Origin of the sequence: Microbacterium resistens (genome assembly GCF_021172025.1) — a bacterium.
Classification (GTDB): Bacteria; Actinomycetota; Actinomycetes; order Actinomycetales; family Microbacteriaceae; genus Microbacterium; species Microbacterium resistens.
The window spans coordinates 626009-680628 of sequence record NZ_CP082781.1; the positions used below are offsets into that span (position 1 = coordinate 626009).

Genomic DNA, 54620 nt, shown 5'->3' on the forward strand with positions numbered 1-54620 from the left:
GCGGATCCTGGTGTTGGACGAGCCGGTGTCGGCCCTGGACCCGACGGTGCGCGAGAGGGTGCTCGAGCTGCTGCGCCGGCTGCAGCGGGAACGGGCGCTGACCATGGTCTTCGTGTCCCACGACCTCGACGTCGTCGCGGCCGTCGCCGACGACGTCGCGGTCATGCAGCGCGGACGCATCGTGGAGCAGGGCACGGTGGCACAGGTTTTCGCGGCGCCGCAGCACCCGTTCACCCGCGAGCTGCTCGCCGCGTCGTCCGCGCACGGGGTGCGGAAGGACCTCAGTCCGTGACGAGGATGCCGGCGCCCGCCGCGAGCACCGGAGCCAGCTGCTGCACCTGGAACGCCGTAAAGGTGATGCCGCGGAGGCTGTTCGTGTCGGTGTAGGCGAGCGCGTCGAGGCCACGCAGATCCGCGTCGGAGGCGCGGAGGCCGCGCGTGTCCACCTCGTCGCTGCGGCATCCCTCGAAGCGCACGCGCGCGAGCTCGGCCTGGGGCACGTCGAGCGTGCGGATCGACGTGTCGACGACGAGCACGTCGTGCGCCGTCGCCCCGCCGAGCGTGAGGTAGTCGATGCGCAGGTCGCGCAGCTCGAGCTCGGAGACGTGCGCCCCGCTGAGGTCGAGCGTCCCGATCCGGCCCCGGGTGAGGCGGAGCCGCCGAACCGTGGCGTTGCGGAGCCCGAGCGACGCGATCCGGGCGTCCGAGACGTCGACGTCGAGGAGGGTCGCGCCCGTCAGGTCCACGGCGTTGGCGTCGGCCGAGAGCACGCACTGCTCGAGCGTCGCATGGGCGAGGTCGACCTCCCCGCGCAGATCGAGCCGGGCGGCGACCAGGTCGGCACGCCGAGCGGGGGCGGCCGGCGCGAGCGCGGAGGGCAGATCCGGCGGCGAGACACGGGGAGCGACGGGGGAGGCGGGGGTGCGGGCCATGGGGTGAGCGTAGGCGGGGCGACCGACACCGGCTCCGCGCCGCTCGTACTGCGGGTACACTGGGCGCAAAGCTGTGATCCGGCCATCACCGGGGAGCTCCCGGAAGAACGCCTCGAGAAGCTCGCGATCGAGGTCAGTAGAACCGGGCGGGGCAGGCCCGTCATCGCCGCAGTGAGAGTGGGTCCCGGCGCATCGTTCGCCGGGATCACGCGGGGTGGTACCGCGGCTCCACGGATCGGGTGTCCCGGAGTCGTCCTCGCAAGCAGCCACCGCCACGACACTGCGAGAGACGATGACCTACCCCCGCACCTCGGCCGCGTCCGGGACCGAGACCCCCGCCGGATCCGCTTTCGGTCCGGCCGCCGTCACTCCGAGCCCGCGCTTCCCGGAGATCGAGCGCGACGTGCTCGCGTTCTGGAAGTCCGACGACACCTTCCGTGCGTCGATCTCGCAGCGGGAGGGCGCCGAGGAGTGGGTGTTCTACGACGGCCCGCCCTTCGCCAACGGCCTGCCGCACTACGGGCACCTGCTCACGGGCTACGCCAAGGACCTCTTCCCCCGGTTCCAGACCATGCTCGGCAAGAAGGTCGACCGCGTCTTCGGCTGGGACACGCACGGCCTGCCCGCCGAGCTCGAGGCGATGAAGCAGCTCGGCATCACCGAGAAGGACGAGATCGAGCAGATGGGCGTCGGCGTCTTCAACGCCAAGGCCCGCGCCTCCGTGCTCACGTACACGCGGGAGTGGCAGGACTACGTCACCCGCCAGGCCCGGTGGGTCGACTTCGAGCGCGGGTACAAGACGCTCGACCTGGGCTACATGGAGAGCGTCCTGTGGGCGTTCAAGACGCTCTACGACAAGGGCCTCGCCTACGAGGGCTACCGCGTGCTGCCGTACTGCTGGCGCGACGAGACGCCGTTGTCCGCGCACGAGCTGCGCATGGACGACGACGTGTACAAGATGCGCCAGGACCCGTCCGTGACGGTGACGTTCCCGCTCACCGGTGCCAAGGCGGAGGCCCTCGGCCTCACCGGCGTGCGCGCGCTCGCCTGGACCACGACGCCCTGGACGCTGCCCACGAACCTGGCGCTCGCCGTGGGGCCTGAGATCGCGTACGTGGTCCTGCCCGCGGGCCCGGACGGCGCCGCCGACACCCACGCCGCCGATGCGCAGGACGCGGCGGCGGAGTCCGCCGCCCACCGCTACCTGCTCGCGCGGGAGCTCCTGGCCGGCTACGCCAAGGACCTCGGATACGCGTCGGCGGAGGACGCGCTCGCGGCCGTCGAGGCCACGCACCTCGGTGCGGAGCTGGCGGACGTCGCCTACGACCGCCTGTTCGACTACTACGCCGACACGGAGACCTGGGGGACGGCGAACGCCTGGCGCATCCTCGTGGACGACTACGTCACCACCGGCGACGGCACCGGCATCGTCCACCAGGCCCCCGCGTACGGCGAGGACGACCAGCGCGTCGCCGAGGCGGCGGGGATCCCGACGATCCTCTCCCTCGACGACGGCGGGCGGTTCCTCCCGCACGTGACCGATGTCGCGGGCGAGCTGTGGATGGACGCCAACACGCCGCTGGTGCGGCTGCTCCGCTCCGCCGGGCGCCTGCTGCGCCTGCAGAGCTACGAGCACTCCTATCCGCACTGCTGGCGCTGCCGGAACCCCCTGATCTACAAGGCGGTGTCGAGCTGGTTCGTCCGGGTCACCGACATCAAGGACCGCCTGCTCGCCAACAACGAGCAGATCACCTGGGTCCCCGAGAACGTCAAGCACGGCCAGTTCGGCAAGTGGCTGGAGGGCGCACGCGACTGGTCGATCAGCCGCAACCGCTACTGGGGCTCGCCCATCCCGATCTGGAAGAGCGACGACCCCGAGTACCCGCGCGTCGACGCCTACGGCTCGCTGGCGGAGCTGGAGCGCGACTTCGGTGCGCTTCCGCGCAACCCCGAGGGCGAGATCGACCTGCACCGCCCGTACATCGACGAGCTCACCCGGCCGAACCCCGACGACCCGACCGGCAAGAGCACGATGCGCCGCATCGAGGACGTCTTCGACGTGTGGTTCGACTCGGGATCCATGCCGTATGCGCAGGTGCACTACCCGTTCGAGAACCAGGAGTGGTTCGACTCGCACGCGCCCGCGGACTTCATCGTGGAGTACATCGGGCAGACCCGCGGGTGGTTCTACGTCATGCACGTGCTGTCGACGGCGCTGTTCGATCGGCCGGCCTTCACCGGCGTGAGCTGCCACGGCATCGTGCTCGGCTCCGACGGCTACAAGATGTCCAAGTCGCTGCGCAACTACCCCGACGTGTCCGAGGTGTTCGACCGCGACGGCTCGGACGCCATGCGGTGGTTCCTCATGTCGAGCTCCGTGCTGCGCGGCGGGAACCTGTCCGTCACCGAGGAGGGCATCCGTGCGGGGGTGCGCGAGTTCCTGCTTCCGCTGTGGAACTCGTGGTACTTCTTCGCCACCTACGCCAACGCCGCTCTTCCGGTCGTCGAGCGAGCGAAGGGAGGCGAGACGCCGCAGGGCTACACCGCGACCTGGCGCACAGACTCCGCGGACGTCCTCGACCGCTACATCCTCGCGCGCACCGGCGACCTCGTGCGGGGCGTGCGCGCCGACCTGGAGGGGCTGGACTCGACCACCGCGGCCGGTCGTCTGCGGGACTTCGCCGAGGTGCTCACGAACTGGTACATCCGCCGCTCGCGCGATCGCTTCTGGCTCGGCGTCACCGACGATCCGTCCAGCCGCGAGGCGTTCGACACCCTGTACACCGTCCTGGAGACGCTCACGCGCGTCGCGGCCCCGCTCGCCCCGCTCGTCACCGAGCGCGTCTGGCAGGGGCTCACCGGCGGTCGCAGCGTCCACCTGACGGACTGGCCGGACGCGGACCTGTTCCCGCGCGCCGACGACGTGCGGGACGCGATGGACGCCGTCCGCGAGCTGTCGAGCGTCGGCAACGCCCTGCGCAAGAAGGAGAAGCTGCGGGTGCGCCTGCCGCTTGCGCGCTTCACCGTGGTCTCGCCGCACGCGGCGGCCCTCGCCCCGTTCGAGGACATCCTCCGTGAAGAGCTCAACGTCAAGTCGGTCGAGCTCGTGGCGCAGACGCCCGCCACCGCGTCGGAGTACGGGATCAGCCACCGGCTGAGCGTCAACGCGCGGGCACTGGGGCCCCGTCTCGGCAAAGAGGTGCAGAAGGTCATCCAGGCCGCGAAGGCCGGGTTCTGGACCGAGGAGGGCGGCGTGGTCACCGCCGACGGGATCGAGCTGCGGGAAGGGGAGTACGAGCTCGCGCTGGAGACCTCGGGCCGTCCCGAGGGCGAGGCGCTCGCCGTGGTGCCCAGCGGGGGATTCGTGCTGCTGGACACCACGACGACCCCCGAGCTGGAGGCGGAAGGGCTCGCCCGGGACGTCATCCGCGCCGTGCAGGACACTCGGAAGAACGCCGGGTTCGACGTGAGCGACCGCATCGCCCTCGTGCTCACGTTCGCGGACCGGCGCGATGCGGACGCCGTGGCCTCCGCGTTCGCTCAGGCGGATGTGGCGGGGGAGACCCTGGCCCTCGCCTCCGCGGTCCGGTTCGGCGCGGAGGCGCTCGTCGAGGACGGAGACGTGTCGGTGCCGGCTGAGCACGAGGCGACGATCCCCGCGGGGACGTACGCCAACGCGGGTGACTTCACCGTCTCGGTGGGCCGGGTCGGACCGGGCCGCGGCCTCGAGACTGATGGGGAGGAGTCGCGGTGACCGACGACAGAGAGCGAGCCGACGCCGTCTACAGCGCGCTGCTCGCGCGCGCGGGCGAGCGGTGGGTGCAGCCGCGCAAGGAACGGACCGCGCGGCTGCTGGAGCTGCTGGACGACCCGCAGAAGACGTACCGCGTGGTCCACGTCACCGGGACGAACGGCAAGACCTCCACGGCACGGATGATCGAGAGCCTCCTGCGCGCCCACGGGCTGCGCACGGGGCTGTTCACCAGTCCCCATCTGGAGCGGTTCACCGAGCGGATCATGATCGACGGTCAGCCGATCGACGACGCCGCCGTGGCGGAGGCATGGGAGGAGATCGACCCGTTCGTCGCGATCGTCGACGCCGAGCTCGAGGCGGCCGGTGACGCGCCGCTGACCTTCTTCGAGCTCCTCACCGCGCTCGCCTTCGTCGCGGCCTCGGACGCCCCCGTGGACGTGCTGGTGCTGGAGGTCGGGATGGGCGGGTCCTGGGACTCCACCAACACCGCGGACGGCGACGTGGCGGTGTTCGCGCCGATCGATCTCGATCATGCGGACCGGCTCGGCGCCACCATCGCGGCGATCGCCGAGGTGAAGGCGGGGATCATCAAGGACGGTGCCTTCGTGGTCTCCGCGCGGCAGACGCCGGAGGCCGAGGAGGTGCTGCGGCGCGTCGCCGCGGAGCACGACGCTCCGATCGCCTTCGAGGGCGAGGGGTTCGCTCTCGTGGAGCAGCGGCTCGCGGTGGGCGGTCAGCAGATCACGGTGCGCGGACTCGCCGGCCAGTACGAGCAGGAGTACCTGCCGCTGTACGGCGCGCACCAGGGGTTCAACGCGGCGCTCGCGATCGCCGCCGTCGAGTCCCTCATCGGAGGCGCGGAGCGCGCGATCACCGGCGGGGTCCTCGCCGAGGGGCTCCAGGGCGCGAGCTCGCCGGGGCGGCTGCAGCTGCTCGGGGTGTCGCCCACGGTTGTCGTGGACGCGGCGCACAACCCGCACGGCGCCCGGGCCCTCGCCCAGGCACTGCGCGAGAGCTTCGACTTCGACGAATGGGGGCTGGTGCTCGGGGTCCTCGCCGACAAGGACGCCGCGGGCATCGTCGAGGTGCTCGCGCCCCTGGCCGCGCAGGTCTTCGCCACGGCTCCCGACTCCGAGCGCGCCACGGATGCGGATGGCATCGCCGACCTCGTCGAGCGCACGGGGACGCGCGTCACGGTGCATCCGTCGCTCGCCGACGCCGCCGACGCCGCCCGTGAATGGGCATCCTCCTCGGATCGGCGCGCGGTGATCATCGCGGGCTCCGTCGTCCTCGCCGGCGAGGCGATCACCCTGTCGGAGGATGAGGACTGGAAGAGCGGGTGGCGCGCATGACGCGGAACGTCCGTTCCCGTGCGCCGCGCGGTCTGGCGCAGAAGCTCGGCGCGATCGTGCTGGGGTTCGAGGCGATCGTCGTGGGGCTGGGCGGCCTGACCGTCTTCGGTCTGCGCGCCCTGCCCCCCGCGATCGAGCCCTGGTGGGCGATCGTCGGCGGCGCCGTGGTCGCGGTCGCGATGATCGTCGCGGCGGGTCTGCTGGGCTCGCGCTCGGGGATCGTGCTGGGATGGATCCTGCAGGTCGTCGTGCTGGCGTCCGCTCTGCTGGTCCCCGCGATGCTCGTCATCGCGGTGATCTTCGGCGGCATGTGGGCCTATGCGATGATCGCGGGTGGGCGCGTGGACCGCGCCGCCCGGGCCGCCGGCGGCCCGACCCCTGACCCCGCGCACCGACCGGGTGCGCAGACAGAGAGTGAGTGACATGCCCACGGAAGAGACCCTCGTCCTCGTCAAGCCGGACGGCGTCGCCCGCGGCCTGACCGGTGCGATCCTGGCGCGCATCGAGGCCAAGGGGTACGCCCTGGTCGACATCCGCCTCGTCGAGCCGGACCGCGAGGTGCTGGAGGCGCACTACGCCGAGCACGCGGGCAAGCCCTTCTACGAGCCGCTGCTCGAGTTCATGATGTCCGGTCCGTCCGTGGCGATCCGACTCGCGGGCAACCGCGTGATCGAGGGCTTCCGCTCGCTCGCCGGCACCACCGACCCGACGACCGCGGCCCCCGGGACCATCCGTGGCGACTTCGGTCGGGACTGGGGCCTGGCGGTGCAGCAGAACCTCGTGCACGGCTCGGACAGCCCCGAGTCGGCGGCCCGCGAGCTCGGCATCTGGTTCGGCTGAGCACTCCGACGACAGGCGAAGACCCCGCCCCTGTTCGCAGGGAGCGGGGTCTTTCCGTCGGAGGCCTCCGTCAGAAGAGCAGGCCGGCCACCTCGCCGAGGAGGTCGAGGCCGCGCAGCTGCGCCAGCAGGATCACGACCGCGTACGCGAGGATCGTGGCCAGCGGGACCCAGGCCATCAGCCGCGCGGCCCGGGCCTTCACCGTCGGCGAGGACGAGAACGTCCCGTTGCGGAACAGATGGAGGACCGTCGCGAAGAAGGTGGGGATCGTCACGGCCCAGGTCAGCATGCACCACGGGCACAGGACGCCGAGGTTCGGCGCGTAGAGGCTCTGCCCGATCAGCCAGCACACGAAGCCGAACGCGAAGGTGACGCCCGCGCCGAAGGCCCCCCAGAACCAGCGGGGGAACCGTGCACCCGCGAGCAGTGCCACGCCGACGACCATCGGCGCCATCCAGCCCGTGAGGCCGATGATCGGGTTCGGGAAGCCGAACACCTCTCCCTGCCACGAGTCCAGGTTCTTCCCGCACTGGATCATCACGCTGATGTTGCAGCCCAGCACGGCGTCGGGGTTCTCCAGCTGGATGATCTTGTCGAGGGTCAACTGGAACGCCGCCCACCATCCCACCACGCTCGCGACGATGAGCCAGATGGCGTATCCGACCGGGCGGGTGCGCTGCGCTGTCATGCCTCGGATTATGCCAGCGCGTCGCTATGACCAGGGTGGGATCGTCCGGGAGAAACCGGGGCGCGGCTCCGTCGGTGCCGCGAAGAACACGCCGAGGTGCGATAATGAGGGGGATGCTCGACCCGGCCGGTGCCGGGGGAGGCATCGCACGCAGACTTCGGAGGCGAACGCCTCCATCGCGATCAGAGCGTCCTCGCCGATCGCAGACCGTTCAGTACGCAGGGCTCGCGAGCGCTGCATGAGATTCCGCGGCGGCAGAGCCGACGCGCAGGGAGTACGCCGGCAATGGGCGAAGTGAATGATGACAACACCCCTACCCTCGACCTGGATGCGCTGCTTCCGCTGACCCCCGAGGGGGCGCAGCGGGACTCCGGCGGCGACGATCCCGCCGTGCCCGGGGCTGAGCCGGCCTCGGAGGCCGGCGAGCAGGAGGCCGGCGAGCAGGAGGCCGGCGAGCAGGAGGCCGGCCAGCAGGAGGCCGGCCAGCAGGAGGAGGACGGCGCCGAGGCCGTGAGAGACGAGCCCCTCGCGGCGGCCGCGGGCACGGACCGGTCCGCGGAGGCGCCGGTGGACGACGCGCCGGCCTCGACGGAGGACGCCGTCGAGACGACGCAGGCGGAGGCGGACACCTCCGTCGAAACCGAGGCGACGCCGGCCGAGGCGGACCCGTCCGCTGAGCCCGAGAGCCAGCCGGCCGAGGCGGACCCGTCCGCTGAGCCCGAGGCGCAGACGGGCGGTGCACTGACGGCCGAGGGCCAGAACGATCCGGCGGAGGCCACGGGCACGCCGCAGGACGCTGCGGGAGAGCAGCAGCCCGAGCCTGAGCCTGAGCCTGAGCCCGAGCGGCCGGTGACGGCCGTGAGCCTCGGTCTCCTTCCCGAGGTGTTCGTCTCCCGCGTGTCCACGCAGCTGCACTTCTACGCGCCCGAGATCGTGCCGCTCCCGGCGCGTCCCGGGCGTGAGCGCGACCGGGACGCCGACGAGGAGCAGGGCGGCGGGTCGTCGTCGCGTCGCGGGCGCCGCCGTCGTGGCGGGGGCTCCGACACCGACGAGCAGGGCGGCGACCAGCCGCGTCAGCGTCAGCGGGTCGTCGAGTACATCACCGAGCCACAGCGGATCAAGGGCTCGACGCGACTGGAGGCCAAGAAGCAGCGCCGCCGCGACGGTCGCGACGCAGGACGTCGTCGGCCGGTCGTCACCGAGGCCGAGTTCCTCGCGCGCCGCGAGGCCGTGGACCGCGAGATGGTGGTCCGTTCGAAGAACGGCCGCACGCAGATCGCCGTGCTCGAGGACAACGTCCTCGTCGAGCACTACGTGGCCCGCAACCAGGACGCGTCGCTCATCGGCAACGTGTACCTCGGTCGCGTCCAGAACGTGCTGCCGAGCATGGAGGCCGCGTTCGTCGACATCGGCCGCGGCCGCAACGCGGTGCTGTACTCCGGCGAGGTGGACTGGGACGGCGTCGAGACGGGCAACCAGCCCCGCCGCATCGAGCTGGCCCTCAAGCCTGGCGACAAGGTGCTCGTCCAGGTCACGAAGGACCCGGTCGGGCACAAGGGCGCGCGGCTGACCAGTCAGATCTCGCTGCCCGGCCGCTACCTCGTCTACGTGCCGAACGGCTCGATGAACGGGATCTCGCGCAAGCTGCCGGACACGGAGCGGGCGCGTCTGAAGCGCATCCTCAAGGAGGTCCTGCCGGAGTCCTCGGGCGTCATCGTGCGCACGGCCGCGGAGGGCGCGACCGAGGACCAGCTCACGCGCGACGTGCAGCGGCTCACCGCCCAGTGGGAGCACATCCGCGGCCAGGTGGAGACGCAGCAGGCCCCCGCGCTGCTGCACGCCGAGCCGGACCTGCTGGTCAAGATCGTGCGTGACGTCTTCAACGAGGACTTCACGAAGATGCTGATTCAGGGCGCCGACGCCGGGCGCACGATCCGTTCCTACCTGGAGAGCGTGGCGCCGGACCTGCTGGAGCGCGTCGAGACCTACGAGGACGAGGTCGACCCGTTCGACGCCTATCGGATCACGGAGCAGATCGAGAAGGCGCTGGACCGCAAGGTGTGGCTGCCGTCGGGCGGCTCGCTGGTGATCGACCGCACCGAGGCCATGACCGTCGTCGACGTCAACACCGGGAAGTTCGTCGGATCCGGCGGAAACCTCGAGGAGACCGTCACCAAGAACAACCTCGAGGCGGCCGAGGAGATCGTGCGACAGCTGCGTCTGCGCGACATCGGCGGCATCATCGTCGTCGACTTCATCGACATGGTGCTGGAGTCCAACCGCGACCTCGTCCTGCGCCGCCTGGTCGAGTGCCTGAGCCGGGATCGCACGAAGCACCAGGTCGCCGAGGTGACCTCGCTGGGCCTCGTCCAGATGACCCGCAAGAAGCTGGGGCTGGGCCTTCTCGAGACCTTCAGCGAGCCGTGCGAGGTGTGCGCCGGGCGCGGGATCATCGTCCACCACGACCCGGTGGTCAAGCACCGCGCGGCGTCGTCCAACGGCTCCGGCCGTCGCCAGCGGGGCGGCTCCGCCTCCGCGGCTCCGGCCGCCGCGCCGTCGCCGCAGGGCGGGACCCACGCGATCCCCGAGGGGGCGAAATCGGCGCTCGCGCAGATCGCCGCCTCGACGCGCGCAGGCGGGGCGGCGCCGGTCGTCGCCGACACGGCCCCGGTCGTGCCCGTCGAGGCGGAGCGCCCGAAGAAGGCGCGCAAGAAGCGCCCCGAGCGCAGCAAGGCGCCGCGCACCGAGACCGAGCAGCTGCTGGACTCCGTGCTCGATGCGCTCCCGGAGCCCAAGGCCCCGGGCCAGGGGCGTGCGCGTCGTCGCGTGACGACGGCGGCGCTGTCCGCCGGCACGGCCGTGGTGCACACCCCGGGCGCACCGACGGGGACGGACGAGGGCTCAGCCCCGTCGGTCCCGGGCGCGGACGCGGAGTCCTGAGGCGATCAGCGCCCGAACGAGCTGCTTGCCCGTGACGTGACGCGCTCCGCCGGCGATGAGCCGGGGGAGCGCGTCCTCCGGGACGTCGTAGTGGTCGAGGTCGAACGCACGCCGGGGCAGGTCGTGCGCCGATGCGAACGCGTGCAGCTCCTCGACGCTCTCGTCGCTCACGAGGTGAGCCCACAGTCGCCCGTGCGCGGGCCAGACCGGATCGTCGATGAGGATCGCCATGCGCCGATCCTAGGCGGATCGCGTGCGGGCGGACCCCGGGCGCGACGGCTCGCGACACGGGGCGCCTGCTTTGCGCGATGCCGCCCGGATCCGGTAAAGTAGCTCCTTGGTGCACCGCGCGTCTGTCCCACTCGGGCGTGCGGAGGTTGCCCATCGCGCCCGCCACTGCGGTCCCTCTGCTCGTGGCGCGAAGCACAGCACAGTCTTCCCGTGAGAGTAACGGAGCCCAGAGCTCCCCAATGAAAAACAGGTGTGAAGTGGTTTACGCAGTAGTGCGCGCCGGTGGTCGGCAGGAGAAGGTCGAGGTCGGCACGATCGTCCAGCTCGACCGCGTCCAGGCAGCCCAGGGCGACAAGATCGAGCTGCCGGCTGTTCTCTTCGTCGACGGCGACACGGTCACCACCGACGCCGACAAGCTCGCGAAGGTCAAGGTCACCGCCGAGGTCGTCAGCCACCTCCGCGGCCCGAAGATCGTCATCCAGAAGTTCAAGAACAAGACCGGCTACAAGAAGCGCCAGGGCCACCGTCAGGAGCTCACGCGCGTCAAGGTCACCGGCATCAAGTAAGCACCAAGAGGAGCTGAGAAATGGCACACAAGAAGGGTGCGAGCTCGACCCGCAACGGTCGTGACTCCAATGCACAGCGACTCGGCGTGAAGCGCTTCGGCGGCCAGGCCGTCAACGCCGGCGAGATCCTCGTCCGTCAGCGCGGCACGCACTTCCACCCCGGCGTGAACGTCGGCCGTGGTGGCGACGACACGCTGTTCGCCCTCGCCGCCGGCGCGGTCGAGTTCGGCACGAAGGGCGGCCGCAAGGTCGTCAACATCGTCGCCGGCGAGTAAGTCGCTCGCAGACAGCGAGAAACCGGACGGGGCGGGCTTCGGCTCGCCCCGTCCGCGTATCCGCCGGTGAGCCGACCGCCGTCCGGCCCGAGAAACGCGCCCGCTGAAGCGGCGCACAGCACGAGGAGAATCCCGCCATGGTCACGTTCGTCGACACCGTCACGCTGCATCTGCGTGCGGGCAAGGGCGGCAACGGCTGCGTCTCCGTGCACCGCGAGAAGTTCAAGCCGCTGGGCGGCCCGGACGGCGGCAACGGCGGGGACGGGGGCGACATCGTGCTCGTGGCCGACCCGCAGACCGGAACCCTGCTCTCCTACCACCACTCGCCCCACCGCTCCTCGGGCAACGGCGGCTTCGGGATGGGCGATCACCGTTCCGGCTACGCCGGCGAGACCCTCGAGCTCCCGGTTCCGGTGGGCACCGTCGTGAAGAGCCCGTCCGGCGAGGTGCTCGTCGACCTGGTCCAGCCGGGGCAGCGATATGTCGTGGCCCGGGGCGGGCAGGGCGGCCTGGGCAACGCCGCGCTCGCGACCCCGAAGCGCAAGGCGCCCGGATTCGCGCTGCTGGGCACCCCCGGGTTCGAGGGGGATGTGGTCCTCGAGCTCAAGACGGTCGCCGACGTGGCGCTGGTCGGGTATCCGTCGGCGGGCAAGTCCAGCCTGATCGCCGCGCTCTCCGCGGCACGGCCGAAGATCGCCGACTACCCGTTCACGACCCTGCACCCGAATCTCGGCGTCGTGCAGGCCGGCGACTCGCGCTACACGATCGCCGACGTGCCCGGGCTGATCGAAGGGGCCAGCGAGGGCCGCGGGCTCGGGCTGGAGTTCCTCCGCCACGTCGAGCGCTGCTCGGCGCTGCTGCACGTCATCGACTGCGCGACGCTGGAGCCGGGACGAGACCCGCTGTCGGACCTCGACGTGATCCTCGCCGAGCTGGCGGCGTACCAGGTCCCCGAAGGCCAGGTGCCGCTGCTGGAGCGTCCGCAGCTCGTCGCTCTGAACAAGATCGACGTCCCCGAGGCGCGTGAGCTCGCCGAGATGGTGCGTCCGGACATCGAGGCCCGCGGATTCCGCGTCTTCGACATCTCCACCGTGTCGCGCGAGGGACTGCGTCCTCTCTCCTTCGCTCTGGGGGAGATCGTGGACCGGCACCGGGCCGAGCAGGCCGTCGAGGTCGTTCCCGAGCGCGTCGTGATCCGTCCGCGCGGGGCGGAGCGGGACTTCGAGATCCGTGTCGAGGGCGGCAGCTACGGCAACGTCTACCGGATCCTGGGGGAGAAGCCTGTGCGCTGGGTCCAGCAGACGGACTTCCAGAACGAGGAGGCCGTCGGCTACCTCGCCGATCGCCTGGAGAAGCTGGGAGTGGAGGACGAGCTGTTCCGACTGGGAGCAACGGCGGGCTCGACCGTCGTCATCGGGCCGGGCGACAGCATCGTCTTCGATTGGGAGCCGTCCATCTCGTCGGCGGCCGAGCTGATCGGCACGCCGCGCGGCCTCGACCCGCGCTTCGATCCCAACACCCGGCGCACCACCAGCCAGCGTCGCGAGCAGTACCACGAGCGGATGGACGCCAAGGCCGCCGCGCGCGCGGAGCTGGAGGCCGAGCGCCGTGCGACCAAGGGGGTCCCGGCGGAGGACGAGGAATGACCGCTCGCTCCCGCGCCGAGCTGGCGACGGCCGAGCGGATCGTCGTGAAGGTCGGCTCCTCCTCGATCAGCGGCGAGTCGGCGTGGCGGATCCCGGTGATCGTCGAAGCCCTGGCGGCGGCCCACGCGCGCGGGACCGAGGTCGTGCTCGTCTCCTCCGGGGCGATCGCGAGCGGCATCCCGCTGCTGCGCCTGGACGCCCGTCCCACGGATCTGGCCACGCAGCAGGCCGCCGCCGCGGTGGGACAGAACGTCCTCGTCTATCGGTACCAGCAGGCGCTCCAGCCGCACGGGATCGTCGCGGGACAGGTGCTGCTGACCACCGGCGACCTGGAGAACCCGACGTCGCGCTCGAACGCGCGACGGGCCATGGAACGGCTCCTCGGGCTGCGCGTGCTGCCGATCGTCAACGAGAACGACACCGTCGCCACCCAGGAGATCCGCTTCGGCGACAATGACCGGCTGGGCGCGCTCGTGGCGCAGCTCGTCGGCGCCGACGCGCTCGTGCTTCTCAGCGACGTCGACTCGCTGTACACCAAGCCGCCGTCGGACCCCTCCGCGGAGCCGATCGCCTTCGTGCCCGCGGGCGCGGACCTGTCGGGGCTGGAGTTCGGCGCCAGCGTGGTCAACGGCGTGGGAACCGGAGGCGCCGCGACCAAGGCATCCGCTGCACGCCTGGCCGCGTCGTCCGGGATCGGCGTGCTCGTCACGAACGCGGACCTCGTGGGGCGGGCCTTGGACGGCGACGAGATCGGCACCTGGTTCGAGCCCGCGGCTCCGGCCTCCCGCTGAGCCGTCTCGCTCGTCTCGGCGGGCGTCACGCGCGGATCCGCATCGTTGCGGGGTCGATACACTGACCGCATGAGCGTGGAAGCCGTGATCGCCCCCGTCCCTGACGACGCCGTCTCGGCGGCCGACGGCCCGCAGGAGCGGATGCGGCGGGCCAAGGACGCCTCGCGCGCGACCGCGCGGCTGACGAGTGACGAGAAGGCACGGCTCCTGCACGCCGTGGCCGATGGGATCGAGGGCGCCTCGGCGCGCATCATCGCCGCCAACGACCGGGATCTGGAGCGCGGCAGGGACGAGGGGCTGAGCGACGCGCTGCGTGATCGCCTGCGCCTCGACGAGACGCGCATCGCCGCCCTGGCGTCGGCCGTGCGGGAGGTGGCGGCGCTGCCGGACCCGATCGGTCAGGTCGTCGGAGGCCACCGGATGCCGAACGGCGTCGCCCTGGAGCAGGTCCGCGTGCCGTTCGGCGTCGTCGGGGTTATCTATGAAGCTCGCCCCAACGTGACCGTCGATATCGCGGCCCTGGCCCTCCGCTCCGGCAACGCCGTGGTGCTGCGCGGAGGCAGTGCGGCGCGGGAGTCGAACACCGCGCTGGTGTCGATCATGCGCGAGGCCGTCTCCCGGAACGGCCTCACGCCCGAGGCGATCCAGACCGTCGACGACTTCGGGCGGGACGGGGCGCGGGCGCTCATGCACGGCCGAGGGCTCATCGACGTGCTCGTCCCGCGGGGGAGCGCGTCGCTGATCGAGACGGTCGTGACGGAGTCGACGGTGCCGGTGATCGAGACGGGGGCGGGCAACGTGCACATCGTCCTCGACGAGACCGCCCCGGAGGACTGGGCACGGGACATCGTGGTCAACGCCAAGGTGCAGCGCCCCAGCGTGTGCAACGCCGTAGAGACGGTGCTGGTCCTGCGGCCGGCCGCGGAACGCCTGGTCCCGCTCGTGACCGGCGCCCTGGCCGAGCACGGAGTGACGGTGCACGGCGACGACGACGTCGTCCGGTTGGGCGCGGACATCGTGCCGGCGACGGAGGAGGACTGGGCCACGGAGTACCTGAGCCTGGACCTGGCGATGCGCGTCGTGGACTCCCTGGACGAGGCGCTCGCCCACATCCGCACCTACAGCACCGGTCACACGGAGTCCATCATCACGACGGACGCCCGAAACGCCGAGCGCTTCCTGGCCGAGGTCGACTCGGCGGTGGTCATGGCCAACGCGTCCACCCGCTTCACGGACGGGGGCGAGTTCGGCTTCGGTGCGGAGGTGGGGATCTCGACCCAGAAACTGCACACCCGCGGCCCGATGGGGCTCTCCGAGCTGACCAGCACGAAGTGGTTGGCGCGTGGAGCCGGTCAGACGCGCGGCTGAGGGCTAGACTGAGGGGCGGAATCCGCCCGGTCACCCCTTGGAGTATCGATGAACCTCGTCGCACAGATCGCGATGGCCACCGCTGAAGCGGAGCACCACGGCAACGTGGCGCTGGACACTGTCATCTTCGGGATCATCGCGGCGGTCACGTTCACCGCGCTGGGTCTGGTCACGCTGTCCTACCGCAACGTCGCCAACCGGCACTCCGCCAAGGCCGAGGCATGGGCCGCGGCGCACGGCAAGGACGGGCACGGAACGGGGCACGGCCACTAGGCCTCGGGGATGACGACGACCTCGCGAGCGCCGCGCATCGGCGTGATGGGCGGGACCTTCGACCCGATCCATCACGGGCACCTGGTCGCAGCCAGCGAGGTCGCGCACTCGTTCGGCCTGGACGAGGTGGTCTTCGTGCCCACCGGTCAGCCCTGGCAGAAGAGCAACGTCACCGCCAGCGAGCACCGGTATCTGATGACGGTCATCGCGACCGCATCGAACCCGAGCTTCACCGTGAGCCGCGTCGACATCGACCGCGAGGGGCCCACGTACACGATCGACACCCTCCGGGACCTGAAACGCGAGCGGCCGGATGCGGAGTTCTTCTTCATCTCGGGTGCAGACGCCGTGGCGCAGATTCTCAGCTGGAGGGACCATGATGAGTTGTGGGATCTGGCCCACTTCGTCGCCGTCTCCCGACCAGGGCACGTCCTGAGCACCGACGGACTTCCCACCGAGGACATCAGTCAGCTCGAGGTCCCCGCCCTGGCCATCTCGTCCACGGACTGCCGGGCGCGGGTGCGCGATGGCGATCCGGTCTGGTATCTCGTTCCCGACGGAGTCGTCCAGTACATCGCGAAGCATCATCTGTATCGGAGCAAGGCATGAGCACATCGGATCAGCGCGGGGGTGCCCCCCTCACCCGCAAGCAGATGCGGGAAGCACGGCTCACCGGCGCGACGACGGTCATCACCCCGGAGGAAGCGGACGCCGCGAAGAACGCACAGGCGGCCACGTCGGCCCCGGCGACGCCGCAGCCGGACGCGACGGACGCCGCCGGCGTCGAAGAGGCCGCTCCCGTCCAGGAGGAGCCGAAGCCGGAGCCCGCGGTGGAGCACGACCAGGCCGAGGGCTCGGGCGCGGCGCCGTTGACGCGGCGTCAGATCCGGGAGCAGGAGCGCGTCCGCACCGCCTCGGTCCCCCTGGTCGAGGAGGAGCCGGCTCCGCCCGCGCCGGAGCAGAAGAGCGACCAGAAGCCCGAGCCGACCGCACCGGAGCCGCACCGCAGCACTCGGGCGGAGGCGCGCGGCGGGGCGGAGAAGGCGCGCGCGACGGACGAGCCGATCGTGTCGGAGGTTCCCCGAGCGACCCCGACGCCGCCTGCCCCGATCGAGAACCCGACTTCCGAGCGTGACTCCGCCCCTGCCGGGTCGAAGGAGTCCGCACCCGCCTCGGATGCGCCGCAGACGGGCGCCGACACCGACGAGGGCCCGCACCGTCCGATCGTCCGACGGGGGTTCGGCGAGGCCGTGCTGTCCACCGACGATGCCGGGTCCGGTCCCCAGCGCTCCTTCGACGAGCTCCTCTCCTCGGACGGCGGCTCCCAGCACTCGGCGCCGAACGCGCTGATCTTCCAGCAGGCGCCCGGCGTCGGCTCCCTCTCCGGTCCCGTCGCGGCGACGGGGGAGATCCTCGTCACGGGCAGCTATGAGCTGCCCGAGGGCCTGGGCTCGCAGGGGCACGCGCGCGGCACCGCCGACGGGAAGGAGGTGGACGCCGTCCTCGTGGACGGGGAGCTGCCGCCCGCGTCGTCGCCGACGCCCATCGCGGCGAGCTCCGCGATCAGCACGATCAAGCCCGCCGGCGAGGTGATCCGCCCGCCGGAGCCGGAGAAGAGCAACAAGCTGATGATCGCGTTGACCATCACCGCGGGCGCTCTCGCCGTGGCGCTCGTGGGAGCGCTCATCGTCGCGATCACCACGGGGGTCTTCTCGTGATGCAGTCGGCGGCGTCCGCGACCGAGATGCTGCAGATCGCCGCCGAGGCCGCGCTCTCCAAGGGCGGGGAGGACCTGCTCGCCCTCAACGTGTCGGAGCCGCTGCCGCTCGTCGACATCTTCCTGCTCGTGACCGGGAACAGCGAGCGCAACGTCGCCGCGATCGCGGACGAGGTCGAGGACCGGCTCATCGAGGCGGGACACAAGCGTGTGCGGCGCGAGGGTCGCGACGAAGCGCGGTGGGTCCTGCTGGACTTCGGTGACCTCATCGTGCACGTGTTCCACGAGCAGGAGCGCACCTACTACGGTCTGGAGCGGCTGTGGAAGGACTGCCCGGTCGTCCCGATCGAAGCCGCCCAGCCCGGCCGGGCCGTCGGGGAGTAGTCGGTCGATCTGACGCGGCGTGCGACGATGGACGTATGCCGTTGACCCTCCTCACCGGTGCCGGTTCCGGCATCGGCGAAGCCCTCACCCGACGACTCCATGAGCGCGGCGACGACCTCGTCCTCCTGGCGCGGGACGCCGGCCGTTCGCGCACCCTGACGGAGCGCTTCCCCGGGGTGCGCACGCTGGTGGCGGACCTGGCGAACCCGGGGCGGATCTCCTGGGCGCTGTCCCAGCAGAGCCTGCCCGAGCGGATCGATGCGCTCGTTCACGTCGCGGGCGTCGTCGATCTCGGGCCCGTGGGGGAGACGCCCGCGTCGTCCTGGGAGCAGCAGCTCGCTGTGAACCTGGTCGGACCGGCCGAGCTGACCCGTCTGCTGCTTCCGCTCATCCGCGTGGCGAAGGGTCAGGTGCTCTTCGTGAACTCGGGCGCGGGCCTGCGCGCACACGCGGGATGGGGTGCGTACGCGGCGTCCAAGCACGGCCTGCGTGCCCTCGCCGATGCGCTCCGCTCGGAAGAGGAGGCGCACGGCGTGCGCGTGACCTCGGTGTATCCCGGTCGGACGGCGACCCCGATGCAGGAACGGGTGCATCAGCAGGAGGGGCAGCCGTACGACCCGACGCGGTTCATCGACCCGGAGTCCGTCGCGACGAGCATCCTCACGGCTCTCGATCTTCCCCGGGACGCACAGCTGACCGACCTGACGATCCGGCCCGGTGCGTAAGAGGCGACACTCCCGGAGGAGCGGAACGGCTTCCGGATTCGCGCGAGGTCCGGCGCGTGTAGTAAGCTCAAGGAGTTGTCGCGGGAGGCCGCGAACAGCATCTGGGCCTGTGGCGCAGCTGGTAGCGCACCTGCATGGCATGCAGGGGGTCAGGGGTTCGAGTCCCCTCAGGTCCACCAAATCAGAACGTTCGAACCTCGCCCTGTGTGACTCAGGGCGAGGTTTTTTCGTGGTGTGGGCTGAGATCGGCTGACGGGATGGTTTGGATGGCCTGGGGTGAGGCAGTCGCCCGCCGGCCCGGGCCGGGCCCCCAACGGTGAGCACGACCGTCTCGCCGACAACTGACGAGAGCCTGATGCTGGTGGCAGAGAGAGCGCTCGCTCGAACACTGCGCCCAGGTCGCCCGCATTGTCGAGCCCCCAGCCATCGACGTCGTCGTCCTCGAATCTCTGGAGCCTCGCCTGAGGAACTGGCCGCGCAGGCACACCAGATGGCGGACGCGATCTGCCCCGCGTATCCAGCTCGGCACAATCCGTTCAACGATGGAATTGTCGCTGTCGGCGTTCCGTCGCACGATCGGGGCGTGGAGAAGAGGCACGGGACACTCAGTCGGCGCGGATTCCTCACCGGCGGTGTGCTCACCGCCGGCATCCTGGTCCTGGGGGGTTGCGAGGCGAGGAAGGCGGACGACGGACCGGGCGCGAACGCCACGCGTTCGGCCACTGCGGCGCTGAGCCGATTGGAGCGGGCGACGGGGCGTCGTATCGGAGTCGCCGCCGGCGCCGGTGGGGCGCCGCGGATCGTCCATCGCGGCGAGGATCTGTTTCCCTTGTGTTCGCTGTTCAAGACTCTCGTGGTGACCGAGCTCCTCAGTGCGCACTCGTACGACGAGACGTTCTGGGCGCAGCAGATCCCCGTCGGCGCCGCGGATCTGGTGGAGAACTCGCCCATCACGCGGGAGCATGTGTCGATGGCGTTGTCGGTGACAGATCTCGCGGACGCGGCGCTTCGGTACAGCGACAACACGGCCGGGAATCTGCTCCTGAGGCTCATCGGGGGGCCTGCGGGTCTGACCACAGCGATGAAGCGCCGCGGGGCCGAGCAGACCCGTCTGGATCGCTGGGAGCCTGAGCTCAACGAGGCGATCCCCGGAGATCATCGCGATTCTTCGACGCCCTTGGATCTGTTCAAGCTCTTCGGCGACGCGCTGGAGGGGCGGAGCCTCAACCAATGGGCGACGGCGCGTCTTCGCGAATGGATGTTGCGGAACACCACGTCGGGCGCGCGCCTCCGACGCGGCGTCCCGTCGTCGGCGGAAGTGGCGGACAAGACCGGTGCGGGAGCGTACGGCGTGGTGAACGACGCGGGGACGGTGTGGGAAGGCGAGGATGTCCTGACTATGGTGATCATGACGCGCTCCGAGGATCCTGAGGCTGCCAACGACGACGGGATCGTCCGGCGAGCCGCAGAGATCGTGTGGCGTGCACGGTCATGACACACCCGGATCGATCGGCTCGCGGCGCGGCGCTCGCCGCCACCGCGGCAGGGCTCGTCCTCGGCGGCCCGTTCGTGTTGCTGATCTACCTGGCCGCGATGGCGTTGGCCGGCTGCGTCATAGGACCGTGCCAGAACCCTCAGTCCGACGTGCTGTTCGCGGGCGTGTGCGCGGGGCTGGCGGTGATCCTGCTGGCCGACACGGTGTTGTGGGGGGTCGCGGGTCATCGCCGGATGACTTGGCCGTGGGTATGTGCCGCCACCGGCCTTCTCCTTGTGCCGTTCGTTCTCCTGGTCATCGGCCGGGGACTCGGCGCGTTCTGATGAGGCGTCCGGCGAAGGCGCGCGTCAGTCGTCGATGCCTTCGGCCCCGCGGATGTCGTGTCCAGCTGTACGAGGCCATGACGAGCGGCGGCTGATCGTTACGCGGTCGACCTGCAGTTCGAAGGCGACGTGAGCCGACGACCTTTGTGGGCGCGGCGGAGACTCTCAAGCTTGGCCACGATCTCCGGGGAGGTTGCGGCTGGCTGTCAGCGTGGTGCGGAGGATCAATCGGCGAGGGCAACCGAGCGGAGCTGGCGGTCGCGATTGCCCCATCTCGACGCACAAGCGCGTGAGATCCCATCTCTGCCGCGACGTGGGCGATGGGTCTGGTCTTGCAGCGATCAACCGCCGGCGGCCGTCGGTCGACAGCGGCGCGTTCGGATGATTCATCCTCAGCCTGCCTTCGGCGTCGTGTCCGTACGCCCTGCCTTACGGTCAGCGGCGTCAGGTCCTGTCCTCGTGACGCTGCGCCGGCTGAGCGCCCAGGTGAGTAGTCCGCAGAGGGCAAAGCTTGCGCCGAGAGTGGCACATCCTGTCCACCCTGAGGCGGAGTAGATCGTGGTGGTGGCGGCCGCGCCGAGGGCGGAGCCGAGCGAGTAGAAGATCATGTAGCCGCCGATGGCGCTGCTGGTGTGTCCCGGGTACGCGGCGGTGAGAAGAGTCTGGTTGCTGACGTGTGCGGCCTGGACCGCCAAGTCCAGGACGACGACACCGACGATCACCAGTAAGAGCGACCACGTCGCCTGCCCGGCTGCGATCCAGGACAGGGCCAACAGAGCGAGCGCAGTGCCGGTCACGGAGTAGGCCCGGCCAGCGTCGGCCCATCGGCCTGCCTGTGCAGCTCCCAGTGCGCCAGCGAGCCCGGCGATTCCGAACAAGCCGATCTGGGCCGTGCTCAGCTGCCACGGTTGGGCAGCCAGTGGTAGCGCGAGTCCGCTCCAAAGCGTGCCGAAGGACGCGAAGAGGAAGAACGCGATCAGACCGCGGGAGATGAACAGCGGCTCGCGGAAGAGATGCCCGAGCGAGGTCAGCACGTCGCCGTAGGTCCGACGACTCGACCGGGGGTCTGCTGGCAACTGCTTCATCACCCCGATCGAGAGGGCAACGAGGAGCAGCATGAGCGTGACGTAGATGCTTCGCCACCCCCACAGGTCAGCGAGAACCCCTGCCAGGACACGCGCCCCGAGCATCCCGATGATGACGCCGGAAGTCACGATTCCGAGCGTGCGACCCCGCTCCGTAGGCGTCGACAGGTCAGCACCAAGTGCGACGGTGGTCTGCACGACGACGGCGAACAGACCCGTCGCGGCGAGACCGACGAGGAGCAGCCACAGACCAGGCGCGACCGCGGCCACCAGCATGCCGACTGCAGCAAGGAGGAGTTGGTCCCCGATGAGCTTGCGCCGGTCCAGCATGTCTCCCAACGGGACCAGGACAGCCAAGCCGACCATGTAGCCGATCTGTCCAGCCGCCACGATCCACCCGAGGTCAGACTCGGGCACTCCTAGTTCTCGCCCAATCTGCGCGAGTGTGGGCTGGGCGACGTAGATCGTCGCGACCGCGACCGAGCAGACCGTCGCGAGCAGCGCCCTTCGACCATGTGTAAGTCCCACACCATCCCCAATCAGTAGCAATTTGCAACTGATCCGAATATGCCAGAATGGTTGCAATCTGCAACTTATTGGGAGGCGTGATGAACTCAGTCGTGCACATTGATGACGTGACCTGGACCGACCCGACGTGCCCCGTCGCGCGGACGCTCGACCTCGTCGGAGACCGGTGGAGCCTGCTGATCATTCGCGACGCGATGGACAACGCGCGGTCGTTCACCGACTTCCAGCAACGCACCGGCGTCGCACGCAACATCCTCACTGACCGGCTTCACCGCCTCGTCGATCATGGCATCCTCAAACGGGAGACAGCCATCTCCGGACGACGCCAGGTTTACGTCCTTACTGACGCAGGCTGTGACCTCTTCACGGTCATCGTGGCCATGCGTCAGTGGGGTGAGCGCCACGCGTTCGCCGATGACGAAGCGCGCTCCGCCCTCGTGGACGAGGGCGGCAACCCGCTCGCCCGCCTGCGCCCGACCGACGCTCACGGTAACCCGGTCGACGTCGATTCGACCGTAGTCATACGAAACAGTTAAGTGGGAGACCCTTGTGGCAACCATGCAGGCTGGATGTCAGCAACCCGCCGTCCCGCAACATCTAGCCTGCGTCAGGTCACGGGGTGCTGTCCAGGACGTGATCGTGGAGGATCCGGGCGGCGCGGCCGATTGCGGCCTCGGCTGCGGGCTGATCGGACGCCGCGACGGCCGACCGCGTGAGCGCACAGACCGCGATCCGGCGCCCGCTCGTGTGTTCGACGACGCCGACCTCGTGGCGGAGGTTGAGGAACGAGCCGGTTCGGGAGAACCATCGCGTGCGGTCCGAGGAGAAGTCGGGCGCGAGGCGGTGTCGGACCATGTTCGCTCCCATGAGGTCCCGCAGCGCGCCGACTCGATCAAACTCACCAGAGTCCCAGATACGAGTGAGGAGATCCGCGAAGGCCCGAGCGGTTCCGGCGTTGGCGGCGTCCGGGTCCAGCTGGGGAATCGGGGAGGGGAGGCCCGTGCTGTCGGCGGCGACGACGAGACGGTGCAGCACGGCGAGGTCTGCGCCCTCCACCCTTTCCGCGATGCTCTGATACAGCGATCTGATCGAGTGGCGCACGCGAATGCCCCTCACGCCCAGCGAAGCCACCCATCGGTCGACCGCGGACGGGGCGACGAGCGCGAACAACGCGTCCGCGGCTGTGTTGTCGCTGACCGCCATAGTGAGGTATGGCAGATCACCGAGCGCGACTGTGGCGGGGTAGCGGAACAGGGACAGCCCCGAGGGGCCGGGCGTGCGGTCCGCGGGGTCGAGGAACAGCGGCTGCGCAGGGTCGAGGTCGCGGTTCTGAAAACGGTCGAGTACCGCTCCGACAAGGGGAAGCTTGACGAGGGACGCGAGAGGGTATGGCGTGTCCTCGTTGATACCGATCTCGTATCCGGTGTCGAGGTCTCTCGCGATGAGAGAACCGCTCAGCCCGCCTTCGGTGAGCACCTGCGTCGCGCGCGTGCGTGCTCTTGTGGTCTCCATTGTCATCCCTGCTCCCGAGGGCCGTCTTCCTGCTCGCCGAAGAGCCTGCGGAGGTCGTCCAGCAGGGTGGCGAGAACTCTCGAGCGCACGTCCTCGTCGCGAGCGTACAGCCTGACGTGTCGTTCGAAGGTGAGGTCAGACAGTGACTGCCAGTCCAATCCCCAACGGGTCGCTTCGGTCCGGCTGCAGCAGACGAACCCGTCGCCGGACAGGCCGACGGACAGCGCGGCGGAGACCGTCGAAGCGGCGTGCACCTGAGACGCCGCGAGCCCTGACTCGGCAGCATGGGCGACGAGAGCCGTGTGCGCGGGCGTACCGATGTCCTCCGGCAGAACCGTGATCCTCTGCCATGATTCGACGGGGTCGCCGCGGTGCGGGCGAAGACGACCCAGCGAGAGGGAGGACTCGGCGTCCGTGTTGGCTGCTGCGAGGCCGAGGCGCGCGCTCCAGTCCGCTTCTTCGGGAGCGCATGACAGTACAGCAGCATCGCCGTTGCGGGTGCGAACGGCATCTCTTCGCCCGCTCGAAGAGGCGATCGTGACGCTGAGGGGGACTCCTCGCGCCCCGGACTTCACGGTGAGCGTTGCGATCTCCAGATCAGGGATGCCGTCTGGCAGGAACAGCCGAGTGGTGTGCGTGCGCGCCGCGTCGACACGCTCCTCGAATGAGTCTGCGGCCGCAAGCAACTCCAGCGCAGCGGCCAGCGCCGTCCTGCCGAAATCGGTGAGGGTCACCACCCTCGTGGTCCGGATGAACAGCCGGCGCCCGAGGTGCTCCTCGAGGCGGGCGATGTGGCGGCTCGCTGTGGACTGCGGCACTCCGTTGATGCTGGCGCCGAGGGAGAAGCTGCCCTCGCGGGCGATGGCGGTGAAGACGCGGAGAGACCCCAGGAGATCCATGACCATAGTGTACAGATCGGATAAATAGCCACTCTGGTGGAATTGTTTGGATCAATTGGGTGAGACAGCATCGCTGCCATGGCTGTCAACAGGAGAACGAGAGGTGCTGTTGTCCGTGCTCTGGCGGGGCTGGTCGGGTTGAGCGTCGTCGCGGGGGTGCTCATCACCGCGACGATGGCACCGACGCTGGTCGTGGTGAGCTCTGCCGCTGCCCAGTCCGCGGACCTGTTCGAACACCTCCCGTCGGAACTGGATGTGGAGCGCCCGATGGAGCCGACGACGATCTATGCGACGTCTCCGGACGGCGCGCCTGTGGTGCTGGCGCGGTTCTTCGATCAGAACAGGATCCCCGTCACGTTGGACCAGATCTCTCCGGTCCTGCGCGACGCCGTGCTGGCGAGCGAGGACAGCGGCTTCTACGAGCATTCGGGCGTCGACCTGGTGGGAACGGCGAAGGCGGTGCTGGAGAACCTTCGGGGGGAGTCCACGCGGGGCGGCTCGACCATCACGCAGCAGTACGTGAAGAACGTGCTGCTGCAGAAATGCGAGCGCGACGTCGGGCTGGCGGATGACGACCGGGATGCGAAGCTGGAGCAGTGCTGGCTCGACGCGGCCGGTGCCGACGGGAGCAAGGGGATCGAGCGGAAGATCCAGGAGATCAAGTACGCGGTGCAGATCGAGAAGACCGCCTCGAAGAACGACATCCTCGCTGGATATCTCAACTTCGTGAACTTCGGGGGGACGACTTACGGCATCGAGGCGGCCGCCCAACGCTACTTCGGTGCGACCGCCGCGACGCTGACGCTGACCCAGGCGGCCACCCTCGCCGGCATGGTGCAGAACCCCAACGCCTATCGCATCGACCTCCCGGAGGGCTCGATCTACAACGAGGAGGCCGGCAGCTGGTCGAACTCGGCAGCGGACGGGTACGCGGCAACCCTCACCAGGCGGAACTACGTGCTGGAACGGATGCTCGACGACGGGCGGATCACGGCCGAGCAGTATGAAGCCGCTCACGCGGAACCCATCGTTCCCGCGATCGTGACGCCGTCGTCCGGCTGCGTCGATGCCGGCGACACCGCGTACTTCTGTCAGTACGTGAAGGCGACGCTCGCCAGCGACCCCGTCTTCGGAGCGACGCAGCAGGAGCGGGACGAGCGGCTGCTGAGGGGAGGCATGGACGTCTACACATCCCTGAGTCTTCCTATCCAGGAGGCCGGGGCGGCGGCCATCGCAGAGGTCGTGCCACCGGCCCTCGACGGGATCTCCGTCGGCGCGGCGGGAGTGACGCTCGAGTCCGGAACGGGGCGCATCCTGGCGATGGTGCAGAACACGTTGTTTTCCGAGGACTCTGGTGCGGACGCTGCAGCGGGCTACTCCTCTCTCGTGTATGCCGCGGACAGCGCGCACGGCGCGTCGCAGGGCTTCCCCGTGGGATCGGCCTACAAGATCTTCACGCTCATCGATTGGCTCGAGAAGGGGCGCTCTCTCAATGAGAGGCTCGATGGGGTGAACCGGCTCTTCGACGGGATCACCTGCGACGGCGCGCACGTTCCGTTCGGGACCGAGCTTGTCGGCAACGCCGGCGGCGTTCGCGGGTACACGGGAACGCCGCTGGAGTTCACCGCAGGGTCGTTGAACAGCGGGTACTTCGCGATGGCAGAGAAACTGGATCTGTGCGATATCAACCGCGTCGCGGAGCGTTTCGGAGTTCGATTGGGAACGGGCGGGTCGGTGACGGAGGAGAACGCACCGTTCGACATCCTGGGATCGAAGAACATCGCACCGCTCGACATGGCGAGCGCGATCGGAGTGATCGGCAATGGGGGAATTCGCTGCACGCCCAGAGCGATCGACACGATCGTGGAGCCGGACGGCTCGGAGCTGACCTTGCCGCCGGCACGGTGCGATCGCGTCGTGTCCGAGGAGGTCGCGGCCACGGCCGCATACGCACTGGAACGGGTGATGACCGACGGCACCGGCACCGCATCGAATCCCGGCGACGGTGTTCCCGTCATCGGGAAGACCGGAAGTCACAACGACGATCAGACGACGATGCTCACGGCCTCGACCAGGACGGCGACCGCCGTGTGGGTCGGGCAGAGCGTCGGGCAGCAGGATCTCGCCGACTTCGGGTGGAATGGGACTGCGCTCCCCGATGCCAGGCATGAGCTGGCGAGGGGGCTTCAAGCCGCCGCCAACGAGATCCATGGGGGAGACGCGTTCCCGGAACCGTCGAGCGCGCTCACGAGAAGGGCGTTGGCCTCCGTGCCCAGCGTCGTCGGGATGACCCTCGATCAGGCGGAATCGACGTTGAGCAGCGCCGGGTTCGACGTCCTGGTGGGGGAAACGGTGCTGAGCGACCTTCCCGGCGGGGTCGTCGTGGAACAGGACCCTGCGCCGATGAAGGTCGAGGTCGGATCAGTCGTTCGGATCCGTGCGAGCACCGGAACGGGCGTCCGCATCCCAGACCTCGCCGGCCAGACGCCCCGCGCGGCGCTGGCCGCGCTTCAAGCGATGGGGATTCGGGGCGCGATCCTCGGAGCCTGCGTGTCGGGTGCAGGGGAGCGCGGCGGGACCGTCACGGCAACGGTGCCTGCGTCGGGGGCGGTGGTGTCGGCGGACTCCACCGTGACGGTCGACTACGAGAAGCCGACCTGCCCCTAGCGGTGCGGAGGGCGGCTTCCCGCCCGGGGACGGAGACGATGCCGAGCCGACAAGGAAGCTGGTCGTCAGGGGGTCTCGGGAAAGAGCGTGGCAGAACCCGGGACAGCGCGAGTCGTTCCGTGACCGATGTCGATGCAACGGCCTTGCGTGCCCCGGTAGCGCGGGAGCCGCGTGACGGCAGCGGCAGGATACGGCGAAACCCCTACCCGAGAGAGCCCGGTCCGAAGCGCCCGGATATGTTGGGCCGTGCGGGGCTGGTGGCGCACTCGTCGGGAGTGCTCGTGAGGGGGATACACGACCAGCCCCGCGCCAGGATGCGTGCCGCATCATGGTCACGGCCGGTTCATGGTCCCCTGCACCGGCCGTGACCGCCTCTCCGTCGGCCCGGCTTGCCCCGCGAAGCGGGACGCTGCCGCGGCGTGGGCGGTGAGTCCTCGGCCGCGGCCTCGGTAGGTTGTCGGGAGACCCCCGACAGAGGAGCCAGATCTCATGACCGCCGCCGTGCAAGGGCTCGACCACGTCCAGCTGTCGGTGACGGACCTTCAGGAGTCGATCGAGTGGTACGCGCGCGTCCTCGGTTTCCGGCTCCTGGACGGTTACGGCGACAGCGCCCTGCTGCGCCTCGACGGCGGCCCCGACCTCATGCTGTGGGAGGCGATGGACCACCGGCCCGCGCAGATCCTGGTGAACGGGGAGCCGAGGCCCGTCTTCTTCCTCCGATCGGAGCGGATCGACGAGTTCGCCGATCGGTGCGCTCGCGAGGGGGTCGGGATCGTGAGCCTCGACGACGGGGGCTTCGCCACCTTCCTGAAGCTCCGCGATCCGAGCGAGAACCTGATCGGCGTCCTTCAGCTCGCGAGCTCGGGCCTCTGACGGGGAGGAGCGGGCACTCGATCAGGCGTCTCTGTAGCCCAGGCCGCGCGCACGAAGCTCCTCGCCGAGGAGGCGGATCGCCTTCGGGCCGACGCCGTGGATGGCGAGGAGCTCCTTTTCGGTGTGCGTCGCGAGCTGCGCGTACGTGGTGATCCCCGCGTGCGCCAACGAGCGCGGCGCCACCCGGCCCACGGAGGGAGGGAACTCTGTCGCGTTCTCGGCCGTTTCGTCGTCCATCCGGGTCATGTCCCTATCCTCTCTTGGGGTCTATGACGCGAGAAGGGGACCGATCGGTGAGTTCCGTGCTCACAGCGGGTCCGCATGGCGACGAGAGGCCGGCTCGTCAAGGCCCTTCTCGCGAGCACGGACGACGGTCAAGCTCGGGGTCCGGACGAGAGGAGCCCCGTGACCACGGCCACCACCCCGACACCGTCGATCCCTTTCCACGCTCGCGGAGCGCTGAGCCAGGCCGTGCTCGAGCGACTGACGGGGCGGTCGGCGGCCCCGCTGGGCGAGCTCAGCGGCGCGGCGGCGCACGAGAGCACGGACCCGCTCCGCGATGACGACCTGCAGCTGTCGCTGTGGATGCTCTACGCCTCGGCCTACGGCTCGGTCGACGGGATCGACCCTGCACAGGAATGGGATCCGGAGCTCGTCGAGACCCGCCTCCGGTTGGAACAGATCTTCGAGGCGGCGGTGCGGACCGCCGTTCCCGTTCCGACGCTGCCGCCGGCCACGCAGGACGCTGTGGCGCGGGCGCTGTTCACGCTCGTCGACGAGGACGACGGCCCGAGCCTGTCGCGGTTCCTCGCGAGAAAGGCCACGGCCGAGCAGGCGAGGGAGTTCCTGATCCAGCGATCGATCTACACGCGTCGGGAGGCCGATCCGCATTCCTGGGCCATCCCGCGACTGAGCGGGCGCGCGAAGGCGGCGCTCGTCGAGATCCAGGCGGACGAGTACGGCGGAGGGCGTCCGGAGCGGGTCCACGCCGAGATCTTCGCCAAGACGCTCTGCGGAGTCGGTCTCGACGACGCGTATGCCGCGTACGTGGAGCACGTTCCGGCGATCACGCTCGCCTCGCACAACCTGATGTCGCTGTTCGGCCTCAACCGTCGTCTGATCGGCGCGATCGTCGGGCACCTCGCCGCGTTCGAGATGACCTCGTCGATCCCGAACCGGCTCTATGGCGACGGTTTCCGACGGCTCGGCTTCTCCGACGACGTCACGGACTACTTCGACGAGCACGTCGAAGCGGACGCGGTCCACGAGCAGATCGCCGCCCGCGACCTCGCCGGCGCGCTCGCCGAGGACCGCCCCGATCTGCTTCCGGACATCATGTTCGGCGCCGCCGCATGTCTCACGATCGACGGTCTGGTGGGTGCCGAGCTCCTGGAGAAGTGGGAGCGTGGGGAGTCGTCGCTGCGGAAGGCCGTGCCGGCATGAGCCGACACCGCGACCCGGTCACCATCACCCCCTACCCGGACGGGCCCCTCCTCGTTCGCGGCGACGCCGTGATCCTCTCGCCCGAGGGCGAGAGGATCGAGCGTCGGCGGCGGACCGTGGCGCTCTGCCGCTGCGGACTGTCCTCGATCAAGCCCTTCTGCGACGGCACGCACCGGGCCGCCGGATTCCGCACGGAGGAGCACGAGGCCCCTCCGGCGTGAGGAGCGACCGCAGCCCTCATGCGTGCCGTCGGGTTTCGCGGCTCGGAACCCGTCAGCCTCGCTGCGCCGCGGAATTCTCGGGCTCGTCGGGCGCGACCGCGAGCTCGCGGAGCGCGTCGCGCACCGCGTCGCGTCCGCGCGTCAGCTCCGCGATCCGCTCGTCGAGGACGCGCAGCTGCTCGTCGAGCAGGGCGGCCCGCTGCGCGCTGCCCATGGTGTCCCAGTCCCGCATCCTGGTGCGCATCTGAGCGAGTGAGAACCCTGCGGCACGCCCCGCCGCGATGAGTTCGATGCGACGCACCGCCGCCGGGCCGTAGTCCCGGTATCCGTTCGGATGCCGAGCGATCTGACCCGAGCTGAACATGTCCTGCTGCTCGTAGTAGCGGATCGCTGAGGGCGCGAGACCGGTCCGCTGAGCGAGTTCGCTGATTCTCATGGGCTCCTTGACCTTCAACCTGCTTCAGTCTCTAGCGTTCCAGGAGTCCTCGCCACCGAACGTCGAAGAAGGATCTCCATGGCACATCCGCTCCTGCTCCTCGCGACCGGACTCTTCGTGATCCGGCTCGTCCTTTTCGCGATGCTGCATCTCCTGCCGGGCGGGGTCCATCCCCTGCGCGAGACGGTGAGCGATTATGCCGCGTCCCCCTCCGCCCGCACACGGACGATCGCGGCGGCCGCGTCCTGGACAGCGGCGACCGCCTGGGCGGCCCTGGGCGCCGGGGTGCTCAGCGACGCCGCGCTGGGGGCGAATCGCCTCGGCGTGGGCGCCTGGCTGATCGTCCTCGGCCTCGTCGTCGCGGCGATGCCGTTCGTCCCCACCGACCGGTCCGGGCAGCCCGCGACGATCCGGGGCCGGATCCACCTGCTGTTGGCGATCGGCTGGTTCACCCTCGCCTACTCGACCATCGGACCGCTCGGGCGTCTGCTCTCGGGGACGCCCGCGTTCGTCGTCGGTGTGCTGGACCCGGTTGCGGCGGTGTCCCTCGCCGCTCTCGTGATATCGATGGTGTTCCCGGCCCTTCGAGCCCGGACGTTCGGCGCGAGCGAACGGGTGTTCATCCTCGTCGTGACGTTCGCTCCGCTCATCGCCGCCGCCGCTCTCACCGCCCGCTGACGCTGCGGGCTACTGATCGCGACGCGTGTAGGTGCCGTGCGATCCGTGCGCGGAGTGGGGTTCGACGTCATCGCCGGCACGGTGCTGGGCGTCCGTGTAGGCACCCTCGTGATCGGGGTCCGGTTCGGTCTGCTCGGTGCGTGTGTACGCGCCCTCCACGGAGCGGACGTGCTCCCGCTCGTCCTGGGTCTCGGTCTCCGCGTCCGTGTACTCCTCTTCCTGGTCGTCGCGGCCCGGAGTGTCGTGGTTCGTGCCCGTCCTGCTGTCGTGGCTCATCGTGGGCTCCTCCTATCGGATGAGCCGTTCACGTTACGACCGTGGTCGGGGGAGGGAAACGGGGTTGACGATCCGCTGTGCCGCGGACACGGGGCGCGCGGCCCGATCCGACACGCGTCACGGCAGGAGCGCGAACCCGGACTCGTAGCGCGTCTTCCCCAGGGCGGCCAGGATGATCTGGAGGAAGCCCATGGCCTCCAGCTCCCGTGCGCGGGTGAGCGGGCCGACGTCGACGGCCCGCATCCCCGCCGCCTCGACGAGCGCGGCGACCGACATCTTGGCGTCCGCATAGTCCCCGGCGTACAGCACCGTCGTCGGCGTCGTGCCGTTCGTGCCGCTGGTGAGCGTGTCTCCGAGGTTCACGTTGAAGGCCTTCACCACGGCGGTGCCTTCGGGCAGCAGAGCGGCGAGCTCCGCGGCCGTGGAGGAATCGGCGGGGGAGGTCAGCTGGTCGTACGTGGTGAAGTCGATCGGATTGCTGATGTCGATCACGATCTTGCCGGCGAGACGGTCCCGATAGTGGTCGAGGACGCTCGCATATGCGCCGTAGGGCACGGCCAGGACGACGAGGTCGCCGGTCAGGTCGTCGCCGAGGACTCCGTACTCAAGGCCGGGGCGAGCGGCGGACATGCTCGTCGCGCGGCGCTTGATGATCTGGATGCGGGCGCCGGCCCGCGCAGCGACCTCCGCGATGGCGCCGCTCATCTTGCCGCTTCCGATGATGCTGATCGATGTCATGCGTACTGGACCTTCCTGAATCGGGCGAGCGCGCGCTCGGCGACCTTCTGCGCGTCGTAGTCGAACACCACGCCGCGGCGGAAGTCCCGGCCGACGCGGATGTCCGCGTCGCGCTTGGACAGATCCGCGAACTCGTTCTGCGCGTCGAACATCGCACCCGCTCGCCGGGACCCGTTCTGCAGGATCGCGGTGCGCTGCATGCGGACGGCGGTGTAGCGACGGAAGGCCTCGGGGATGTCGGAGACGTCGTCCGCAGCCGCGAGGAACGTGGCCAGGGCCATGCTGTCCTCGATCGCCTGGTTCACCCCCTGGCCCTGGTGGGGCAGCATCGTGTGCGCCGCGTCGCCGAGCAGCGTGATCGGGCCCCGCGACCAGTCGGTCAGCGGCTCGTGGTCGAAGAGTCCCCACCAGAACGTCTTCTCGATGAGCCCGATGAAGTGATGGAGCCGGGGATCCCAGCCGTCCCCTGCGAACTCGGCGGCGAGCTCCGCGACGTCGGCCGGACCGGACCAGGGCCCATGCAAGGGGCGGTCGCTCGGAACTCCGGCGACGAAGTTGAACAGCCTGCGCTGCTGCAGCGGATAGCACATGAAGTGCCTGCTGTCGCCCATCCAGACCTGGCTGATCATGGGCCAGTCGTCCGGCAGGCGCGCGGCGTCGACGACGCCGCGATAGACGATGTACCCCGAGTAGACGGGCTCGGGGTGCTGACCGACGGCCTGCCGCACCACGGAGTGGATTCCGTCCGCGCCGATCACGGCGTCGAAGACCTCCTCGGCGCCGTTGTCGAACCGCGTCCGTACGCCCGTGTCCTCGGCCTCGACGGACACGAGGCGGTGACCGAGGCGGACGGTATCGGGGTCCACCTCCGCGGCGAGGGCGGCGATGAGATCCGGGCGGTACATCCCGATGTTCCGGTACTGCCGGGAGGTGTCCTCCCAGGCCGCATCGGTGACGACCTCGCCGAGGGCGTTCAGGTAGACGCCGTGTCCGTCGGGGACGGCTCCGGCCCGCCGGATGCCGTCGAGCACGCCGAGTCGGTCGAGGACCCGCGCGGCATTGGGCGCGACGGTGACCCCGGCGCCGACCTCACCGAGCTGCGCGGCCTGTTCGAACACGGTCGCGCGGAGTCCCGCGATCCGGCGGAGAGCGATGGCGGCCGTGAGCCCGCCCATCCCTCCGCCGATGATCGCAATCCTGGTGTCCTGATGTCGCATGGGTTCTCCTTGACGGCGTCGCAGCGGACTGCGCGGTGGTTATCGGGTGGGCGCGAGGCTTTCCGTCGCGTTCCTCGGCGTGAAGACGGTGGCCCCCTGCGCCTGCTCGGCCTCGTGGTCCGGCCCCAGGGGGATCCCGCTGCGGTCCCGGAGGCACAGCGTCGCGCCGGCGCCGAGGAGCGTGGCGAAGAGCAGGTACGCCGAGACGGAGGCCGTGGTGCCCGTGGCGCCCAGCAGCATCTGCGCGATCATCGGCGCGAACGCCCCGCCGAGCACCGCGCCGATCGCATAGGTGATGGAGACGCCGGAGAAGCGGACGGACGCGGGGAAGATCTCCGCGTACCACGCGGCGAGCGGGCCATAGGTGAGGCCGAGTCCGCTCGAGATGAGCAGGACCGCGACGTAGAGGCCGGGAAGACCTCCGGCGTCGACGAGCCAGAAGACGGGGAACACGACGACGGCCTGGATGCCGAAGCCGATGAGGAAGGTCGCCCTCCGTCCCATCCGGTCCGCGAGACGACCCGCGAGGAGCGTCGAGAAGAACCAGACGACGGCCGCGAACACGGCGGCGAGGAGAACCGCCGTGGTGTCGAGGCTCTGGACGCTGATCGCATAGTTGTTGAGGAAGCCGCCGGTCGTCATGTACCCGAGGGTGCCGTTGCCCACGAACACCAGGGCAGCGAGGAAGACGAGATGCCCGTGGCGCCGGAAGAGGGTCACGATCGGGAGGGACTCCTGCTTCCCGCGTCGGGCGATCTCGGCGAAGACCGGGCTCTCGGCCACCGAGCGCCGGATCACGAAGCCGACGACGATGAGCACGACGCTCACCAGGAACGGCACGCGCCAGCCCCACTGCAGGTAGGCCTCACCAGGAGAGATGAGCCCGGTCATGAGCGCGGTCATGCCGGAGGCCAGCAGGAACCCGAGCGGCACGCCGAGCTGGGGCCAGGATCCCGCGCGACCGCGACGGTCGGCGGGGGCGTGCTCGACCGCCATCAGGACGGCACCGCCCCACTCGCCGCCGGCCGAGAGGCCCTGCAGGATCCGCAGCAGGAGCAGCAGCACCGGTGCCGCGATGCCGATCTGCGCGTACGTCGGGAGCACGCCGATGAGCGTCGTGGCCGCGCCCATGAGGACCAGGGTGGCGACCAGCATGGCGCGGCGGCCGATGATGTCGCCGAAGTGCCCGGCAAGGAAGGCGCCGAGCGGACGGAAGAGGAAGGAGATGCCGACCGTGGCGAAGGAGAGCAGGAGCGCGATCTCCTTCCCGGCCGGCTGGAAGAACAACTGGGCGAAGACGAGCCCGGCGCTCGTGGCGTAGATGAAGAAGTCGTACCACTCGATCGTGGTGCCGATGATCGTCGCGAACGCGATCCGGCGCTGGGACGCCGGATCGCCGGTGGCGGGGGAGGAGGTCATTGTTGTCCCTAACGTCATTGTTCTCCCTCCGGGGGGAGGGATCGGGAAGCGGGTCCTCCTATCGTGGAGCCCTCGTCACTGCATGTAAATCGCACTAATCCGCGGATATAATTCGGTCAGGCTGAAGAAGCTGATCGGAAGAGGCACGACATGGATGTGAGCCTGCGGCAGCTGGAGCTGTTCGCCGCGTTGCCGGACTTCTCCACCTTGAGTGCTGCCGCAGCGCATCTCCACATCTCCGAGTCCGCGTTGTCGCAGGCGATCACGGCCCTGGAGAAGGCGGTCGGGGAGCAGCTGTGCGTCCGGCGCAAGGCGCGCGGTCTCACCCTGACACCGACCGGCCAGCGTTTCGCCGAGAACGCCCGGAGGATCGTCACGGACACCCGGGAGCTCGTGCTTGGCGCGGGGCGGGACGGGGAGCTCCGGGGGCCGGTGAAGCTCGGCTGCTACTCGAGCTTCGCCACGAACGTCGTCCCTGAGCTTCTGGAGGGGTTTCCCAAACGGCATCCCGGTGTGCAGCTCGAGATCATGGTGGGCACCAACGAGGAGCTGCTCTCCGGTCTGGAGGCCGGGCGCCTGGATGTGGCTCTCGTCTTCGACGTGTCCCTCCCCGTGGGGTATCGCCGCCGCAGGATCTACGCCACGCGGCTCGAGGTCCATCTGCATCCCGATCACCCCTTGGCATCCGCGCCGGCGGTGGATCTGGCGCAGCTCGCCGACGAGCCGTTCATCCTCTACGACGCGACCCCCGGCACGCGCAACGTGACCGACGCCTTCTCCGCCCGGGGGCTCGAACCCCGGATCGAGGCTCGGGTTCCCCAGATCTCGCTCGTCGAGGCGCTCGTGGGACGCGGGGTCGGTTACGGCCTGCTCATGTCGCGACCGAACACCCTGCCCATGAGCACTGAGGGGCGTCCCGTCGTGATCCGCCCGCTGGACCCGCCGGTCACCGTCTCGCATGTGGTGGGCATCTGGCCCGCGGACATGTCGCTCACCCCGCGGGCCTCGGCCCTCCTCGACTTCGCGGTGGAGAAGCTCGGCACCTCATGAGGAGATGAAGCAACGAACCGTGCGCCGCGCTGCGCCGATGACGCGAGCTCGGCGACCCGGCTCAGTCCGCGGCGACCCGTACCCGGCGGCCGCCGGTGAGCGCCGACAGGGAGTCGATCGTGAGCGGCATCACCGTGTGGGGCGTCCCCGCCGCCGCCCAGATCGTGTCGTAGTCGGCGAGGGCCTCGTCGATGACCGTGGGCACCGGGGCGGGGTGCCCGACCGGCGCGACGCCGCCGATCGCCTGCCCGGTGACGGTCCTGACCTGCTTCGCCGTGGCCATCTCGATGCGCGCGGCCCCGAGCTGGCCCGCGAGGACCGCGGGATCCACGCGATGACGCCCGCTCGTCATGACGAGCACGGGCTCGTCGTCGGCGAGGAACAGCAGGCTGTTGGCGATGGCGCCCACCTCGCATCCGAGCGCCGCCGCCGCCTCCGTCGCCGTGCGGGCGGAGTCGGGAAGCTCGCGGACGCGCGCGGTGATCCCGGCGTCGGTCACGTGCTGCTGGACGATGCGGCTGCGCTCGGGCAGCGTCTGGTCGACGGTCATTCGTGCTCCTCTGTCCGTCGGGGCGGTGTCGCCCTGGCGGGTGCGGTGGCGGGTGGATAGTGCATGAGCAGGACGACGCGGGCAGAGGCGTCCAGAGCTTGAAAGCGATGCGGGACGTCGCCGCGGTAACGCAGGCTCTCCCCGGCGCCGAGCTCGCGTTCGTGCCCGATCGGACCGATGCGGACGCGTCCGCCGAGGACGGTGACGGTCTCCTCGACGCCGTCCGCGTGACCGTGGCTCTCCTGCCGATCCGTCGTCAGGGTCGCCCGATACGCCTCGACCAGCCCCTGGCCGTCGTCCCAGCGGTCGAGGAGGACTGCGCTCACCGATGCGCCGGCGACCGGCGCGGCATCGGCGCCCGCGCGCTCGGGCAGCAGCGCGCTGAGCGGGGCGTCCAGGGCGGTGGTCAGCGCGAAGAGGGTGTCGAGGCGGGCGCCGCGGAGACCGTTCTCCAGTTCCGAGATCGTGCCCTTGCCGACGCCGCTTCGGCGTGCCAGCTCGGACAGCGACACGCCCCGGTCCGCGCGCAGCGTTCGCAGCATCGTCCCGAGCGCGTCCGGCACGTCTCGCCTCCGTTCTGTTAACAGAACCCTATGTCGCTCACGGCTTCACGGCAAGGATCGGGCTCGGGAGGAACGGCTGAGCGGGCGTCACCGCACGTTCGTCGGTCCTGGGAGGGGGTCGGCGGATCCCGCGGAGGGCTGCGCCGCATATCGCGAACGACCGGGGAGGTCGACCCCCGGGCGGATCCTCGGCGCGCTCGATATCGTGGCTGGCGCACCGTGAGGAAGGGACCAGATGGCGATCCAGATCAGACGCATCACGCCGGAAGACGCGGGCGAGGTGCTCACCCTCCAGCGCGCGGCGTTCGTCTCGGAGGCGCTCGTGTATCGGGACCCGGATCAGCCGGCGCTGACCCAGACCCTGGAGCAGGTCGAGGCGGAGCTGCGGGATGCGCAGGGATTCGTCGCCGTCCTTGCGAACCGGATCGTCGGCGCCGTCCGCGCACGCGAGCGGGACGGGGTGCTGCAGATCGGTCGGATCGCCGTCGCACCCGACGTCCAGGGGGAAGGCATCGGCCGGCGGCTTCTCGAGGCGATCGAGGCGGACACCGACTGCGCCGAGGCCGAGCTCTTCACCGGCAGTCTCAGCGAGGCCAACATCGCGCTGTACACCGACTGCGGCTACCGGGAGGCCGAGCGGATCGACCAGGGAGACGGCACGGCCCAGATCTTCCTCCGCAAGCGCCTGCGGTAGCGGCGGCGTCGGGTGTCGCGGTTCCCGTCCCGCGGAGGACCTGCTTGCGCGACATCGCGCCTCCCGTCAGCCGGACCGCGGGCCGGCCATCCGGGAAGCCGTCCGGCGAGGAAGAGAAGACGCGCGGTGCCGGCCGGGAGTCGGGCTCTCCCGGCCGGACCGCGCGTCCGTCCTCTGTGCGACACCCGGAGGCGTCCGCACCGTTCGTCAGGCGATGCTCTGCAGCACCTCCCGGGTCTGGGCCGCGACCTCTCCGGGCAGCTCGATGCCGGGGAAGTGGGTCTCACCGTCGAGCCGTGCATAGCTGAACCACGGGTTGGCCGCCGCGTACTCCGCGTGCAGGCGGTCGTACGCCTCGTCCTTCGGGTGGCTGAAGACGTGCCGGATCGGTCGTGGCGCGGACAGCTGGGACATGCGCCCCATCGGCGAGCCCCACTGTGCGTAGGCGGCCTGCACCTCACGGCCCGAGCGCGCCCACATGTCGTACCCGAACCCGCCCGCGTCGAAACGCACATGGTCCAGGACCGCCTGGTTCGTGCTGCCGTCGAGCCATGACTGGAGCAGGCCGTCCCTGGCCGCCTTCCAGGTGGCGCGGTCCTGCAGGGCGGCGACCCCCGCGGCGAACTCGGCCGGCGGAGGGGTCATGATCAGGTCCAGGAGGATCACGGCGGGCACCCGGTCGGGGCCGAGCCGCTCCGCCATCTCCAGTCCCACCCATCCGCCGTGCGCGTGGGAGAGGGGGGCGAAGCTCTCCACGTCCAGGGCGTCGAGGAGCCCGATCGTGTCGGCGGTCTGTTCCGCGACGCCGAAGTCGCCCCGTGGGGTGCGGTCGGGGCCGTGACCGCGCCAGCAGACGCGGATCACTCGGAAGTCGTCCCGAAGCAGGGGCAGCAGGCCGGTCCAGGCGCGGTGGTCGTGCGCCCAACCGTTCAGCAGCACAATCGCCGGGGCATGCGGGGCGTAGCCCTGGTCGTCGAACGCGATGTCCACGTCTCCTACGCGCATCGTCGTGATCATGGGGTGTCTCCTGTCGTTTCTCTGAGGACGGGTGCGGACCGGGCGCCGATCGCCGGCCGCTCCCTGGTCGCCGCCAGGGCGGACCTCTGGACGCCGGGGAGCACCCCGGCCGCGCGCAGCAGCGCCGACCTCGGCGCGTTCGGCAGCCGGTCGAGACCGCGCATGCGGAACGACGTCAGCTGGGTCCGTTCCACCGCAGGCCGCTGGCGCCGCTCCCAGACCCGGAGGGCGTTCGGCATGTCCGGTGCGCCGGTGACGGCGTGGGCCAGCGACAGGGCGTTCATCATCGCCGTCCCGCCGCCCTGGCCGAGGTACGGCGGCTGGGCGTGGGCGGCGTCGCCGAGGACGGCGACACGACCCCGAGACCACGCGGTGAGCCGGACCAGCTCGAATCGGGACCAGGGCACCACCGCCACGGGCTCGGCGCGCAGCAGGGAGTCGAGCGCCGGGAAGTCCCGCTCCCAGCCGTGCGCCGGACCCGACCCCGCGCCCCTGTCGTCTCCGGCCTCGCTGACGAGCGCCACGTACGTGAGCTCAGGCGTGCACGGCGTCACGAGGACGCGCCGGCGCGGGCCGAAGTACTCCGCGTGCGCGTCGAGGTCGTCGCCGGGGGTCGTGCGGATCATCATGCGCGCCGCTCCCTGGCGCATCTGCACCCGCTCCCGGAGGAGGCCGAGACGATCGCGCAGACGAGACCCGACCCCGTCGGCGCAGACGATCAGGTCCGCACGCCGCTCTTCGTCGGCCAGGGTGAGCGTGCCCGCGGGATCGACGTCCAGGCAGGTCGAGGTCGTGCGCAGGTCGACGGCGGACGCCTCGGCCGCCGATCGGAGCGCGTCGATCAGCGTCTCCCGCAGCACCGTGAAGCAGCGGGTGCGCCCCTCGGCGTTGATCGGGATGCGGTACAGCGTGCGCCCGAGACGCGAGCGTGCCTCGACCGCCGGTGCGATCCGCGCTCCCCGGGTGGCGTCGTCGAACGCGCCCAGGCTCTCCAGAGCGGCCAGCCCGTTGTCCCAGAGATAGATCCCGGCGCCGACGGCGCGGATCCGGTCCTGTCGCTCATGCAGCGTGACGCGCCACCCGCGCTGCGCGAGCGCGATCGCCGTGCTGAGGCCGGCGATCCCGCCGCCGACCACCTCTGCGGTGCCTGCTTCGGACACGTCCACGCCTCCGATCAGAGCGCCTGCGGCGGGCGGCCGACGGCGTGCGCGTCCCAGCCCGGATCGCCGTCGCGGACGAAACCGGCCCATCGCGTCTGCACGGACGCCCGCGCTTCGGCGGTCCGCTGCGGCGGGATCCCCGCGAGCATCGGCGCGTCCTGCCAGTCCTCGGGGGCGCCGAAGAGCAGCGGGAGCTCGAAGCAGTGACAGGCGCCGAGAGGGTTGGCGTCACCGTGCCTCTCGAACCGGTACAGGTGGGCGCGTCCGCGGTTCTCGGACCAGCGATCGGCCAGCTCCGTCGCCCCCTGTGCGAAGACCGTCTGCGTCATCATCTGTCGCAGGCGGTTCGCGGCGTCCGCCTCCTCGGACCCGGGGTCGTGCGGATTCGCGACGAACGCCGCGGCCTCGTCGGCCGTGGTGCCGATCAGCAGTTCGACGTCGGGGATCCGTGCGTCGACGGCCTGTTGCCAGACCTCCGGTTCCGGCAGGGGGTCGACGCCCCAGACCGGTTGGAAGGGCGGCGCGGCGCGCAGCAGGCCCGCACCGGCGAGGGCCCCGGCCGCGCGCTCCTGCGTCGCCAGCACGTCCTCGACCGAGCACGTCGTCAGATCCGTCCCGGCGTTCGCGGCGACGGTCGCGGCGACGCGCGCGGCATCCGCGGCGGAATGGAAGCCGAGTCCGATCGGCGCGCTCTGCACGACGGCACGACGGAACAGCCCCCGCGTCCCATCGATGCCCAGCATCGCCACGATCGCCTGCGCGCCCGCGGACTGGCCCGCCACCGTGACGCGGCGGGGGTCACCGCCGTACGAGGCGATGTGTCGCTGCACCCACCCCAGCGCCGCGATCTGGTCCGCCAGGCCGCGGTTCCCGGCGCTGATCCCGGGGACCGGGGCGTAGCCGAGCAGTCCGAGGCGATGGCTCACCGCCACCACGACCATCGGGCCGCGCGCCGCGAGCGCGGTCGCGTCGTAGAGGTTCCAGCCCCCGGACCCGGTGAGGTAGGCCCCGCCGTGAAGCCACACGAGGACGGGGAGGGGGGTCGGATCGACGGAGACGGGCGCGAAGATCGCGAGCTCGAGGCAGTCCTCCTGCTGCTCCAGCGGCGCCGCGGTACCCATCACCAGGGCCAGACGACTGGGCTGCTGCGGTGCTTCGACGGAGATCCCGCCGGGGACGGGCGGCCCGGCGGGCACCGGCGCGGGGCGGCCGAACCGCTCCGCCTGGGCGTAGGGGATGCCGCGGTGCACGCGGACGGGAAGCATCATCGCCCTCCTCTCAACGCAAGTCCACTTGCGTTATGGCGAGACTAGAGGTTCCGACTGGGTAACGCAAGACAGCTTGCGTTAAGATCCGGGCATGGCCTCATCCCTCCCGACCAAGCAGAAGCGCGGCGAGGCGCTGCGTCGTGCGGTGATCGACGCGACGATGGAGCGCATCGAGCGCGAGGGGATCGACCAGGTGCGGATCTCCGACGTCGCGCAGGCGGCGGGCGTCCACGAGACGTCGATCTACCGGCGCTGGAGAACGCTGCCGCAGCTGCTGCTGGACGCGCTGCTCTCGCAGGTCGACGAGCGGATCTCGATCCCGGACACCGGCGACGTGGAACGGGACCTCACGACCTTCGTGGAATCGCTCGTCGCGTTCTGTCGCTCGCCGATCGGCGCGGGGCTCGTTCGGAGCAGCTCGCTCGCGGACGATCCCGATGTCGCCACGGCGCGGGCAGGGTTCTGGGAGGTGCGGATGGCCGCCTCGGAGGAGATCGTGCGCCGTGGCATCGCGGCCGGCCGACTGCGGCCCGACACCGACCCGCGGCTGGTGATCGCGATGCTCGGGGGAGTCGTGCATCTGTACGTGACGCAGTTCGAGGGGGAGATGCCCGACACGCTGGCCGAGCGGGCCGTGTCCGTCGTCCTCCGCGGCGTCGCGCGATGATCCCGGAGACGGAGTCGGGACGCGTCCGACGTCGGGATCCTGCGGTCAGAGCCTGATGTCGCGGACGTCCGAGAGCGGGCGCCAGGACAGCGGGCGGGTCGTCGTCCGAGTGAGGACGTCCGCGTCGGTCAGCGGTCCGGCGTCGAGACCGGCGAGGGCGGCGATGTCCCCGACGGGCACCTGGAAGGTGCGAAAGGCGCCCAGGGCGGGCGGTGCGATCCTCGCATCCGTGGTGTCGACGAGGTCGGACTGATCGAGGACGAAGCCCGCGGACGCGAGTCCTGTCGGTCCGCTCCACGCCGCGATCTTCCAGAACCGCAGCGGGACGCGGATGCCCCGGTACGGAGGGTCGTCGTCGGCGAGGACCGGCGCGGTGAAGACGGAGACCCGCTGAGCGGTGGCCTCCGCGTACCGGAGCACGTGGTCCTCCAGGCCCAGCCAGAGCAGAGGTGACTGGTTGAAGCCGGCGGCCTGGGGCGCGGCGTTCGGGTAGGCGAAGGTCGCGCGCATCGCTGCCCGCGCCTGATCCGCATCGCCCCATCCCGGATCCCGACGACGCACGAGGTGGCCGCGATCGAGATCGTTGCCGGAGTAGACCTCCGCCCCCGTCTGCTCGTGGGCGGGCAGGCGCGGATCGAGATGCCAGTCGCCGTCGCGCGGCAGGTCCTGGAGGTGGGGACCGTCGATGTTCACGCCGGTCACGGCGGCCAGGCGGCGCTCGGGAGCGAGCAGCACCGTGAAGCGGGGGTAGTCGAGGCGGCGCACCGGGACGGGCGGCGACGGCAGGGGGACGGCGGCGGTCAGGAACTCGGCATCGTAGCCCTCGGTCATCTCCCCATCGTGTCGGATCCGGCGCTCGCGGAAAAGCAGTCCACGGCGGTGTCACCAGCGGTGACATACACTGGGATCCACGACCCGCACGGGAGAGGAAGCTGGATGACGATCGGCAGAGTGATGGGCGCGCTGGGCGTCGCGACGGCGGCCGCGGCCGGGGGAGCGTGGCTGTGGCGCCACCAGGGGGAGATCGCCGCGCGTCGCCCGCTGAACTCGTGGACGTTCACGCACATGGATACGCTGATGCCCCGCGAGCTCGTGCGCCGGAGCGACAGCGTGCGGCCGCTGCCGCGGGCCCGGGTCGGTCTTTCGACGCGGGCGCTGCGCTACCGGCACGAGGGCGCGACGTACTCCCTCGACGATCTGCACCGCCGCACGCACACCAGGGGATTCCTCGTCGTCCATCGCGGCGAGGTGCTGCACGAGGAGTACCGCGGGCCGTGGGCGGGTCCGAAGACCCGCTTCCAGCTGTTCTCGCTGACGAAGTCCGTGACGTCGATGCTCGTCGGGATCGCGCTCGAGCGCGGCGAGATCGGCGCCGTCACGGACCAGGTGGTGGATCATCTGCCCCAGCTGCGGGGATCCGGGTATGACGGGGTCACGCTCGCGCATCTCCTCGACATGACCAGCGGCGTCGGCGACCTGGAGGACTGGACGGTCCCCGACGCGCCCGTCCGCCGCTTCGAGGCCGCGGTGACGACGGGGGGATCGGTGCTCGACGTCATCCGCTCTACCCCGCGTCTTCGCGCTCCGGGCGCGTCGTTCATGTACTCGACGCTGGATTCGCACGTCATCGGCTGGATCCTCGAGGCGGCGACCGGGAAGACGCTCGCGCGCTATGCGGAGGAGCGGCTCTGGGGGCCGATCGGGGCGGAGGCCGATGCCTTCTACTTCCTCACCCGGGGTCGCCCGAGGACGGCGCTCGGCGGGGGCTCGCTGAACGCCACGGTCCGCGACGTGGCGCGGGTGGGCACGGTGATGGCCTCGGCGGGGCGCCTGGACGGTCAGCAGATCGTCCCCGCGGAGTGGGTCGCGCGCAGCCGGGGCTCGGAGCTGCCCGCGCTCCAGGTCGGCGCGATCGACGCCGGCGGCGGATACCCGCACTACGGCTATGCCAACCAGTGGTGGACGCTCGGAGGCGAACGGCGGGCCTTCACCGGCCTGGGCGTGCACGGGCAGTACCTGTGGGTCGACCCGGACTCGGAGACCGTGATCGTCAAGACCAGCGCGTGGAACGACCCCGACGACGCCGCCAGGGACCGGGAGACCTGTGCGGCGCTGTCCGCGGTGGTCGCCGCCGTGGAGCGACGATGAGCGGGGCGTCGGGCCGGGCGCCGGGGCGTCGGGCGAGGGCGACCCTCACGAGGGCGGGCATCCTCGACGCCGCGACGCGCATCGTCGTGGCCGGCGGGCCGGCGGCCCTCACGCTTCGCCGGCTCGGGACCGTGCTCGGCGCCGACCACACCGCGGTGCTGCGGCATTTCGCGTCGAAGGACGAGATCGTTCTCGCGATGGCGGAGCGGATGCTCGACGGGGCCATCGCCGACGTCGCGCCGGGGCCGGACTGGGCCGAGACGTTTCGCGATCTTGCCCGTCGCCTGCGCCGCGCGTGCCTCGTGCAGCCGGCCGTCGCGGTGCTCGTCGCCACACGGATCACGCGCAGCCCCGCGGAGTTCCGCGGCGCCGACCTGGTCCTCGCCACCCTGGAGCGTGCGGGGTTCCGGGGCAGGGAGGCCGTGGTGCTCTACCGGGTCCTCACGGATCTGGTGTTCGCGGTCAGCGCCTACGAGGCCTCTGCCTCCCTGCTGGATCCGGAGTCCCGTGCGGGCGATCGGCTCGCCCTCGGCCATGACTACCTGCGCGCCTCGCCCGCGGAGTATCCGCACCTCGCGGCGGCCGCTCCGCAGCTGGTGGGCATCGGCGACGACGAGGTTTTCGAGACCTCGCTCGCGCTCGTGCTCGACGGCCTCCGGTTCCGGCTGAGCACGCGGGAGGCCCCGTTCCGGTGAGCGCAAGGGCCCTGCCTGCGGCGACGGCGCCCGGTACCCTGCCCCCGTGAAGACTCCCCGAGGCGCCGCCCGCGCCGCCCGCCGGTCGACGGCCTTTCGGCGGACGGCCCGCGCCGGATACGTCGTGCTGGGACTGGTGCATCTCATGATCGGTGCCATCGCGCTGTCCGTCGCGGTCGGGGCGGGCGGCGACGCCGACCAGGACGGCGCTTTGGAGGGGATCCGAAGGCTCCCGATCGGCGGGCTCCTGCTCTGGGCGGTCGCCGCCGGGCTCGTCGTGCTGGCGGTCTGGCAGCTCGTCTCCGCCGTCGTGACGGTCCGGGACGGCGAGGCTCGCACCTGGGCTCGGCGCGTGGTCCTCGTGGGAGCCGCCGTCGCGTACCTCGCTATCGCCGCCACCGCCGCGGTGATCGCGCTCGGAGGGCGCGCGGAGTCGGAGGAGACGTCCCAGGGAGTGAGCGCCGGGGTCCTGTCCACGCCGGGCGGCGTCGTGCTGCTCGTGCTCGTCGGGGCGGGGGTGTTCGTTACCGGGGCGGGGTTCGGCGTCGCGGGCGTCACTCGAGGGTTCGAGAAGACGATGCGCCTGCCCGCCGGCCGGATCGCTCGCAGGATCACGGTGGCCGTGGGCGTGGTGGGCTACGTCGCCAAGGGGGTCGCCGTGGCAGCGACCGGCGCGCTGTTCGTCATGTCGGCGTTGACGCGTGATCCGTCCCAGGCGTCCGGCCTCGATGGCGCGCTGCATCGGATCGCGGCGCTGCCGTTCGGGCGGGCGCTGCTGTGGGCCGTCGGGGCGGGGCTGGTGGCGTACGGGCTGTTCTGCCTCGCACGCGCCCGGTACGCCAGGATGTAGCACCTCCGGCTCCGGACGGCGAGGAGGGGACCGGCGCGCCGGGCGCCGGTCCCCTCCTCGACCGCTGTGCGTGTCAGCCGCGCAGGGCAGCGTCGTGGCGGTGCGTCCGGTACAGGATCGCCGTGAGGAGCGCGCCGGCGAGGGCGATGATCGCCGCCGTCACGAACGCGGCCGAGTATCCGCCCGTCAGCGCCACCGGGTCGCCGAGCTGCCCCGCCCCGAACCCCGCGGCGACGGCCGCGACCACGGCGAGCCCGATCGCGGATCCGACCTGGTAGCTGGTGTTCACGATGCCCGAGGCGAGGCCTCCCTCCTCCGGCGGGGCCGCCGAGATGGCGATCTGCAGCGACGGGATGAACGCCAGCGCCTGTCCGAACGCGACGACCAGCGACGGGCCGAACGCGTCCACCCAGTAGTTGCCGTCGGGGCGGATGAAGGCCATCCACACCAGGCCGGCGGAGAGGATCAGCAGGCCCACCACGATCGGGGCCTTGGGACCGAACGCCGCCATGATCCGCGGGGCGAGCACGATCATGCCCAGCATGATGAGCACGGTCATCGGCAGCAGTGCGGCGCCGGCGGGGAAGGCGCTGAAGCCCAGCACCTGCTGCAGGTACAGGTTCAGGAAGAACCACATGGGCACCCAGGCGGCCCCGAGGAGGACCTGCGCCAGGTTCGCGGCGCCGAGGTTCGGCGAGCGGAAGATGGACAGCCGCATCAGCGGCTCGCGCTTGACGCGCTGGATGATGAGGAACAGCACCAGCAGCACCACGCCGGCCCCGATCGCGATCCACGTCTCGGCGGATCCCCACCCGGCCACCTCGGCTCGGACGATCCCGTAGACGAGCGCGGCGAGGCCGAGAGTGACGGTCAGCGCGCCGATCACGTCGACCGACCCGCGGGCGCCGACCTTGCCGGAGGGCAGCGCGCGCCACATCAGCAGCAGCACCAGCGCGGCGATCGGGACGTTGATGAAGAACACCCACGGCCAGGAGGCGAACTCGGTGATCACTCCGCCGAGGAACACGCCGGCGGTGCCGCCCGCGGGAGCCGCGGCGCCGTAGAACGCCATCGCCTTCGTGAGCTCGCGGGGATCCGATCCGAAGAGCATCATGAGCAGCGTCAGTGCGGCCGGGGCGATCAGTGCGGACCCGACGCCCTGGAGGACGCGGCCGATGAGCTCGACGGGGACGTCCCCGGCGAAGCCGGCGACCAGGGAGCCGATGGCGAGGATCACCCAGCCCGCGGCGAACATCCTTCGCGGACCGAACAGATCGGACAGGCGGCCGCCGAGCAGCAGCAGGCCGCCGAGGGCGATGACGTACGCGTTGAACACCCAGGAGAGGTCGTGGGGCGTGAAGCCGAGGTCCTTCTGCATCTGGGGGAGCGCGACGCCGATGATCGATGCGTCCATGATGACCATGAACTGCGCCAGGGCGATGATGGCGAGGCCCCACCAGCGCGTCGTGCTCTTAATGGTTGGGGAAGACACGGCGAACTCCGTTCGGTTCGTTGACGAGTGTGCGGACCGGATTGGTCCCGACAGAGGATAATACCCTAGGGGGGTAGGGTATTCCCGAATCTGGCGATCCGGGCGCGCGGAGCGTCACCGCTCCGGCTCCTCGTGCAGCGTGGGCGCCGCGGCCAGGACCGCGCCCACGGCGTCGACGGCGCCGAGACCGATGAGGCGACCTCCCCGCAGGTGTCGAATGACGAACGCGTCGCCCGCGTCGCGCGTTCCGGGAGAGGACAGCAGCCCGGCCCCGGAGACGGCGAGCCCGTGGACCATGGCGGTGAACGGGCTCCGCGGGCGGTAGGGCCCCGGATCCTCGCCCCGGCCCAGGTCCGCGAGGACGGCACGTGCCGCATGGGCGCCCTGCGCCGCGGATTCCTCCCAGTGATCGATCCGCCAGGGGCCGGGCAGATCGTCGTGGTGACGAGCGACCCCTCCGGCCGCGTACACGCCCGGATAGGGGGTGCGCAGACCGGCGTCGACATCGACCCCGCCGGTCCACGGCGAGGGGGCGGAGGGGACGGACCCGAGCGCGGCCAAGACCAGATCCGCGCGCACGGTGGTCCCGTCGTCGAGGGCGAGGATGACGCCCTCGTCGCCGGCGTCGAGCCGGATCAGGATGCGGCCGAGGAGCGTCCGCACGCGCTCCCGGTGTACGCGGGCGAGGAGTTCGGCGATCTCGTCGCCGAATGCGGCCCGCCCCGGGACGTCGCTGCGCGCGATCAGCGTGACGCGGTGCCCCGCGCGGTGGAGGGTCGAGGCCGTCTCCGCGGCGATCGCGCCGCCGCCGAGGAGGGCGACGTCCGCCCCGTCCGGGTGGCGGCTGAGCAGGTCGCGGATGCGCACCGCGTCGGCGATCCCGTGCAGCGTCTGCAGGCGCCCGGAGGCGAGGGCGTGATCGCGGCCGGGAAGGGCCGGTGGGAGTTCCCGTGCCGTGCTTCCCGTGGCGACGACGATCGCGTCGGCGGTGAGGGTTCGGCCCGAGGACAGCTCGATCTCGCGCCGCTCGCCGTCCACCCGCACGGCGGCGTCGGCGACGATCTCGGTCTGGGGAAGGCCGATCGCTACCAGCTCCGGGGCGAGCGGGCCGAAGGCGACGGAGGGGAGCAGCGTCCGGATGAGCGGGCCTTCGCCGGCCGGCGTGAACACGGTGAGGCGGACGTCGTCGCGGGCGGCGAGCGTGCGGGCCGCGGCGGCTCCGGCGGCGCCGGCCCCGAGGACGGCGACGCGGGGAACGGGGGTCATGGGTTCTCCCAGGTGTGGATGACCGGAAAGGGTGAGGGGACGACAAAGGCAGGGGGCGAGGCGCGGTGTCTCCCGCGGCCTCGCCCCCTGCCGTGCGTGTTCAGGCCATGTTGGCCGCGTAGGTGGCCGGGGCCGAATCGAAGGCCGGGCCGCACCCGGCGCAGCAGAAGTAGTACCGCTCGCCTTCGTAGTCGCGGAACAGCCCTGCCGCCTCCGCGGCCTTCTTGCTGACAGGGTTGCCGACCATCACCGGGCAGGTCGTCATGTCGTCGGCCGGTGCGCTGAGGAGCTCGACGCGCGCGGCGCCGCCGGCTCCGGTGCTGCAACAGCTCGACGTCGGCTGGAGGTCTTCGGTCATCGGGGGTTCCTTTCGTGTTCTTCCAGGGGTGGGTGGATCCGCGGCGTCACTGCGCGACGCTGCGGAATCCGCGCAGGCGCAGGCTGTTGCCGACGACGAAGACGCTCGAGAACGCCATCGCCGCTCCTGCGAGCATCGGATTGAGCATGCCGAGGGCCGCGATCGGGATCGCCGCGACGTTGTAGGCGAACGCCCAGAACAGGTTCGTCTTGATGGTGCTGAGCGTCTTCCGCGACAACCGGATGGCATCCACGGCGCTGCGCAGATCTCCGCGGACCAGCGTGATGTCGGACGCCTCGATCGCGACATCGGTGCCCGTGCCCATCGCCAGGCCCAGGTCGGCCTGGGCGAGCGCCGGGGCGTCGTTGACGCCGTCGCCGACCATCGCGACCACCTTGCCCTCGTGCTGAAGCCGGGTGACCACGTCGACCTTGTCCTGCGGAAGCACCTCGGCGTACACGTGCTCGATCCCGACCTCGGCCGCGATACGGTGCGCGACCGCCTCGTTGTCGCCGGTCAGGAGCACCGGGGTGAGCCCGATCTCCTTGAGCTGAGCGATCGCGTCGGCGCTGGTCGGCTTCACCGTGTCAGCGACGACCAGAACGCCGCGGGCGGCGCCGTCCCATCCGATCGCGACCACGGTCTTGCCCTCCTCCTCGGCGCGTGCCTTGGCGGACGCCACCTCCCGGGAGAGGTGGAGCGACCAGTCGGCGAGCAGGGACTCCCGCCCGACGACGACGGACGTGCCCTCCACGATGCCCTGGACGCCCTTGCCCTCGATGTTGGCGAAGTCCTCGGGAACCGGGAGCGATCCGACCTCCTGGGTGGCCGCCTTGGCGATCGCCTGGGCGATCGGGTGCTCGGAGGCGTCCTCGAGGGCCCCGGCCAGACGCAGCAGCTGCGCCCGGTCCACGCCCGGCTCGGTCACCACGTCGACGAGCGTCATCTTGCCGGTGGTCACCGTGCCGGTCTTGTCGAGCACGACCGTGTCGACGCGGCGGGTGGACTCGAGGACCTCCGGCCCCTTGATCAGGATCCCCATCTGCGCGCCCCGGCCGGTCCCGACCAGCAGTGCGGTCGGCGTCGCCAGGCCCAGCGCGCACGGGCACGCGATGACGAGGACCGCGACGGCGGCCGTGAAGGCGGCGGCGACGGGGAACCCGGCGCCGAGCCAGGCGCCGAGGGCCACGAACGCGATGACGATCACGATGGGGACGAAGACGCCGGAGATCCGGTCGGCCAGGCGCTGGACCTCGGCCTTCCCCGTCTGGGCGTCCTCCACCAGCTTCGCCATCTGGGCGAGCTGGGTGTCCGCGCCGACGCGGGTGGCGCGGACCACGAGGCGTCCGCCCGCGTTCACCGTCGCCCCGGCGACCGTGTCGCCCTCGCCGACCTCGACCGGCACCGACTCGCCGGTCAGCATGGACGCGTCGACCGCAGACGTGCCGGAGACGACGACGCCGTCGGTCGCGATCTTCTCACCGGGGCGGACGACGAACTCGTCGCCCGCCTGCAGTTCCTCGATCGGGATGCGGACCTCGGCGCCGCCGCGGAGGACGGCCACCTCCTTCGCGCCGAGCTCCAGCAGCGCGCGGAGGGCAGCGCCGGCCTGGCGCTTGGAGCGCTTCTCGAAGTAGCGCCCGGCCAGGATGAACATCGTCACCCCGGCGCCCACCTCCAGGTAGATGTTGGCCGCGCCGTCCGACGGCGCGATCGTGAGCTCGAACGGGTGGGTCATCCCCGGCGTGCCCGCGGTGCCGAAGAACAGCGCGTACAGCGACCAGAGCAGGGCGACGGAGGTGCCCATCGAGATGAGCGTGTCCATCGTCGCGGTGCCGTGACGCAGGTTCGTCCATGCGGCCCTGTGGAACGGCCACGCGGCCCAGACGATCACGGGCGCCGCGAGGGCGAGGGACGCCCACTGCCAGTACGTGAACTGCAGCGCCGGGATCATCGCCATCGCGATGACCGGCACGGTCAGCACGATGGACCCGATGAGCCGGTGCCGCAGCGCGGTGAGCTCGGGATCGGCGTCGTCCTCTCCGCCGTCCGCCGGGGCGGACGAGCCGGAGGCCTTCGGCGCGGGAAGCGCCGCGGTGTATCCGGTCTTCTCCACCTCGGCGATCAGCAGGGCGGGGTCGTATCCGTCGGGGACGGTCACCTTCGCCTTCTCCGTGGCGTAGTTCACGGCCGCGGTGACGCCGTCGAGCTTGTTGAGCTTGCGCTCGATGCGATTCGCGCAGGAGGCGCAGGTCATCCCGCCGATCGTGAGTTCGATGCCGGATCCGCCCGCGGGGGGCGCTGATGTGCTCATCCTCTTCCTTCTCCGTTCTCCGTGGCCGACCAGGGGTCAGTGGCCCTCGGACGGCGAATCGTCGTGTTCTGCCGAGTCGGCGTCCGCGTGCGGGGCATCGAGGACGAACTCGGCGGTGCGGACCTGTCCGTCGATCTGGAAATCGAGGTACAGCAGGTAGCGGCCCGCAGTGGGCGCCGTGGCGGCGAAGCGGATCTCGGGCCCGCCGCTCTGCCCGGCGTCGGGCTCCTGGCCCTCCGGGTGCACGTGCAGGAAGGCGAGGTCGCCCTCCCGCAGCGCGACCAGGTGGCCGAAGGCGCCGAGGTACGGTTCGAGCGTCGTCACCGGCTCCCCGTCGCGGGTGATCTCGATCGAGAGATCGCCCGGCGTTCCCGCGGTCAGCTCCCCGGTCAGGGTCGCGGTGTACCCGTCGACCTCGTCCGTCCGCTGTGGAGACGTCTCGACGGGGACGACGTCGCCGCCGACGGTGACGGTGCGCGACAGGGTCACCGGGTCCTCCGCGTCCGCGGGGGTGAAGTCGGCGTACACGCGGTAGGCGCCCGCCTGCTCCCAGGCCCACGGCAGGGACCAGGTCCCGGTGTCGTCGAGCGCGGGGTGGACGTGGCGGAAGCCCTGGCCATCCGTGCGCACGACCATCAGGTGCAGATCCTTGTCGTGCTCCGTCGTGTAGTCGGTCACCGGCTGTCCGTCCGGGTCGAGGACACGGAAGCTCAGGACGCCGTCCTCGCCGGGCGCGGCGGGAGCCTCGATCGGGGAGAGCAGCAGCCCGCCCTGCTCCGCGGACAGACCGCCGGGCAGGTGCCCGGCGGTCGCGTCGCCCTCGCCGTGTGCGGCGTCGGACGCCGTGCCGTGGGCGTCGGAGGCGCCCTTCTCCCAGGCGGCGACGGCGGAGTCCGGCACGACGACGCCGGCGAGCCCGAAGGCTGCACCGAACGCCGCCGCCACTCCTGCGCCGTAGAGCGCCAGTCGTGCTCCGGCCCTCATGACGAGCGCACCGCCGAGTAGCCGGCGTCCGCGACGGCGGCGAGGATCTGTGCGTCGTCGATCTCCTCCGTGGAGGTGACCACGAGGCGGCCCGTCTGCGCGCTGACCTGGATGTCCTCGACACCGGCGATCTCGCCGACCTCTTCACGGATCGACAGCTCGCAGTGGCCGCAGGTCATGCCGGTCACCTGGTACTCGGTCGACGTCATCGGAATCTCCTTCTGCCGGTACCCCGTGCGGGTACGTTCCTCGCTGACAACACTATACCCGGGAGGGGTATTCCGGAGAATCCCGGTGCGCGTGCGGTCAGGCCCGGCGGGACTCTCGCCGGGCAGCGGCCACCGCGTCCGACGGAATCACCAGTGTCGGCCGTGTCGCATGGTGCAGGACGTTGGTCGAGGTGCTTCCGAGGAGGGTGGCCGTGACGCCGCGCAGGCCCCGGGAGCCGAGCACGATGAGGGTCGCGTCGTGCTCCTCGGCGGCGTCGATGATGGCCTCGGAGGCCGTCGAGAGGGAGGAGGCCACCATCGGGGTCGCGTCCAGGCCCCGATCGCGTGCGCGCCGCGCTCCTTCGGCCGCGACCTGCTCCGAGGAGTCGAGGGCGGCGGCGTCGAGCCCCTTCAGCTCCTCGATCAGGGGATGGCCCTGCAGGTGGGCGGCGAAGGCCTCCACGGGCTGGCGGGCGTAGAAGACGATCGCCTCCGAGCCGGGGAAGAGGTCGGCGGCGGCGTCGATCGCGCTCTGCGCGTTGGGGGAGCCGTCGAAGGCGATCAGCAGCTTCTGGGTGGACATGGGGTTCTCCTTCGGTCGAATGGCCGGTCGCTCGCGCGTCCGAATACCCCAGGGGGGTATAGAACCGAGGATACCCCGCAGGGGGACGTCGGCGCGCCTATCCGGCGTGCACCGCCTCCGCGGCGGCGAGGACGTCCCGCACGAGGTCGTCACTCTCCTCGATGCCGGCGGCCAGCCGGACCAGGCCGAGGGGCACGCCGGAGGCGGCGATCTGCGCGTCGTCGATCATGCCGCGCCACATGGAGGCGGGGTGGACGGCGAGGGACTCGGTGCCGCCGAGGCTCGCCGCGCGCCGGAAGTACCGCAGCCGGGACAGGAACGCGTCCGCCGGGGCGTAGCCGCCCGCGAACTCGACGCCGAGCACCCCGCCGAATCCGGACATCTGCGCGGAGGCGAGGGCGTGCTGCGGGTGCGTCGCCACCCCCGGGTAGTGGACCCGGGAGACGGCAGGGTGACCATGCAGCGCTTCGGCGAGGGCGAGGCCGTTCGCGTTGTGCCGCGGCATCCGCAGGGGCAGTGTGCGCATGCCGCGCAGCAGCAGCCAGGCGTCGAACGGGCCCAGCGTCGCCCCGGTCAGGACGCCGACGTCCCAGATCCGGTCCAGGATCTCCGCGCGCCCGGCGAGGACCCCGGCGGACACGTCCGAATGCCCGCCGAGGTACTTCGTGGCGCTGTGCCACACGACGTCCGCGCCGTGTTCGGTCGGGCGCTGGTTGACGGGAGTGGCGAAGGTGTTGTCCGCGAGGACGAGCGCGCCGTGCGCGTGCGCGATGTCGGAGACCGCGCGCAGGTCCGTGATCTGCAGCAGCGGGTTGCTCGGCGTCTCCACCAGGACCAGGCGGGTGCGCGGCGTCATCGCCCGGGCGAACGCCGCGGTGTCGGTCTGGTCCACCTGGCTGACCTCGACGCCGAAGCGGGGGAGGAGGTTCATCAGGACCGAGGCGGTGCCCCCGTAGGTCGAGCGCTGGCCGATGACGTGGTCGCCGGCCGAGACGAGGGCGAGCACCGCCGTCGTGAGAGCCGCCATCCCGGACGCCGTCACCATGGCGGCCTCGGTGCCCTCGAACTCGGCGACGACCGCGGCGACCTGCGCGTGGTTCGGGTTGCCGTACCGGGTGTAGAAGTCGTGTCCGCGCGGGGTCGTGGCCGCGGCCGCGAACTCCTCGGCGGAATCCGCCCAGAACGTCGCCGTCTGGTAGATCGGTCGTGCCACCGACGGTCCCGGTGCCAGCGGCTTGTCGGCGTGCACGGCGGCGGTGCTGGTGGTGCTCACGGTCGGCTCCCTCGGTTGGTCGGACGTTCCCTCAGGGTGAGGCAGAGGGTCACGCGGGGCCAAGCGGCGGACGGGAGAACGGCAGGACCATGCGTGCGGAGGGTCTCCGGCGACGGAGACGATGCTCGGCCGCGCAAGGATCCGCCCCGGGCGTCGATGCCGTGGCGGGATCAGGGGCGCGACGACAGCGTCTTCATCGTGACGTAGCTGTTGACCGCTCCCACGGCGGGCAGCGACGCCAGCCGCTGGGAGTGGAACCGCTCGTATGCGGCGAGGTCGGGAACCTCGATGTCGAGGAGATAGTCGTAGTTGCCGGTGACGTGGTGCGCATGGGCGATCTCGGGGAGGGCGGCGACGGCGGCCTCGAACGCGGCGACGTCGGCGCGGGCGTGGCGGGTGAGCCGGACGCCGGCGAAGACCCGGAGCGAGCGGCCGATCGCGGCCGGTTCGATGACGGCCCGGTACCCCTGGATCACGCCGGACTCCTCGAGGCGGCGCACGCGGCGCAGGCACGGCGACGGCGTCAGCCCGACCCGTGCGGCGAGCTCGGCGTTGCTGATACGGCCGTCCTCGGCGAGGACCGCGAGGATGCGGCGATCGAGCTCGTCCATAGCGCCATGATAGGAGCCGGGGGCGGGGGAGGGATCAGAGGACATCCGCGATCAGCAGCGCGACGCCCGCGCCGCCCAGGGCGAGTGCCGCCGCCGTGGCGAGCGCCATGGGCCAGGCGGAGTGGGTCAGCGTCCCGCCTCGCGACAACGCGGCGTTGGCCCGCCGGTACCCGACCGTCGCGGCGAAGTAGGCCGCCACCGCGAGCCCGGAGCCGGCGAGACCGATGAGGACCGCGACGAGTCCCAGCGCCTCCGCGGAGAACCGCATCGCCACGAGGCTCCCCACCGCGAAGGCCAGGCAGGTCCGTCGCCAGGCGAGCAGGGTCCGCTCGGGCTGGAGACCCGGGTCGTACAGGCCGGGAGCCGGCTCGGCGGTCACAGGAAGAGGCCGATGGCGATCAGCGCGACGGCGAGGATCACTCCGACCACGAGGATCGCCCCGATCGGCAGCCCCGGCAGCGGCGCGTTGCGGCGCATGGCCTTCTCGGTCGCCATCCACCCGAACCAGGCCTGCAGGGCTGCCAGAGTGCCGAGCACCAGGAAGACGGCCGCAGCCGCGATGCGCCATCCGGCCGC

General features: G+C 70.9%; 59 protein-coding genes and 1 tRNA gene (2 of these 60 running past the window's edge). 31 read left to right on the forward strand and 29 right to left on the reverse strand.

Features of this window, described 5'->3' with window-relative positions; translation table 11 throughout:
• Positions 1 to 292 carry the 3' end of an ATP-binding cassette domain-containing protein gene (locus tag K8F61_RS02915; protein ID WP_231820623.1) on the forward strand. The gene continues 1265 nt to the left of window position 1, outside the view, so 292 of the gene's 1557 nt are visible here — the last part of the coding sequence; the start codon falls outside the window, past its left edge; it ends in the stop codon at positions 290 to 292.
• On the opposite strand, the gene K8F61_RS02920 is transcribed toward K8F61_RS02915, so the two are convergent.
• A complete protein-coding gene (locus K8F61_RS02920) occupies positions 282 to 932 on the reverse strand; it encodes a pentapeptide repeat-containing protein (protein ID WP_231820624.1) in 651 nt (216 codons plus the stop codon). The genes K8F61_RS02915 and K8F61_RS02920 overlap by 11 nt on opposite strands.
• A 292-nt stretch (positions 933 to 1224) precedes the next feature.
• Between K8F61_RS02920 and ileS the strand changes: the two genes are divergently transcribed.
• The 4 genes from ileS to ndk are packed head-to-tail and all read left to right on the forward strand — an operon-like array spanning position 1225 to position 6878.
• Positions 1225 to 4686, forward strand: a complete 3462-nt coding sequence (gene ileS / locus K8F61_RS02925; RefSeq protein ID WP_231820625.1) for an isoleucine--tRNA ligase — start codon at positions 1225 to 1227, stop codon at positions 4684 to 4686.
• Positions 4683 to 6038: a bifunctional folylpolyglutamate synthase/dihydrofolate synthase gene (locus tag K8F61_RS02930; RefSeq protein WP_067244811.1), complete on the forward strand. Its 1356-nt coding sequence runs from the start codon at positions 4683 to 4685 to the stop codon at positions 6036 to 6038. The genes ileS and K8F61_RS02930 overlap by 4 nt, the downstream gene beginning before the upstream one ends.
• The gene (locus K8F61_RS02935) at positions 6035 to 6460 is read left to right on the forward strand and encodes a DUF4233 domain-containing protein (protein WP_157517966.1); all 426 of its coding nucleotides are present in this window, start codon (positions 6035 to 6037) and stop codon (positions 6458 to 6460) included. Before K8F61_RS02930 ends, K8F61_RS02935 begins: the two co-directional genes overlap by 4 nt.
• A gap of 1 nt (position 6461) precedes the next feature.
• Positions 6462 to 6878, forward strand: a complete 417-nt coding sequence (ndk, locus tag K8F61_RS02940; RefSeq protein ID WP_067244815.1) for a nucleoside-diphosphate kinase — start codon at positions 6462 to 6464, stop codon at positions 6876 to 6878.
• 70 nt (positions 6879 to 6948) lie between these two features.
• Here the strand turns inward: ndk and K8F61_RS02945 are convergent, their stop codons facing one another.
• Entirely contained in the window at positions 6949 to 7566 is a 618-nt protein-coding gene (locus K8F61_RS02945; RefSeq protein ID WP_067244818.1) for a vitamin K epoxide reductase family protein, read from the reverse strand.
• Between the two features lie 567 nt (positions 7567 to 8133).
• Between K8F61_RS02945 and K8F61_RS02950 the strand changes: the two genes are divergently transcribed.
• Positions 8134 to 10506 (forward strand): Rne/Rng family ribonuclease, encoded by a 2373-nt coding sequence (locus K8F61_RS02950; RefSeq protein WP_418888084.1) that lies wholly within the window; start codon positions 8134 to 8136, stop codon positions 10504 to 10506.
• On the opposite strand, the gene K8F61_RS02955 is transcribed toward K8F61_RS02950, so the two are convergent.
• The gene (locus tag K8F61_RS02955; protein WP_067242816.1) at positions 10468 to 10737 is read right to left on the reverse strand and encodes a DUF4031 domain-containing protein; all 270 of its coding nucleotides are present in this window, start codon (positions 10735 to 10737) and stop codon (positions 10468 to 10470) included. The two genes, K8F61_RS02950 and K8F61_RS02955, sit on opposite strands and share 39 nt — an antisense overlap.
• Before the next feature lie 257 nt (positions 10738 to 10994).
• Here K8F61_RS02955 and rplU point away from each other — a divergent pair, with 257 nt between their 5' ends.
• From rplU to K8F61_RS03020, 13 genes are all read left to right on the forward strand, one after another.
• Positions 10995 to 11303 carry a 50S ribosomal protein L21 gene (gene rplU / locus K8F61_RS02960; RefSeq protein WP_169797632.1) on the forward strand — a complete coding sequence of 103 codons (309 nt, stop codon included), beginning with the start codon at positions 10995 to 10997 and terminating at the stop codon, positions 11301 to 11303.
• Between the two features lie 20 nt (positions 11304 to 11323).
• Positions 11324 to 11578, forward strand: coding sequence for a 50S ribosomal protein L27 (gene rpmA / locus K8F61_RS02965; RefSeq protein ID WP_067242812.1), 255 nt, complete (start codon positions 11324 to 11326; stop codon positions 11576 to 11578).
• A gap of 137 nt (positions 11579 to 11715) precedes the next feature.
• Positions 11716 to 13224, forward strand: a complete 1509-nt coding sequence (gene obgE, locus K8F61_RS02970) for a GTPase ObgE (protein ID WP_067242810.1) — start codon at positions 11716 to 11718, stop codon at positions 13222 to 13224.
• Positions 13221 to 14015 carry a glutamate 5-kinase gene (gene proB, locus K8F61_RS02975; RefSeq protein WP_231820626.1) on the forward strand — a complete coding sequence of 265 codons (795 nt, stop codon included), beginning with the start codon at positions 13221 to 13223 and terminating at the stop codon, positions 14013 to 14015. The genes obgE and proB overlap by 4 nt, the downstream gene beginning before the upstream one ends.
• Before the next feature lie 69 nt (positions 14016 to 14084).
• Positions 14085 to 15383, forward strand: coding sequence for a glutamate-5-semialdehyde dehydrogenase (locus K8F61_RS02980; RefSeq protein ID WP_418888069.1), 1299 nt, complete (start codon positions 14085 to 14087; stop codon positions 15381 to 15383).
• Between the two features lie 48 nt (positions 15384 to 15431).
• Positions 15432 to 15656 (forward strand): hypothetical protein, encoded by a 225-nt coding sequence (locus K8F61_RS02985; protein ID WP_067242806.1) that lies wholly within the window; start codon positions 15432 to 15434, stop codon positions 15654 to 15656.
• A gap of 9 nt (positions 15657 to 15665) precedes the next feature.
• Complete coding sequence (gene nadD / locus K8F61_RS02990) at positions 15666 to 16265, forward strand: nicotinate-nucleotide adenylyltransferase (protein WP_067242805.1); 600 nt, start codon at positions 15666 to 15668, stop codon at positions 16263 to 16265.
• Positions 16262 to 17374 carry a hypothetical protein gene (locus K8F61_RS02995; protein ID WP_231820627.1) on the forward strand — a complete coding sequence of 371 codons (1113 nt, stop codon included), beginning with the start codon at positions 16262 to 16264 and terminating at the stop codon, positions 17372 to 17374. The genes nadD and K8F61_RS02995 overlap by 4 nt, the downstream gene beginning before the upstream one ends.
• Entirely contained in the window at positions 17374 to 17757 is a 384-nt protein-coding gene (gene rsfS, locus K8F61_RS03000; protein ID WP_067242829.1) for a ribosome silencing factor, read from the forward strand. Before K8F61_RS02995 ends, rsfS begins: the two co-directional genes overlap by 1 nt.
• 35 nt (positions 17758 to 17792) lie before the next feature.
• On the forward strand, positions 17793 to 18482 hold the full coding sequence (locus K8F61_RS03005; protein WP_231820628.1) for an SDR family oxidoreductase: 690 nt from the start codon (positions 17793 to 17795) through the stop codon (positions 18480 to 18482).
• 103 nt (positions 18483 to 18585) lie between these two features.
• Positions 18586 to 18661 (forward strand) — tRNA-Ala (locus K8F61_RS03010).
• Positions 18662 to 18837: 176 nt separating this feature from the next.
• Positions 18838 to 19977, forward strand: coding sequence for a class A beta-lactamase (gene bla, locus K8F61_RS03015; protein WP_231820629.1), 1140 nt, complete (start codon positions 18838 to 18840; stop codon positions 19975 to 19977).
• Positions 19974 to 20300 carry a hypothetical protein gene (locus K8F61_RS03020; protein ID WP_231820630.1) on the forward strand — a complete coding sequence of 109 codons (327 nt, stop codon included), beginning with the start codon at positions 19974 to 19976 and terminating at the stop codon, positions 20298 to 20300. The genes bla and K8F61_RS03020 overlap by 4 nt, the downstream gene beginning before the upstream one ends.
• Before the next feature lie 392 nt (positions 20301 to 20692).
• Here the strand turns inward: K8F61_RS03020 and K8F61_RS03025 are convergent, their stop codons facing one another.
• The gene (locus K8F61_RS03025; protein ID WP_231820631.1) at positions 20693 to 21913 is read right to left on the reverse strand and encodes an MFS transporter; all 1221 of its coding nucleotides are present in this window, start codon (positions 21911 to 21913) and stop codon (positions 20693 to 20695) included.
• A gap of 107 nt (positions 21914 to 22020) precedes the next feature.
• On the opposite strand from K8F61_RS03025, the gene K8F61_RS03030 reads away from it, so the two are divergent.
• Complete coding sequence (locus tag K8F61_RS03030) at positions 22021 to 22449, forward strand: winged helix-turn-helix transcriptional regulator (RefSeq protein WP_231820632.1); 429 nt, start codon at positions 22021 to 22023, stop codon at positions 22447 to 22449.
• A gap of 76 nt (positions 22450 to 22525) precedes the next feature.
• On the opposite strand, the gene K8F61_RS03035 is transcribed toward K8F61_RS03030, so the two are convergent.
• Both K8F61_RS03035 and K8F61_RS03040 read right to left on the reverse strand, forming a co-directional pair.
• Positions 22526 to 23389, reverse strand: coding sequence for a serine hydrolase (locus K8F61_RS03035; protein ID WP_231820633.1), 864 nt, complete (start codon positions 23387 to 23389; stop codon positions 22526 to 22528).
• 38 nt (positions 23390 to 23427) lie between these two features.
• Entirely contained in the window at positions 23428 to 24324 is an 897-nt protein-coding gene (locus tag K8F61_RS03040; RefSeq protein ID WP_231820634.1) for a LysR family transcriptional regulator, read from the reverse strand.
• A 78-nt stretch (positions 24325 to 24402) separates the two neighbouring features.
• On the opposite strand from K8F61_RS03040, the gene K8F61_RS03045 reads away from it, so the two are divergent.
• Positions 24403 to 26991 (forward strand): transglycosylase domain-containing protein, encoded by a 2589-nt coding sequence (locus tag K8F61_RS03045; protein ID WP_231820635.1) that lies wholly within the window; start codon positions 24403 to 24405, stop codon positions 26989 to 26991.
• A 489-nt stretch (positions 26992 to 27480) separates the two neighbouring features.
• Complete coding sequence (locus K8F61_RS03050; protein WP_219086239.1) at positions 27481 to 27864, forward strand: VOC family protein; 384 nt, start codon at positions 27481 to 27483, stop codon at positions 27862 to 27864.
• A 21-nt stretch (positions 27865 to 27885) separates the two neighbouring features.
• Here the strand turns inward: K8F61_RS03050 and K8F61_RS03055 are convergent, their stop codons facing one another.
• The gene (locus K8F61_RS03055; protein ID WP_067242799.1) at positions 27886 to 28110 is read right to left on the reverse strand and encodes a helix-hairpin-helix domain-containing protein; all 225 of its coding nucleotides are present in this window, start codon (positions 28108 to 28110) and stop codon (positions 27886 to 27888) included.
• A gap of 213 nt (positions 28111 to 28323) precedes the next feature.
• Between K8F61_RS03055 and K8F61_RS03060 the strand changes: the two genes are divergently transcribed.
• Both K8F61_RS03060 and K8F61_RS03065 read left to right on the forward strand, forming a co-directional pair.
• Positions 28324 to 29307 carry an iron-containing redox enzyme family protein gene (locus tag K8F61_RS03060; RefSeq protein WP_418888085.1) on the forward strand — a complete coding sequence of 328 codons (984 nt, stop codon included), beginning with the start codon at positions 28324 to 28326 and terminating at the stop codon, positions 29305 to 29307.
• Positions 29304 to 29528 carry a CDGSH iron-sulfur domain-containing protein gene (locus K8F61_RS03065; protein ID WP_231820637.1) on the forward strand — a complete coding sequence of 75 codons (225 nt, stop codon included), beginning with the start codon at positions 29304 to 29306 and terminating at the stop codon, positions 29526 to 29528. Before K8F61_RS03060 ends, K8F61_RS03065 begins: the two co-directional genes overlap by 4 nt.
• Before the next feature lie 52 nt (positions 29529 to 29580).
• Here K8F61_RS03065 and K8F61_RS03070 read toward each other — a convergent pair whose 3' ends face one another.
• Positions 29581 to 29964, reverse strand: coding sequence for a MerR family transcriptional regulator (locus K8F61_RS03070; RefSeq protein WP_231820638.1), 384 nt, complete (start codon positions 29962 to 29964; stop codon positions 29581 to 29583).
• Between the two features lie 78 nt (positions 29965 to 30042).
• On the opposite strand from K8F61_RS03070, the gene K8F61_RS03075 reads away from it, so the two are divergent.
• Positions 30043 to 30642 (forward strand): DUF998 domain-containing protein, encoded by a 600-nt coding sequence (locus K8F61_RS03075; protein ID WP_231820639.1) that lies wholly within the window; start codon positions 30043 to 30045, stop codon positions 30640 to 30642.
• 9 nt (positions 30643 to 30651) lie between these two features.
• Here the strand turns inward: K8F61_RS03075 and K8F61_RS03080 are convergent, their stop codons facing one another.
• The 4 genes from K8F61_RS03080 to K8F61_RS03095 all read right to left on the reverse strand — a co-directional run bounded on the left by K8F61_RS03080 (position 30652) and on the right by K8F61_RS03095 (position 34292).
• Positions 30652 to 30918, reverse strand: a complete 267-nt coding sequence (locus K8F61_RS03080; protein WP_231820640.1) for a hypothetical protein — start codon at positions 30916 to 30918, stop codon at positions 30652 to 30654.
• Between the two features lie 117 nt (positions 30919 to 31035).
• A complete protein-coding gene (locus K8F61_RS03085; protein WP_067242792.1) occupies positions 31036 to 31656 on the reverse strand; it encodes an NADPH-dependent F420 reductase in 621 nt (206 codons plus the stop codon).
• A complete protein-coding gene (locus K8F61_RS03090; protein ID WP_231820641.1) occupies positions 31653 to 32873 on the reverse strand; it encodes an FAD-dependent monooxygenase in 1221 nt (406 codons plus the stop codon). Before K8F61_RS03090 ends, K8F61_RS03085 begins: the two co-directional genes overlap by 4 nt.
• Positions 32874 to 32912: 39 nt before the next feature.
• Positions 32913 to 34292 (reverse strand): MFS transporter, encoded by a 1380-nt coding sequence (locus K8F61_RS03095; protein WP_231820642.1) that lies wholly within the window; start codon positions 34290 to 34292, stop codon positions 32913 to 32915.
• A gap of 150 nt (positions 34293 to 34442) precedes the next feature.
• Between K8F61_RS03095 and K8F61_RS03100 the strand changes: the two genes are divergently transcribed.
• Positions 34443 to 35342: a LysR family transcriptional regulator gene (locus K8F61_RS03100; protein WP_219086248.1), complete on the forward strand. Its 900-nt coding sequence runs from the start codon at positions 34443 to 34445 to the stop codon at positions 35340 to 35342.
• 61 nt (positions 35343 to 35403) lie between these two features.
• Here K8F61_RS03100 and K8F61_RS03105 read toward each other — a convergent pair whose 3' ends face one another.
• Together K8F61_RS03105 and K8F61_RS03110 are read right to left on the reverse strand one after the other, a co-directional pair.
• Entirely contained in the window at positions 35404 to 35892 is a 489-nt protein-coding gene (locus K8F61_RS03105; protein ID WP_067242782.1) for a YbaK/EbsC family protein, read from the reverse strand.
• Positions 35889 to 36455: a helix-turn-helix domain-containing protein gene (locus tag K8F61_RS03110; RefSeq protein ID WP_231820643.1), complete on the reverse strand. Its 567-nt coding sequence runs from the start codon at positions 36453 to 36455 to the stop codon at positions 35889 to 35891. The genes K8F61_RS03105 and K8F61_RS03110 overlap by 4 nt, the downstream gene beginning before the upstream one ends.
• 235 nt (positions 36456 to 36690) lie before the next feature.
• Between K8F61_RS03110 and K8F61_RS03115 the strand changes: the two genes are divergently transcribed.
• Positions 36691 to 37149 carry a GNAT family N-acetyltransferase gene (locus K8F61_RS03115; protein WP_231820644.1) on the forward strand — a complete coding sequence of 153 codons (459 nt, stop codon included), beginning with the start codon at positions 36691 to 36693 and terminating at the stop codon, positions 37147 to 37149.
• 207 nt (positions 37150 to 37356) lie between these two features.
• Here the strand turns inward: K8F61_RS03115 and K8F61_RS03120 are convergent, their stop codons facing one another.
• From K8F61_RS03120 to K8F61_RS03130, 3 genes are read right to left on the reverse strand one after another with little or no spacing between them, the layout of a single operon-like run.
• Positions 37357 to 38166, reverse strand: coding sequence for an alpha/beta hydrolase (locus K8F61_RS03120; RefSeq protein ID WP_231820645.1), 810 nt, complete (start codon positions 38164 to 38166; stop codon positions 37357 to 37359).
• Positions 38163 to 39326, reverse strand: a complete 1164-nt coding sequence (locus K8F61_RS03125; RefSeq protein ID WP_231820646.1) for an FAD-dependent oxidoreductase — start codon at positions 39324 to 39326, stop codon at positions 38163 to 38165. Before K8F61_RS03125 ends, K8F61_RS03120 begins: the two co-directional genes overlap by 4 nt.
• Before the next feature lie 14 nt (positions 39327 to 39340).
• On the reverse strand, positions 39341 to 40594 hold the full coding sequence (locus K8F61_RS03130; RefSeq protein ID WP_231820647.1) for a carboxylesterase family protein: 1254 nt from the start codon (positions 40592 to 40594) through the stop codon (positions 39341 to 39343).
• Between the two features lie 91 nt (positions 40595 to 40685).
• Here K8F61_RS03130 and K8F61_RS03135 point away from each other — a divergent pair, with 91 nt between their 5' ends.
• The gene (locus tag K8F61_RS03135; RefSeq protein ID WP_231820648.1) at positions 40686 to 41261 is read left to right on the forward strand and encodes a TetR/AcrR family transcriptional regulator; all 576 of its coding nucleotides are present in this window, start codon (positions 40686 to 40688) and stop codon (positions 41259 to 41261) included.
• Positions 41262 to 41306: 45 nt separating this feature from the next.
• Here K8F61_RS03135 and K8F61_RS03140 read toward each other — a convergent pair whose 3' ends face one another.
• Positions 41307 to 42092: a DNA/RNA non-specific endonuclease gene (locus K8F61_RS03140; protein WP_231820649.1), complete on the reverse strand. Its 786-nt coding sequence runs from the start codon at positions 42090 to 42092 to the stop codon at positions 41307 to 41309.
• Positions 42093 to 42197: 105 nt separating this feature from the next.
• Here K8F61_RS03140 and K8F61_RS03145 point away from each other — a divergent pair, with 105 nt between their 5' ends.
• From K8F61_RS03145 to K8F61_RS03155, 3 genes are read left to right on the forward strand one after another with little or no spacing between them, the layout of a single operon-like run.
• Positions 42198 to 43409, forward strand: a complete 1212-nt coding sequence (locus tag K8F61_RS03145; RefSeq protein WP_231820650.1) for a serine hydrolase domain-containing protein — start codon at positions 42198 to 42200, stop codon at positions 43407 to 43409.
• Positions 43406 to 44104, forward strand: a complete 699-nt coding sequence (locus tag K8F61_RS03150; RefSeq protein WP_231820651.1) for a TetR/AcrR family transcriptional regulator — start codon at positions 43406 to 43408, stop codon at positions 44102 to 44104. Before K8F61_RS03145 ends, K8F61_RS03150 begins: the two co-directional genes overlap by 4 nt.
• A 46-nt stretch (positions 44105 to 44150) precedes the next feature.
• Positions 44151 to 44954 (forward strand): DUF1206 domain-containing protein, encoded by an 804-nt coding sequence (locus K8F61_RS03155; protein ID WP_231820652.1) that lies wholly within the window; start codon positions 44151 to 44153, stop codon positions 44952 to 44954.
• Positions 44955 to 45027: 73 nt separating this feature from the next.
• Here K8F61_RS03155 and K8F61_RS03160 read toward each other — a convergent pair whose 3' ends face one another.
• The 11 genes from K8F61_RS03160 to K8F61_RS03210 form a co-directional block, all read right to left on the reverse strand.
• Complete coding sequence (locus K8F61_RS03160) at positions 45028 to 46446, reverse strand: MFS transporter (RefSeq protein ID WP_231820653.1); 1419 nt, start codon at positions 46444 to 46446, stop codon at positions 45028 to 45030.
• Between the two features lie 114 nt (positions 46447 to 46560).
• Positions 46561 to 47712, reverse strand: coding sequence for an FAD-dependent oxidoreductase (locus tag K8F61_RS03165; protein ID WP_231820654.1), 1152 nt, complete (start codon positions 47710 to 47712; stop codon positions 46561 to 46563).
• A 100-nt stretch (positions 47713 to 47812) separates the two neighbouring features.
• Positions 47813 to 48070: a YHS domain-containing protein gene (locus tag K8F61_RS03170; protein ID WP_067242764.1), complete on the reverse strand. Its 258-nt coding sequence runs from the start codon at positions 48068 to 48070 to the stop codon at positions 47813 to 47815.
• Positions 48071 to 48116: 46 nt separating this feature from the next.
• The gene (locus K8F61_RS03175) at positions 48117 to 50384 is read right to left on the reverse strand and encodes a heavy metal translocating P-type ATPase (RefSeq protein WP_231820655.1); all 2268 of its coding nucleotides are present in this window, start codon (positions 50382 to 50384) and stop codon (positions 48117 to 48119) included.
• Between the two features lie 36 nt (positions 50385 to 50420).
• Entirely contained in the window at positions 50421 to 51368 is a 948-nt protein-coding gene (locus K8F61_RS03180; RefSeq protein ID WP_231820656.1) for a heavy-metal-associated domain-containing protein, read from the reverse strand.
• On the reverse strand, positions 51365 to 51577 hold the full coding sequence (locus K8F61_RS03185) for a heavy-metal-associated domain-containing protein (protein WP_231820657.1): 213 nt from the start codon (positions 51575 to 51577) through the stop codon (positions 51365 to 51367). The genes K8F61_RS03180 and K8F61_RS03185 overlap by 4 nt, the downstream gene beginning before the upstream one ends.
• A gap of 97 nt (positions 51578 to 51674) precedes the next feature.
• A complete protein-coding gene (locus K8F61_RS03190; RefSeq protein WP_219086769.1) occupies positions 51675 to 52160 on the reverse strand; it encodes a universal stress protein in 486 nt (161 codons plus the stop codon).
• A 97-nt stretch (positions 52161 to 52257) separates the two neighbouring features.
• Complete coding sequence (locus tag K8F61_RS03195; protein WP_231820658.1) at positions 52258 to 53433, reverse strand: trans-sulfuration enzyme family protein; 1176 nt, start codon at positions 53431 to 53433, stop codon at positions 52258 to 52260.
• A 170-nt stretch (positions 53434 to 53603) separates the two neighbouring features.
• Positions 53604 to 54044, reverse strand: coding sequence for an Lrp/AsnC family transcriptional regulator (locus K8F61_RS03200; protein ID WP_067242751.1), 441 nt, complete (start codon positions 54042 to 54044; stop codon positions 53604 to 53606).
• Between the two features lie 34 nt (positions 54045 to 54078).
• Entirely contained in the window at positions 54079 to 54423 is a 345-nt protein-coding gene (locus K8F61_RS03205) for a DUF202 domain-containing protein (RefSeq protein ID WP_219086767.1), read from the reverse strand.
• Positions 54420 to 54620, reverse strand: partial view of a YidH family protein gene (locus tag K8F61_RS03210; RefSeq protein WP_067242749.1) — the 3' portion only. Its footprint extends 159 nt past the window's final position; 201 of the gene's 360 nt are visible here — the last part of the coding sequence; the start codon falls outside the window, past its right edge; its stop codon occupies positions 54420 to 54422. The genes K8F61_RS03205 and K8F61_RS03210 overlap by 4 nt, the downstream gene beginning before the upstream one ends.

Bases quoted from the DNA above. Each gene is read 5' to 3' on its own strand.
- K8F61_RS02920 (WP_231820624.1), bottom strand. From the start codon at position 932: ATGGCCCGCACCCCCGCCTCCCCCGTCGCTCCCCGTGTCTCGCCGCCG.
- ileS (WP_231820625.1), top strand. From the start codon at position 1,225: ATGACCTACCCCCGCACCTCGGCCGCGTCCGGGACCGAGACCCCCGCC.
- K8F61_RS02935 (WP_157517966.1), top strand. From the start codon at position 6,035: ATGACGCGGAACGTCCGTTCCCGTGCGCCGCGCGGTCTGGCGCAGAAG.
- ndk (WP_067244815.1), top strand. From the start codon at position 6,462: ATGCCCACGGAAGAGACCCTCGTCCTCGTCAAGCCGGACGGCGTCGCC.
- K8F61_RS02945 (WP_067244818.1), bottom strand. From the start codon at position 7,566: ATGACAGCGCAGCGCACCCGCCCGGTCGGATACGCCATCTGGCTCATC.
- K8F61_RS02955 (WP_067242816.1), bottom strand. From the start codon at position 10,737: ATGGCGATCCTCATCGACGATCCGGTCTGGCCCGCGCACGGGCGACTG.
- rpmA (WP_067242812.1), top strand. From the start codon at position 11,324: ATGGCACACAAGAAGGGTGCGAGCTCGACCCGCAACGGTCGTGACTCC.
- obgE (WP_067242810.1), top strand. From the start codon at position 11,716: ATGGTCACGTTCGTCGACACCGTCACGCTGCATCTGCGTGCGGGCAAG.
- proB (WP_231820626.1), top strand. From the start codon at position 13,221: ATGACCGCTCGCTCCCGCGCCGAGCTGGCGACGGCCGAGCGGATCGTC.
- K8F61_RS02980 (WP_418888069.1), top strand. From the start codon at position 14,085: ATGAGCGTGGAAGCCGTGATCGCCCCCGTCCCTGACGACGCCGTCTCG.
- K8F61_RS02985 (WP_067242806.1), top strand. From the start codon at position 15,432: ATGAACCTCGTCGCACAGATCGCGATGGCCACCGCTGAAGCGGAGCAC.
- nadD (WP_067242805.1), top strand. From the start codon at position 15,666: ATGACGACGACCTCGCGAGCGCCGCGCATCGGCGTGATGGGCGGGACC.
- K8F61_RS02995 (WP_231820627.1), top strand. From the start codon at position 16,262: ATGAGCACATCGGATCAGCGCGGGGGTGCCCCCCTCACCCGCAAGCAG.
- rsfS (WP_067242829.1), top strand. From the start codon at position 17,374: ATGCAGTCGGCGGCGTCCGCGACCGAGATGCTGCAGATCGCCGCCGAG.
- K8F61_RS03005 (WP_231820628.1), top strand. From the start codon at position 17,793: ATGCCGTTGACCCTCCTCACCGGTGCCGGTTCCGGCATCGGCGAAGCC.
- bla (WP_231820629.1), top strand. From the start codon at position 18,838: ATGCTGGTGGCAGAGAGAGCGCTCGCTCGAACACTGCGCCCAGGTCGC.
- K8F61_RS03020 (WP_231820630.1), top strand. From the start codon at position 19,974: ATGACACACCCGGATCGATCGGCTCGCGGCGCGGCGCTCGCCGCCACC.
- K8F61_RS03040 (WP_231820634.1), bottom strand. From the start codon at position 24,324: ATGGATCTCCTGGGGTCTCTCCGCGTCTTCACCGCCATCGCCCGCGAG.
- K8F61_RS03045 (WP_231820635.1), top strand. From the start codon at position 24,403: ATGGCTGTCAACAGGAGAACGAGAGGTGCTGTTGTCCGTGCTCTGGCG.
- K8F61_RS03050 (WP_219086239.1), top strand. From the start codon at position 27,481: ATGACCGCCGCCGTGCAAGGGCTCGACCACGTCCAGCTGTCGGTGACG.
- K8F61_RS03055 (WP_067242799.1), bottom strand. From the start codon at position 28,110: ATGACCCGGATGGACGACGAAACGGCCGAGAACGCGACAGAGTTCCCT.
- K8F61_RS03065 (WP_231820637.1), top strand. From the start codon at position 29,304: ATGAGCCGACACCGCGACCCGGTCACCATCACCCCCTACCCGGACGGG.
- K8F61_RS03070 (WP_231820638.1), bottom strand. From the start codon at position 29,964: ATGAGAATCAGCGAACTCGCTCAGCGGACCGGTCTCGCGCCCTCAGCG.
- K8F61_RS03075 (WP_231820639.1), top strand. From the start codon at position 30,043: ATGGCACATCCGCTCCTGCTCCTCGCGACCGGACTCTTCGTGATCCGG.
- K8F61_RS03080 (WP_231820640.1), bottom strand. From the start codon at position 30,918: ATGAGCCACGACAGCAGGACGGGCACGAACCACGACACTCCGGGCCGC.
- K8F61_RS03085 (WP_067242792.1), bottom strand. From the start codon at position 31,656: ATGACATCGATCAGCATCATCGGAAGCGGCAAGATGAGCGGCGCCATC.
- K8F61_RS03090 (WP_231820641.1), bottom strand. From the start codon at position 32,873: ATGCGACATCAGGACACCAGGATTGCGATCATCGGCGGAGGGATGGGC.
- K8F61_RS03095 (WP_231820642.1), bottom strand. From the start codon at position 34,292: ATGACCTCCTCCCCCGCCACCGGCGATCCGGCGTCCCAGCGCCGGATC.
- K8F61_RS03100 (WP_219086248.1), top strand. From the start codon at position 34,443: ATGGATGTGAGCCTGCGGCAGCTGGAGCTGTTCGCCGCGTTGCCGGAC.
- K8F61_RS03105 (WP_067242782.1), bottom strand. From the start codon at position 35,892: ATGACCGTCGACCAGACGCTGCCCGAGCGCAGCCGCATCGTCCAGCAG.
- K8F61_RS03115 (WP_231820644.1), top strand. From the start codon at position 36,691: ATGGCGATCCAGATCAGACGCATCACGCCGGAAGACGCGGGCGAGGTG.
- K8F61_RS03120 (WP_231820645.1), bottom strand. From the start codon at position 38,166: ATGATCACGACGATGCGCGTAGGAGACGTGGACATCGCGTTCGACGAC.
- K8F61_RS03130 (WP_231820647.1), bottom strand. From the start codon at position 40,594: ATGATGCTTCCCGTCCGCGTGCACCGCGGCATCCCCTACGCCCAGGCG.
- K8F61_RS03135 (WP_231820648.1), top strand. From the start codon at position 40,686: ATGGCCTCATCCCTCCCGACCAAGCAGAAGCGCGGCGAGGCGCTGCGT.
- K8F61_RS03140 (WP_231820649.1), bottom strand. From the start codon at position 42,092: ATGACCGAGGGCTACGATGCCGAGTTCCTGACCGCCGCCGTCCCCCTG.
- K8F61_RS03145 (WP_231820650.1), top strand. From the start codon at position 42,198: ATGACGATCGGCAGAGTGATGGGCGCGCTGGGCGTCGCGACGGCGGCC.
- K8F61_RS03150 (WP_231820651.1), top strand. From the start codon at position 43,406: ATGAGCGGGGCGTCGGGCCGGGCGCCGGGGCGTCGGGCGAGGGCGACC.
- K8F61_RS03165 (WP_231820654.1), bottom strand. From the start codon at position 47,712: ATGACCCCCGTTCCCCGCGTCGCCGTCCTCGGGGCCGGCGCCGCCGGA.
- K8F61_RS03170 (WP_067242764.1), bottom strand. From the start codon at position 48,070: ATGACCGAAGACCTCCAGCCGACGTCGAGCTGTTGCAGCACCGGAGCC.
- K8F61_RS03175 (WP_231820655.1), bottom strand. From the start codon at position 50,384: ATGAGCACATCAGCGCCCCCCGCGGGCGGATCCGGCATCGAACTCACG.
- K8F61_RS03180 (WP_231820656.1), bottom strand. From the start codon at position 51,368: ATGAGGGCCGGAGCACGACTGGCGCTCTACGGCGCAGGAGTGGCGGCG.
- K8F61_RS03185 (WP_231820657.1), bottom strand. From the start codon at position 51,577: ATGACGTCGACCGAGTACCAGGTGACCGGCATGACCTGCGGCCACTGC.
- K8F61_RS03190 (WP_219086769.1), bottom strand. From the start codon at position 52,160: ATGTCCACCCAGAAGCTGCTGATCGCCTTCGACGGCTCCCCCAACGCG.
- K8F61_RS03200 (WP_067242751.1), bottom strand. From the start codon at position 54,044: ATGGACGAGCTCGATCGCCGCATCCTCGCGGTCCTCGCCGAGGACGGC.